This is a genomic window from Streptomyces lateritius, from assembly GCF_014649715.1.
Lineage (GTDB): Bacteria > Actinomycetota > Actinomycetes > Streptomycetales > Streptomycetaceae > Streptomyces > Streptomyces lateritius.
Genome location: NZ_BMTO01000002.1, coordinates 342,336 through 399,056, shown reverse-complemented (window position 1 = coordinate 399,056; position 56,721 = coordinate 342,336). Strand labels below are relative to the sequence as shown.

Annotated in this window: 51 protein-coding genes and 3 pseudogenes (1 of these 54 cut by a window edge); 30 read left to right on the top strand and 24 right to left on the bottom strand. The window is 71.5% G+C overall.

Annotated elements, in window-relative coordinates:
* Nucleotides 1-183: the beginning of a precorrin-4 C(11)-methyltransferase gene (cobM, locus tag IE136_RS05175; RefSeq protein WP_189599644.1), read on the bottom strand. Its footprint begins 567 nt before the window's first position; only the first 183 of its 750 coding nucleotides appear in the window; it begins with the start codon at nt 181-183; its stop codon lies off the left edge, out of view.
* On the bottom strand, nt 180-1,433 hold the full coding sequence (gene cbiE, locus IE136_RS05170) for a precorrin-6y C5,15-methyltransferase (decarboxylating) subunit CbiE (RefSeq protein ID WP_229818639.1): 1,254 nt from the start codon (nt 1,431-1,433) through the stop codon (nt 180-182). The genes cobM and cbiE overlap by 4 nt, the downstream gene beginning before the upstream one ends.
* Nucleotides 1,434-1,595: 162 nt before the next feature.
* Between cbiE and IE136_RS05165 the strand changes: the two genes are divergently transcribed.
* Both IE136_RS05165 and IE136_RS05160 read left to right on the top strand, forming a co-directional pair.
* On the top strand, nt 1,596-2,696 hold the full coding sequence (locus IE136_RS05165) for an LLM class flavin-dependent oxidoreductase (protein WP_158988432.1): 1,101 nt from the start codon (nt 1,596-1,598) through the stop codon (nt 2,694-2,696).
* Between the two features lie 3 nt (nt 2,697-2,699).
* A complete protein-coding gene (locus IE136_RS05160) occupies nt 2,700-3,344 on the top strand; it encodes an FMN reductase (RefSeq protein ID WP_158988433.1) in 645 nt (214 codons plus the stop codon).
* A gap of 23 nt (nt 3,345-3,367) precedes the next feature.
* On the opposite strand, the gene IE136_RS05155 is transcribed toward IE136_RS05160, so the two are convergent.
* On the bottom strand, nt 3,368-4,234 hold the full coding sequence (locus tag IE136_RS05155; protein ID WP_229818638.1) for an ABC transporter permease: 867 nt from the start codon (nt 4,232-4,234) through the stop codon (nt 3,368-3,370).
* Nucleotides 4,231-5,199 (bottom strand): ATP-binding cassette domain-containing protein, encoded by a 969-nt coding sequence (locus IE136_RS05150; RefSeq protein WP_158988435.1) that lies wholly within the window; start codon nt 5,197-5,199, stop codon nt 4,231-4,233. Before IE136_RS05150 ends, IE136_RS05155 begins: the two co-directional genes overlap by 4 nt.
* 187 nt (nt 5,200-5,386) lie before the next feature.
* On the opposite strand from IE136_RS05150, the gene IE136_RS05145 reads away from it, so the two are divergent.
* Nucleotides 5,387-6,103: a hypothetical protein gene (locus tag IE136_RS05145; protein WP_189599643.1), complete on the top strand. Its 717-nt coding sequence runs from the start codon at nt 5,387-5,389 to the stop codon at nt 6,101-6,103.
* 60 nt (nt 6,104-6,163) lie between these two features.
* Here the strand turns inward: IE136_RS05145 and IE136_RS05140 are convergent, their stop codons facing one another.
* From IE136_RS05140 to IE136_RS05125, 4 genes are all read right to left on the bottom strand, one after another.
* Nucleotides 6,164-6,583 carry a RidA family protein gene (locus tag IE136_RS05140; protein WP_189599641.1) on the bottom strand — a complete coding sequence of 140 codons (420 nt, stop codon included), beginning with the start codon at nt 6,581-6,583 and terminating at the stop codon, nt 6,164-6,166.
* Nucleotides 6,580-6,864 (bottom strand): MFS transporter, encoded by a 285-nt coding sequence (locus IE136_RS05135; RefSeq protein ID WP_158988437.1) that lies wholly within the window; start codon nt 6,862-6,864, stop codon nt 6,580-6,582. Before IE136_RS05135 ends, IE136_RS05140 begins: the two co-directional genes overlap by 4 nt.
* Nucleotides 6,865-7,106: 242 nt before the next feature.
* Complete coding sequence (locus IE136_RS05130; protein WP_158988438.1) at nt 7,107-7,580, bottom strand: RrF2 family transcriptional regulator; 474 nt, start codon at nt 7,578-7,580, stop codon at nt 7,107-7,109.
* Between the two features lie 17 nt (nt 7,581-7,597).
* On the bottom strand, nt 7,598-8,968 hold the full coding sequence (locus IE136_RS05125) for an aminotransferase-like domain-containing protein (protein ID WP_189599638.1): 1,371 nt from the start codon (nt 8,966-8,968) through the stop codon (nt 7,598-7,600).
* A gap of 91 nt (nt 8,969-9,059) precedes the next feature.
* On the opposite strand from IE136_RS05125, the gene IE136_RS05120 reads away from it, so the two are divergent.
* The 8 genes from IE136_RS05120 to IE136_RS05085 all read left to right on the top strand — a co-directional run bounded on the left by IE136_RS05120 (nt 9,060) and on the right by IE136_RS05085 (nt 16,865).
* Entirely contained in the window at nt 9,060-9,866 is an 807-nt protein-coding gene (locus tag IE136_RS05120; RefSeq protein WP_158988440.1) for an alpha/beta fold hydrolase, read from the top strand.
* Between the two features lie 37 nt (nt 9,867-9,903).
* Nucleotides 9,904-10,356: a DUF7144 family membrane protein gene (locus IE136_RS05115; RefSeq protein WP_189599636.1), complete on the top strand. Its 453-nt coding sequence runs from the start codon at nt 9,904-9,906 to the stop codon at nt 10,354-10,356.
* A gap of 6 nt (nt 10,357-10,362) precedes the next feature.
* On the top strand, nt 10,363-10,791 hold the full coding sequence (locus IE136_RS05110) for a hypothetical protein (protein ID WP_229818637.1): 429 nt from the start codon (nt 10,363-10,365) through the stop codon (nt 10,789-10,791).
* Nucleotides 10,792-10,795: 4 nt separating this feature from the next.
* Nucleotides 10,796-11,845, top strand: a complete 1,050-nt coding sequence (locus tag IE136_RS05105) for an endonuclease/exonuclease/phosphatase family protein (protein WP_229818636.1) — start codon at nt 10,796-10,798, stop codon at nt 11,843-11,845.
* Between the two features lie 17 nt (nt 11,846-11,862).
* Complete coding sequence (locus IE136_RS05100; protein WP_373309000.1) at nt 11,863-12,111, top strand: DUF2630 family protein; 249 nt, start codon at nt 11,863-11,865, stop codon at nt 12,109-12,111.
* Nucleotides 12,112-12,165: 54 nt separating this feature from the next.
* Nucleotides 12,166-14,127 carry an FUSC family protein gene (locus tag IE136_RS05095; protein WP_189599634.1) on the top strand — a complete coding sequence of 654 codons (1,962 nt, stop codon included), beginning with the start codon at nt 12,166-12,168 and terminating at the stop codon, nt 14,125-14,127.
* Nucleotides 14,128-14,334: 207 nt separating this feature from the next.
* A complete protein-coding gene (locus IE136_RS05090) occupies nt 14,335-15,807 on the top strand; it encodes an APC family permease (RefSeq protein ID WP_158988443.1) in 1,473 nt (490 codons plus the stop codon).
* 50 nt (nt 15,808-15,857) lie between these two features.
* Entirely contained in the window at nt 15,858-16,865 is a 1,008-nt protein-coding gene (locus IE136_RS05085; RefSeq protein WP_189599633.1) for a hypothetical protein, read from the top strand.
* 42 nt (nt 16,866-16,907) lie between these two features.
* Here the strand turns inward: IE136_RS05085 and IE136_RS05080 are convergent, their stop codons facing one another.
* On the bottom strand, nt 16,908-18,959 hold the full coding sequence (locus tag IE136_RS05080; protein WP_189599631.1) for a PhoX family protein: 2,052 nt from the start codon (nt 18,957-18,959) through the stop codon (nt 16,908-16,910).
* A 296-nt stretch (nt 18,960-19,255) separates the two neighbouring features.
* On the opposite strand from IE136_RS05080, the gene IE136_RS05075 reads away from it, so the two are divergent.
* Nucleotides 19,256-20,674 carry a VWA domain-containing protein gene (locus tag IE136_RS05075; RefSeq protein ID WP_189599629.1) on the top strand — a complete coding sequence of 473 codons (1,419 nt, stop codon included), beginning with the start codon at nt 19,256-19,258 and terminating at the stop codon, nt 20,672-20,674.
* Here IE136_RS05075 and IE136_RS05070 read toward each other — a convergent pair.
* Together IE136_RS05070 and IE136_RS05065 are read right to left on the bottom strand one after the other, a co-directional pair.
* Nucleotides 20,671-21,774: a sensor histidine kinase gene (locus IE136_RS05070; RefSeq protein ID WP_189599627.1), complete on the bottom strand. Its 1,104-nt coding sequence runs from the start codon at nt 21,772-21,774 to the stop codon at nt 20,671-20,673. The two genes, IE136_RS05075 and IE136_RS05070, sit on opposite strands and share 4 nt — an antisense overlap.
* The gene (locus IE136_RS05065) at nt 21,771-22,424 is read right to left on the bottom strand and encodes a response regulator transcription factor (protein ID WP_189599625.1); all 654 of its coding nucleotides are present in this window, start codon (nt 22,422-22,424) and stop codon (nt 21,771-21,773) included. The genes IE136_RS05070 and IE136_RS05065 overlap by 4 nt, the downstream gene beginning before the upstream one ends.
* 136 nt (nt 22,425-22,560) lie before the next feature.
* On the opposite strand from IE136_RS05065, the gene metG reads away from it, so the two are divergent.
* Nucleotides 22,561-24,168: a methionine--tRNA ligase gene (gene metG, locus IE136_RS05060; protein WP_189599623.1), complete on the top strand. Its 1,608-nt coding sequence runs from the start codon at nt 22,561-22,563 to the stop codon at nt 24,166-24,168.
* Nucleotides 24,169-24,230: 62 nt separating this feature from the next.
* Here metG and IE136_RS05055 read toward each other — a convergent pair.
* Nucleotides 24,231-24,404, bottom strand: a pseudogene (locus IE136_RS05055) (DoxX family protein); the annotation flags it as partial.
* On the opposite strand from IE136_RS05055, the pseudogene IE136_RS36670 reads away from it, so the two are divergent.
* The 3 genes and pseudogenes from IE136_RS36670 to IE136_RS05040 form a co-directional block, all read left to right on the top strand.
* Nucleotides 24,338-25,528 (top strand): annotated as a pseudogene (locus tag IE136_RS36670) (RHS repeat domain-containing protein); the annotation flags it as partial. The pseudogenes IE136_RS05055 and IE136_RS36670 overlap by 67 nt on opposite strands.
* Before the next feature lie 67 nt (nt 25,529-25,595).
* On the top strand, nt 25,596-26,084 hold the full coding sequence (locus tag IE136_RS05045; protein WP_189599620.1) for a hypothetical protein: 489 nt from the start codon (nt 25,596-25,598) through the stop codon (nt 26,082-26,084).
* 67 nt (nt 26,085-26,151) lie between these two features.
* Entirely contained in the window at nt 26,152-26,502 is a 351-nt protein-coding gene (locus IE136_RS05040; RefSeq protein WP_189599618.1) for a hypothetical protein, read from the top strand.
* Nucleotides 26,503-26,584: 82 nt separating this feature from the next.
* Here the strand turns inward: IE136_RS05040 and aspS are convergent, their stop codons facing one another.
* Nucleotides 26,585-28,405, bottom strand: coding sequence for an aspartate--tRNA ligase (gene aspS, locus IE136_RS05035; protein WP_158988452.1), 1,821 nt, complete (start codon nt 28,403-28,405; stop codon nt 26,585-26,587).
* Nucleotides 28,406-28,541: 136 nt separating this feature from the next.
* Between aspS and IE136_RS05030 the strand changes: the two genes are divergently transcribed.
* Together IE136_RS05030 and IE136_RS05025 are read left to right on the top strand one after the other, a co-directional pair.
* Nucleotides 28,542-30,713 carry a SpoIIE family protein phosphatase gene (locus IE136_RS05030; RefSeq protein ID WP_189599616.1) on the top strand — a complete coding sequence of 724 codons (2,172 nt, stop codon included), beginning with the start codon at nt 28,542-28,544 and terminating at the stop codon, nt 30,711-30,713.
* A 99-nt stretch (nt 30,714-30,812) separates the two neighbouring features.
* Nucleotides 30,813-31,631: an oxygen-binding di-iron domain-containing protein gene (locus IE136_RS05025; protein WP_158988454.1), complete on the top strand. Its 819-nt coding sequence runs from the start codon at nt 30,813-30,815 to the stop codon at nt 31,629-31,631.
* 33 nt (nt 31,632-31,664) lie between these two features.
* Here IE136_RS05025 and IE136_RS05020 read toward each other — a convergent pair whose 3' ends face one another.
* The 3 genes from IE136_RS05020 to IE136_RS05010 all read right to left on the bottom strand — a co-directional run bounded on the left by IE136_RS05020 (nt 31,665) and on the right by IE136_RS05010 (nt 34,680).
* On the bottom strand, nt 31,665-32,756 hold the full coding sequence (locus tag IE136_RS05020; RefSeq protein WP_189599614.1) for an AI-2E family transporter: 1,092 nt from the start codon (nt 32,754-32,756) through the stop codon (nt 31,665-31,667).
* 358 nt (nt 32,757-33,114) lie between these two features.
* Nucleotides 33,115-34,077: a pirin family protein gene (locus IE136_RS05015; RefSeq protein WP_158988456.1), complete on the bottom strand. Its 963-nt coding sequence runs from the start codon at nt 34,075-34,077 to the stop codon at nt 33,115-33,117.
* A 114-nt stretch (nt 34,078-34,191) separates the two neighbouring features.
* Nucleotides 34,192-34,680: an SseB family protein gene (locus IE136_RS05010; RefSeq protein WP_158988457.1), complete on the bottom strand. Its 489-nt coding sequence runs from the start codon at nt 34,678-34,680 to the stop codon at nt 34,192-34,194.
* A 190-nt stretch (nt 34,681-34,870) separates the two neighbouring features.
* Between IE136_RS05010 and IE136_RS05005 the strand changes: the two genes are divergently transcribed.
* The 7 genes from IE136_RS05005 to IE136_RS04975 all read left to right on the top strand — a co-directional run bounded on the left by IE136_RS05005 (nt 34,871) and on the right by IE136_RS04975 (nt 42,054).
* Complete coding sequence (locus IE136_RS05005) at nt 34,871-35,311, top strand: hypothetical protein (RefSeq protein WP_189599612.1); 441 nt, start codon at nt 34,871-34,873, stop codon at nt 35,309-35,311.
* 7 nt (nt 35,312-35,318) lie between these two features.
* Nucleotides 35,319-37,085, top strand: a complete 1,767-nt coding sequence (locus IE136_RS05000; protein WP_158988459.1) for an alpha/beta hydrolase — start codon at nt 35,319-35,321, stop codon at nt 37,083-37,085.
* Between the two features lie 58 nt (nt 37,086-37,143).
* Entirely contained in the window at nt 37,144-37,617 is a 474-nt protein-coding gene (locus IE136_RS04995; protein ID WP_229818635.1) for a hypothetical protein, read from the top strand.
* 314 nt (nt 37,618-37,931) lie between these two features.
* Complete coding sequence (locus IE136_RS04990) at nt 37,932-39,758, top strand: acyl-CoA dehydrogenase (protein ID WP_158988460.1); 1,827 nt, start codon at nt 37,932-37,934, stop codon at nt 39,756-39,758.
* Between the two features lie 278 nt (nt 39,759-40,036).
* On the top strand, nt 40,037-41,341 hold the full coding sequence (locus IE136_RS04985; RefSeq protein WP_158988461.1) for a M18 family aminopeptidase: 1,305 nt from the start codon (nt 40,037-40,039) through the stop codon (nt 41,339-41,341).
* Between the two features lie 73 nt (nt 41,342-41,414).
* Nucleotides 41,415-41,642 (top strand): DUF6458 family protein, encoded by a 228-nt coding sequence (locus IE136_RS04980; RefSeq protein ID WP_158988462.1) that lies wholly within the window; start codon nt 41,415-41,417, stop codon nt 41,640-41,642.
* A 67-nt stretch (nt 41,643-41,709) separates the two neighbouring features.
* Nucleotides 41,710-42,054, top strand: coding sequence for a hypothetical protein (locus IE136_RS04975; RefSeq protein ID WP_158988463.1), 345 nt, complete (start codon nt 41,710-41,712; stop codon nt 42,052-42,054).
* 197 nt (nt 42,055-42,251) lie between these two features.
* On the opposite strand, the gene IE136_RS04970 is transcribed toward IE136_RS04975, so the two are convergent.
* On the bottom strand, nt 42,252-44,060 hold the full coding sequence (locus tag IE136_RS04970; RefSeq protein WP_158988464.1) for an NHL domain-containing thioredoxin family protein: 1,809 nt from the start codon (nt 44,058-44,060) through the stop codon (nt 42,252-42,254).
* A 129-nt stretch (nt 44,061-44,189) separates the two neighbouring features.
* Between IE136_RS04970 and IE136_RS04965 the strand changes: the two genes are divergently transcribed.
* The gene (locus IE136_RS04965; protein ID WP_158988465.1) at nt 44,190-44,681 is read left to right on the top strand and encodes an LURP-one-related/scramblase family protein; all 492 of its coding nucleotides are present in this window, start codon (nt 44,190-44,192) and stop codon (nt 44,679-44,681) included.
* Between the two features lie 41 nt (nt 44,682-44,722).
* On the opposite strand, the gene IE136_RS04960 is transcribed toward IE136_RS04965, so the two are convergent.
* On the bottom strand, nt 44,723-45,955 hold the full coding sequence (locus IE136_RS04960) for a trans-sulfuration enzyme family protein (protein WP_158988466.1): 1,233 nt from the start codon (nt 45,953-45,955) through the stop codon (nt 44,723-44,725).
* Nucleotides 45,956-46,019: 64 nt separating this feature from the next.
* On the opposite strand from IE136_RS04960, the gene IE136_RS04955 reads away from it, so the two are divergent.
* Nucleotides 46,020-47,531 carry an aminotransferase-like domain-containing protein gene (locus tag IE136_RS04955; protein ID WP_158988467.1) on the top strand — a complete coding sequence of 504 codons (1,512 nt, stop codon included), beginning with the start codon at nt 46,020-46,022 and terminating at the stop codon, nt 47,529-47,531.
* A gap of 47 nt (nt 47,532-47,578) precedes the next feature.
* Here IE136_RS04955 and IE136_RS04950 read toward each other — a convergent pair whose 3' ends face one another.
* Nucleotides 47,579-48,379: a carbon-nitrogen family hydrolase gene (locus IE136_RS04950; RefSeq protein WP_189599611.1), complete on the bottom strand. Its 801-nt coding sequence runs from the start codon at nt 48,377-48,379 to the stop codon at nt 47,579-47,581.
* A 179-nt stretch (nt 48,380-48,558) separates the two neighbouring features.
* Here IE136_RS04950 and IE136_RS04945 point away from each other — a divergent pair, with 179 nt between their 5' ends.
* The gene (locus IE136_RS04945; RefSeq protein WP_158988469.1) at nt 48,559-49,386 is read left to right on the top strand and encodes a maleylpyruvate isomerase family mycothiol-dependent enzyme; all 828 of its coding nucleotides are present in this window, start codon (nt 48,559-48,561) and stop codon (nt 49,384-49,386) included.
* A gap of 38 nt (nt 49,387-49,424) precedes the next feature.
* On the opposite strand, the gene IE136_RS04940 is transcribed toward IE136_RS04945, so the two are convergent.
* The 5 genes from IE136_RS04940 to pdhA all read right to left on the bottom strand — a co-directional run bounded on the left by IE136_RS04940 (nt 49,425) and on the right by pdhA (nt 55,104).
* A complete protein-coding gene (locus IE136_RS04940; protein WP_158988470.1) occupies nt 49,425-50,738 on the bottom strand; it encodes an MFS transporter in 1,314 nt (437 codons plus the stop codon).
* The gene (locus IE136_RS04935) at nt 50,735-51,376 is read right to left on the bottom strand and encodes a GntR family transcriptional regulator (protein ID WP_158988471.1); all 642 of its coding nucleotides are present in this window, start codon (nt 51,374-51,376) and stop codon (nt 50,735-50,737) included. The genes IE136_RS04940 and IE136_RS04935 overlap by 4 nt, the downstream gene beginning before the upstream one ends.
* 134 nt (nt 51,377-51,510) lie before the next feature.
* Nucleotides 51,511-52,914: a dihydrolipoamide acetyltransferase family protein gene (locus IE136_RS04930; RefSeq protein WP_189599754.1), complete on the bottom strand. Its 1,404-nt coding sequence runs from the start codon at nt 52,912-52,914 to the stop codon at nt 51,511-51,513.
* Nucleotides 52,915-52,945: 31 nt separating this feature from the next.
* The gene (locus IE136_RS04925; RefSeq protein ID WP_158988472.1) at nt 52,946-53,926 is read right to left on the bottom strand and encodes an alpha-ketoacid dehydrogenase subunit beta; all 981 of its coding nucleotides are present in this window, start codon (nt 53,924-53,926) and stop codon (nt 52,946-52,948) included.
* A gap of 2 nt (nt 53,927-53,928) precedes the next feature.
* Nucleotides 53,929-55,104 (bottom strand): pyruvate dehydrogenase (acetyl-transferring) E1 component subunit alpha, encoded by a 1,176-nt coding sequence (pdhA, locus tag IE136_RS04920; protein ID WP_158988473.1) that lies wholly within the window; start codon nt 55,102-55,104, stop codon nt 53,929-53,931.
* A gap of 334 nt (nt 55,105-55,438) precedes the next feature.
* On the opposite strand from pdhA, the gene IE136_RS04915 reads away from it, so the two are divergent.
* Nucleotides 55,439-56,098 carry a response regulator gene (locus tag IE136_RS04915; RefSeq protein ID WP_189599609.1) on the top strand — a complete coding sequence of 220 codons (660 nt, stop codon included), beginning with the start codon at nt 55,439-55,441 and terminating at the stop codon, nt 56,096-56,098.
* Between the two features lie 403 nt (nt 56,099-56,501).
* Nucleotides 56,502-56,721 (top strand): annotated as a pseudogene (locus IE136_RS04910) (aminoglycoside phosphotransferase); the annotation flags it as partial.

Here is a 56,721-nt window from a genome sequence, read left to right as displayed (position 1 = left end):
CCGGTCGAGGTCCAGGTCCGCCGTGTCGACCAGGCGCGCGTCCGGCGGGCACTCGGCGAGCAGTTCGCGGGGGACGAGGGACCCGGCGTACAGGCAGACTCCGCACCGCGCGAGGGTCCGTGCCCCGCGCACCGTGATCAGGTCGGCCGCGCCCGGGCCCGCGCCGATGAAGTAGACGGTCATGCTCCAACTCCTGATTTCGTTACGGACCACTGCGTGACCGGCATCGCCTGGCGCCAGCCGGTGAAGCCGCCCACCGGGACGGCCTGGGCGACGGCGAGCCGGATCAGCTCTCCGCCGTGGCGGCGGTACCGGTCCGCGAGCAGCGCCTCGGACTCCAGCGTCACCGTGTTCGCGACCAGCCGGCCGCCCGCCGGCAGCGCGTCCCAGCAGGCGTCGAGGAGGCCGGGTGCGGTCAGGCCGCCGCCGATGAACACGGCGTCGGGGGTGGGCAGGCCGGCCAGTGCCCGGGGTGCCGGACCGGTGACGACCCGCAGGCCGGGTACGCCGAGGGCCGCCGCGTTTCGCTCGATACGGGCCGCCCGCTCGGGCGACTTCTCCACGGCGACCGCGCGGCACGAGCGGTCCGTACGCATCCACTCGATGCCGATCGAGCCGGAGCCGCCGCCGACGTCCCACAGCAGCTCGCCGGGCGCGGGCGCCAGGGCCGCGAGCGTCGCCGCGCGGACGTACCGCTTGGTGAGCTGGCCGTCGTGGTCGTACGCCTCGTCGGGCAGACCGGGCACGGCGCCCAGGCGGGGCGCGTCGGCGGACCGTACGCAGTCGAGCGCGACGATGTTGAGAGGGTCGCTCGGCCGCTCGGGCGGCCAGGTGTCGGCCGTGGCCTCCACGGTCCGCTCCCGCTCCGAGCCGAGCTGTTCCAGGACGCGCATCCGGGTCCCTCCGAAGCCCCGCTCCCGCAGGAGCCCGGCGACCTCCGCCGGGGTGGCGCCGTCCGCACTGAGGACGAGCAGGCGCCGCCCGTCGTAGAGGGAGGCGGTGAGCGAGGCGAGCGGCCTGCCCACCAGCGACACCGTCTCCACGGCTTCCAGGGGCCAGCCCAGGCGCGCGCAGGCGTACGAGACCGAGGACGGGTGCGGGAGGACGTGGAGACGGTCGGCGCCGACCGTCTCGCCGAGGGTGCGGCCGATCCCGTAGAACATCGGGTCCCCGCTCGCGAGGACGGCGGTCCTCCGGCCCTCGTGGGCGGCGAGCAGACCGGGGACGGCGGGGCGCAGCGGGGAGGGCCAGGCGATCCGCTCGCCGGGGCACTCGTCCGAAGGCAGCAGCTCCAGCTGGCGGGGGCCGCCGATGAGGACCTCGGCGGCGCGCAGGGTCCGGCGGGAGTTCTCGGGGAGCCCGTCCCAGCCGTCCGCGCCGATTCCGACGACCGATATCGCGGGCAGGGGACCGGGCAGGGGCACGGTGCTCACGTCGGCGAACTCTACGTGAGGGCCTTTCGAAGCCGTGGAACGGGCGGAGGAAGCGGCGCGAGGGGCGGGAATAGGGCGGGGGAGGGTGCCGTTGGACGGGATGTTGATTTAAGATTCAACCAATACCGGTCGCAGAGGCCGGCCCCGCGAGAGGTGAGCACCATGCAGTTCGGGATCTTCACCGTCGGCGACGTCACGGCCGACCCCACCACCGGCCGCACCCCGTCCGAGCACGAGCGGATCAAGAACACGGTCGCCATCGCACTCAAGGCCGAGGAGGTCGGGCTCGACGTCTTCGCCACCGGCGAGCACCACAACCCGCCGTTCGTCCCGTCCTCGCCCACCACCCTCCTCGGGCACATCGCGGCCCGGACCGAGCGACTCATCCTGTCCACGTCCACGACGCTGATCACCACCAACGACCCGGTGAAGATCGCCGAGGACTACGCGACCCTGCAGCACCTCGCCGACGGGCGCGTCGACCTGATGATGGGCCGGGGCAACACCGGCCCGGTCTACCCGTGGTTCGGGCAGGACATCCGCCAGGGCATCCCGCTCGCCGTCGAGAACTACGCGCTTCTCCACAGGCTGTGGAGGGAGGACGTCGTCGACTGGGAGGGCAAGTTCCGCAGTGCCCTCCAGGGCTTCACCTCCACGCCGCGTCCGCTGGACGGCGTACCGCCGTTCGTCTGGCACGGCTCGATCCGCTCCCCCGAGATCGCCGAGCAGGCCGCGTACTACGGAGACGGCTTCTTCGCCAACCACATCTTCTGGCCCAAGCAGCACACCGAGAAGATGGTCGGCCTCTACCGCCGGCGGTACGCGCACTACGGTCACGGCACCCCCGAACAGGCGATCGTCGGCCTCGGCGGCCAGGTCTTCATGCGCAAGAACTCCCAGGACGCCGTACGGGAGTTCCGCCCCTACTTCGACAACGCTCCCGTCTACGGCCACGGCCCGTCCCTGGAGGAGTTCAGCGAGGAGACCCCGCTGACCGTCGGCTCCCCGCAGGAGGTCATCGAACGGACGCTGTCCTTCCGGGAATACGTCGGCGACTACCAGCGTCAGCTCTTCCTGATGGACCACGCGGGCCTGCCGCTGAAGACGGTCCTGGAACAGCTCGACATGCTCGGCGAGGAGGTCGTCCCGGTGCTGCGCAAGGAGTTCGCCAACATGCGGCCGGCCGGAGTCCCGGAGACCGCCCCGCTCCACCCCGCCGTGGAACGCACGGCCGCAGAACGCACGCGCACGCAGGAGGCGTAAGTCATGCAGACCCTGAAGCTGGTCGCCGTGTCCGCCGGACTCAGCGCACCCTCCTCGACCCGGCTGCTCGCCGACCGGCTCGCCGAGGCCGCCGAGTCACGCCTCACCGAGCAGGAGTACGCGGTCGAGGTACAGGTCGTCGAGCTGCGCGACCTCGCCGTGGACATCGCGAAGAACTTCGTCACCGGCTTTCCGTCGGGCGAGCTGGAGACCGCGATCGACGCGGTGACCGGCGCGGACGGGGTCATCGCGGTGACCCCGGTCTTCACCGCCTCGTACAGCGGTCTGTTCAAGTCCTTCTTCGACCTGATCGCCCCGGACGCGCTGACCGGCAAGCCGGTGCTCGTCGCGGCCACCGGCGGGACCGCCCGGCACTCGCTCGTGCTCGACCACGCGCTGCGGCCGCTCTTCGCCTATCTGCGGGCCCTCGTCGTGCCGACGGCCGTGTACGCGGCATCGGAGGACTGGGGCTCGGGCGGTGACGAGACGCTTCCCATCGGCTTCGGGGGCGACGGCCTGCCGTCCCGGATCCAGCGCGCCGGGCGGGAGCTGGCGGAGTTCGTCGCGGCCCGGCCCGCGGCGCGGGATGCGGAGGACGACGAGGTCGTCCCCTTCGAGCAGCAGCTCGCGGACCTGCGTCTGGACTGACCGGCCGCCCGCCCGCCGCAGAGCTACCTGCGGTTGTAGAGCCGCATCGTGACCGCCCCGAAGACGAGCACGAACACCGCCGACCACCCCAGGGACCAGGCGATGTCCGCCGCCGGCCAGTTCCCCGCCATCAGCTCCCGTACCGCGGTCGCCAGATGCGTCACCGGGCTGTTGTTGACGAAGGCCTGGAGCCACCCCGGCATCGTCTTCGGGTCGACGAAGACGTTGGACAGGAACGTCAGCGGGAAGATCACCATCATCGAGACGCCCATGACGGACTTCTCGCTGCGCAGCATCAGCCCGAACATGGTCCAGATCCACGAGAAGGCGAACGAGAACACCATCAGCAGCGCGACCCCGAGCAGGACGCCCGTCACCCCGCCGTCCGGCCGGTAGCCGATGATCATGCCGACGGTGAGCATGACGGCGGAGGCGATCAGATAGCGGACGACGTCGCCGAGGAGGTAGCCGACCATCGGGGCCGGCCGCCAGATCGGCAGCGTACGGAAGCGGTCGAAGACGCCCTTCTCGATGTCGGTGTTGACCGAGACACCCGTGTACATCGTGATCATCACGACGCTCATCACGAGGATGCCCGGCAGCAGGAACTGGATGTACGCCGAGACCGAGCCGGCCAGCGCGCCCCCGAAGAGGTACGTGTACATCAGCACCATCATGATCGGGAACGCCGTCACGTCGAAGAGCTGCTCCGGCACATGCTTGATCTTGAGCATGGCCCGCCAGCCGAAGGTGAGCGAGGCCGAGAGCGCGCCGGGCCGGGGCGGCCGCTCCTGTCCGACGAGGAGCGCGGCCAGTTCCTCGGCGCGCGGGGCCTCGAAGGCGAGGGCGTCGGTCTGCCGGCTGTCCTTGCCGGGGGCGACGGTGCTCATGCCGTCGTTCCCTTCCGGTCGGTGAGGGCGAGGAAGACCTCGTCCAGGCTCGGCTGGCCGAGCGCGAAGTTGTCGACGGTGATCCCGGCCCCGGCGAGTTCGGCCAGGGCCCGCGCGGCCTGTTCGGCGGCGCCCAGGTCCGTACCCTGGCCGTCGACGGTGGCGGTGAGCGCCACCGGGTCCGGGTCGAGCTGGACGGTGGCCTTCAGCGCGGTCGCGAGGACCCGCTCGGCGGCCGGGCGCTGCTCGGGGTGGCGCAGCCGAACCTGCACCGATCCCGAACCCACCGAGGACTTCAGCTCGCCCTTCGTCCCCTCCGCGATCACCTTGCCGTGGTCGATCACGGCGATACGGGAGGCCAGCTGGTCCGCCTCGTCCAGGTACTGCGTGGTCAGCAGCACGGTCGTGCCCTGCGCCACCACCGCCCGGACGATGTCCCAGACCTGGTTGCGGCTGCGCGGGTCGAGGCCGGTCGTCGGCTCGTCGAGGAAGAGCAGGTCGGGGGTGTTGAGGATGGACGCGGCGATGTCGATACGGCGCCGCATGCCGCCCGAGTAGTTCTTGACCTGCTTGTCGGCGGCCTCGGAGAGCCCGAACGCGGCGAGGAGCTGCGCGGAGCGTTCCCGGGCGCCGGGCCGGGAGTGGCCGAGAAGCCGGCCGAGCAGGACGAGGTTCTCGGTGCCGGTCAGGTCCTCGTCGACGGAGGCGTACTGGCCGGTGAGGCTGACCCGGCCCCGTACGGCGTCGGCGTCCCTGACCACGTCCCTGCCGAAGACGGTGGCCCGGCCGCCGTCCGGCCGCAGGAGGGTGGCGAGCATCTTCACGGCGGTGGTCTTGCCGGCGCCGTTGGGGCCGAGGACGCCGTAGACGGTGCCGGCCGGGACGCGCAGATCGATGCCGTCGACGGCCCGGTTCGTGCCGAAGACCTTGACCAGGCCCTCGGTCTCGATGGCGAGGTCGGCCATGCGCTGTCCTCCCGGCTGCCGGGTTCGGGTCCGCTTCAACCATTCACTGCCACCCACCAGTCTCCGACGGAGGCGGCCGGTATGCCAGGGGAAGGACGAGGGCGGACTACGTCTCCCCCGCACGGGGGAGAAGCCCCGGCCCCCGTGCCGACGCGACGGCCACCGCCCCGACGGCACGCTGATCCTCATGATGAAGACGAACGCCCTGCCGGGTACGCCCCGCTGGGCCGCCCTCGCCGCGCACGCCGTTCCGCTGATCGTCATCCCCTCGGGCATCTGGCGGATCGCGCTCACCCTGGGCGCGCCCGTCGCCGAGGTCGACGATCCGGGCCTCGGCCAGGACGTGTACCAGATCGTCCTCACCGTCGTCGCCGAGCTGCTCGCCTTCCTGACCCTCGGCCTGGTCCGGTCCTGGGGCGAAGTGTTCCCCCGCCGGCTGCCGTTCGTCGGCGGACGCCCGGTCTCCACGCGCGGCGCGACCACCGCCGCGCTCTGCGGGGCGTTCGGACTCTTCGCGCTGGTGGGCTGGTTCACGTACGCGGCGTACGCGGGGCTCGGCCAGAATTCCGTCGGCACGCACACCGACGGGCCGGTCCAGCAGGTCCTGCTCTACGTCTGCTACCTGCCGCTCCTCGCGTGGGGCCCGCTGCTCGCCGCCGTCGCGGTCGCGTACCACCGCCGCCGCACCGGCCGTTACGACAGCAACGGCCGGCACGACGGCAACAGCCCGCACGACGGCAACAGCCGTTACGACGAGGGACGCACCGGAGGCCCGGCCGCGTCCTCGTGCGTGGAGAAGCAGAAGAACGTGGCGAGGTACGTGGCTGCCGCCACCACCAGGCCGAGGACCGCCCCGGACAGCACGCCGGCTCCGGAGAGGCCGAAGAGGAAGCACACCCGCTGACCCCGCCGCCGCGATCGGACGGGGGCGGGGTCGCCGGAGGTCGGCGAGGGTCAGCCGCGCTCAGCCGGCGGGTCGTACGGCCACCGCGTCGATCTCGAAGAGCATCCCGGGCAGTGCGAGCGAGGCGACCCCGCTGAGCGTCTGCGCGGGCAGCCGGTCGCCGAAGGCGGCGCGCAGCGCCTTGCCGAGGACCTCCAGCTTCCCGAGGTCGTGGCCGACGATGTACGTCCCGAGCCGCACGACGTGCTGAAAGCCGAGCCCGACGCCCTCGAGGGCGAGCCGGAGGTTGGTGAAGGAGAGCTCGACCTGGGCGGCGAAGTCCCCGGGGACGGGGGCGCCGGTCGCGTCGGAGGCGTACTGGCCGCCGATGAAGACCAGTTCACCGGAGGCCGGGGCGGAGACGGCGTGGCTGTAGCCGAAGGGGGACGGGTCGTGCAGCGTGGCCGGGTTGGTGAGGGTGCGCGGGTCGTTCGCGGTCATGTCGGAGATGTCCTTCCGGAGAGTACGGCCGCCAGGGAGGCGGCCAGGGTGAACGCGGCGCCCGTGGCGAGCACCGCGGTGAGCGGATGGGCGTCGACAAGCAGCCCTCCGGGGAGGGCGCCGAGCGCGATCGAGAGGCAGAAGGCGCTGACGTGGAGGCCGGTCGCCGTCTCCACGTCGTCGGGGGCGGCGGCCATGAACCCGGCTTGGAGGCCGACCGAGACGCCGCCGTAGGCGCGTCCCCCCAGGAGCAGCGGCACGGCGCCCGCCGGGGGCGTCACCCCGGCGAGGGTGAGGCCGGGAGCGCGGCGGTCAGGCCGGCGCCGAGGGGGGCGAGGGTCCGGCGAGGGGCGCGCCCGGCCACCGACGCCGTGAGGGGGTTCCCCACGAGCCCCGCGAGTCCGTACCCGAGGAGGAGCGGTCCGACGAGGCCGTCGGACACGTGGGTGTGCTCGGTGAGGACGGGCCGGACGAAGGAGTACGGGAGGAAGTGCCCGTGGCGGTGGCCCGCCCACCGTGGCGTTCAGACGTTGGCGAACCAGCGGCGGATGCGGTCCGGCGCCGTCGGCGCCTGCCGTTCCGCCTGGAGGCGGATGTCGTCGAGCGTCCGGGCCGCCAGCTCGCGACGCCAGGCCAGCTCCGCCTTCGCCATCGCCTCCGCGATGGCGCACGCGGCGGTGGAGGTCCCGGCAGGCCCGGCACCCGGCCCCTGTTGCCGGATCTCGGAGCAGCGGAACGCCTCCTCCGGGCCCTCGATCGCCGCGACCACATCCATCAGCGTGATCCGGTCCAGCGGCCTCGCCAGCCGGAAACCGCCCTTGGGGCCGGAGACCGATCCGAGGATCCCGGCCCGGGAGAGGGCCTGGAGCTGCTTGTTGAGGTAGGCGGCCGGCAGCTCGTGGTAGGCGGCGAGGCGCGCCGCGGTGACCGCCCGCTCAGGCCCGATCCACGCCAGATTGAGGCAGCTGTGCAGCGCCCACTCCACACCCTCGCTCATTCTCATGATTCTGGATACTAAACATCCAGAATCTCTGAGGCAAGGACGGACAGCCGCCCCAACGCGTCGTCCAGGACCGGCAGGGCGGGCGAGGCGAGCCCCACCCGCACCGCGTCGACGGCCGCCCCGGAGCCCGGGACCGCTGAGGAGCCCGGGACCGCCCCTCCTCCCACGGCGAACGCGGTGCCCGGCGTCAGCGCGATGCCCCGCCGCGCCGCGGCGGCCACGAACGTCTCCGCCCGCCACGGCGCCGGAAGCTCCCACCAGCAGTAGTAGGCGCGCGGCGCGGTACGGATCCGGTACGCCCCGAGATGGCGCCGCACCAGCGCGTGCCGGGCCGCGGCGTCCGCCCGCTTCGCCGCCACGACCTCCGCCACCGTCCCGTCCTCCGCCCACCGGGTCGCCGCCGCGAGCGCCAGGCCGCCCGCGGTCCAGGCCCCGGAGCGCAGGGCGCGCGCCAGGTCCTCCACCCGCCCCTCCGGCGCGACGAGGTGGCCGACGGTCAGGCCGGGTGCCAGCCGCTTGGACAGGCTGTCCACGAGGACCACCCGCTCCGGGGCGTGTGCGGCGAGCGGCGCCGGGGCGTCCGGTTCCAGGAACGCCCAGGTGGTGTCCTCGATCGCCGTCAACCCCGACTCCCGCAGTACGTCGGTCAGTTCGGCCCTGCGCCCCGGACTCGCCGTGACCGACAGCGGGTTGTGGAGCGTCGGCTGGACGTACACGGCGGAGAGCGGGGCCGCGCGATGGGCCGCCGCGAGCGCGTCGGGACGCATCCCGTCCTCGTCGAGCGCGATCGGCACCAGCCGTACGCCGATCCGCTCCGCCACCGCCTTGACCAGCGGATACGTCAGCGCTTCGACGCCCAGTCGCCCTCCGGGGCCCACCAGCGCCGAGACGGCCGCCGCGATGGCCTGACGGCCGTTGCCGGCGAACAGCACCCGCTCCGGATCCGGCTCCCAGCCGGCCCGCTTCAGCACCCGTACCGCCGCCGCCCTGGCCTCCGCCGTACCCACCGCCGCCGCCGGACGCCCCGTGGCCTCCCCCAGCACATCGGCCCGGGCGAGCGAGCCGAGCGCCCGCGCCATGAGCGCCGACTGGCCCTCCGCCACCGGATAGTTGAGCTGGAGGTCGACCGGCGCGTCCCCGGTCGCCTCGGCGAGCGCGGGCCCGGGCAGCGGCGGTGCGGCCCGTACGAAGGTGCCACGGCCGACCTCGCCGACGACGAGACCCCGGCGGGCCAGCTCTCCGTACACCCGGATCGCCGTCGAGTTGGCGATCCGGTGGCGGCGGGCGAAGGCCCGCTGGGTGGGCAGCCGGTCACCGGGCCGCAGCCGCCCGTCCGCGATCCGCTCCGCCACCCGATCGGCGATCCTGCGGTACTCCTCCACGGAACCGAACCCCTCTCCCCGGATCGGCACATTGCACCGAGAGCAAAGGATGTTATTGCACCGAGCCATGGCCCCTGCCTAGCCTCTGAGCATGCCTTCCGCAGAGATCAACGGACTCACGATCGGCTACGAGGACAAGGGCGCGGGCCCGGGCCCCGCGCTCGTCCTGGTCCACGGCCACCCCTTCGACCGCACCATGTGGCAGCCCCAGATCGACCGCTTCTCCGCCACGCACCGGGTCGTCGCCCCCGATCTGCGGGGCTACGGCGCCACCACCGTCGTCCCGGGCACCACCCCGCTCTCCGCTTTCGCCGAGGACCTCGCGGCGCTCCTCGACCACCTCGGCGTCCGGGAGTTCGTCCTCGCCGGGCTCTCCATGGGCGGCCAGATCGCCATGGAGTGCTACCGCCTCTTCCCCGAGCGGATCCTCGGCCTGGTCCTCGCCGACACCTTCCCCGCCGCCGAGACCGAGGAGGGCAGGGCCGCCCGGAACGCGACGGCCGACCGGCTGCTCACCGAGGGCGTCGCCGGGATGCGGGCGTACGCCGACGAGGTACTGGACCGGATGGTCGCCCCGTACAACACCCATGCCGCGCCCCACGTCCACCGGATGATGTGTGCCACCGACCCGGCCGGCGCGGCGGCGGCCCTGCGCGGGCGGGCGGAGCGCCCCGACTACCGCGAGCTGCTCACCACCGTGCGCGTCCCGACCCTGGTGGTCGTCGGCCGGGACGACGCCTTCACCCCGGTGGCGGACGCGGAGGCGATGCACGCGGCCCTGCCCGACTCGACCCTCGCTATCGTCGAGTCCGCCGCGCACATGCCGAACCTGGAACGGCCGCAGGAGTTCGACACGGCCCTGGCGGAGTTCCTCCGCTCACTCGTCCGGACCCGCTGAAGGTTCGCTTTGCGGCCGGCGGCCTGACGATGACTCCATGAGCCAGAACACGACGCCGAGCGCGCCCACCCCGCCCCGTACCTCGACTGCCGCCAGCGCCTGGGCCGCCGGCGGCACCCTCTTCGCCGGTGTCATGATGCTGGTCATCGGCATCTTGGACATCATCTGGGGCATCGCCGGAATCGCCAAGGACGACGTCTACACCCGCGTCGGCGACTACACCTTCAAGTTCGACCTGACCGCCTGGGGCTGGATCCACCTGATCCTGGGCATCATCGTGGTCCTCACCGCCTACGGGATCCTCAAGGGGACCGAGTGGGGACGGGCCGCCGGCATCACGCTCGCCGCCCTGAACACGATCGCCCACTTCCTCTCCCTGCCTTACCAGCCCTGGTGGTCGCTGTTCACCATGGCCGTCTCGATCTTCGTGATCTGGGCCTTGGCGACGGACCACACGCACATCGGGGGCACGGGTCGGGCGAAGGGCTGAGCGCCCGTGCACCGCACCCGCACCGGCGTGGTCGCCGCAGTCTGCGCCGTCGTCCTCGCGCTGACCACCGCCGCCTGCACCGAGGAGGACCGGGCGAAGGTCGGGGACATCGCCTCGTCCGCCACCGAGGCGGCGGCGTCGAAGATGGGCGAGGTCAAGGACGGGGTGAACGCCACCGGCGACGTGAAGGCCGGCCCCACCAAGACCGACGGCGACCGGACCGTCGCCGAAATCACCGCGACCAACCCCGGGGACAGGACGGCCGACTACACGGTCATGGTCAACTTCCGTGACGGCGAGGGCGGTCTACTCGATTCGGTCGTCCTGAACATCGGCGGCGTCGAGCCGGGGAAGTCCGGGACAGGGACCGCGCGCAGCAACCGGACCCTGCCGGGAGAGACGACGGCGGACATCGCCCAGGCGCTGCGACACTGACGGTGTGGACCGTGCACGTGCCCGTGCCGCAGATCCGGCGCGAGCCCCCGTCGCCCCGGTCGCCGCGGCCATCACCCCGGACCCCGCGCTCGACCGGCCGCCCGGGCGGCGTCTCGCCGCCTGGGCCGCCGGGCCGCTGGTGGCCGTACCGACCCTGGTCACCGGCTGCCGGCTCCTCGGCACCGACGCGCTGACCCCCGTACCGCAGGCGCTGTCCTTCCTGCCCTGGCTGATCGTCCCGGCAGCGCTCGCGCTGCCGCTCGCCCTGGTCGCCCGCCGCCGGCTACTCGCGGGGTGGGCGGCGCTGGTCGTCGGGGCGACGGCCTGGTGCGTCCAGCCCTACGGACCCGGGGCGACGACCGCTCGCGGACCGGTCGTCGAACGGCTGCGGCTGCTCACCGCCAACGTCGAGTTCGGGCAGGCGACGGACGAACTGGTGACCGCCGTACGCCGGGAGCGGCCGCACCTCGTCCACATCTCCGAGTGCGACCGCGCCTGTGTGCGCACCCTCACCGCCGCACTCGGCACGTCCCACCCGTACCGGGCCGTCGTGGACGGCGAGGGCTCGACCGGCTCGGCGATCCTGAGCACCCGGCCGCTGACCGCCCGTCCGCCGATCCCCGGCGCCATGGGGATGCCGGGCGCCACGGCCCGTTTCGGGGGCCGGGAGGTGGAGCTCCGGCTCGCCCACCCGCTGCCGCCGCTGCCCGGGCTCGTGGACCGGTGGAAGATCGAGCTGGGCCGGTTGGAGCGCTTCGCGGCGGCGCACCGCGACTCCGGCCCGGTGCTCCTGGCCGGCGACTTCAACGCCTCCCAGGACCACGCCGCCTTCCGCTCCGTCCTCGCCGCCGGCCGGCTCCACGACGCGGCCCGCCTCGCGGGCTCCGCCCGGACCCCCACCTGGCCTCGGGAGGGGCCGCTGCCGCCGTACGTCCAGATCGACCACGTGCTGGTCAGCGACGACTTCCGGGTCCGGGAGGTGCGGTTCCTCGATCTGGCGGGGAGCGACCACCGGGCGGTCCTCGCGGAGCTCGACCTGCACGCGGGCCGTTGATCGGCCACGCTGAATACATGGACCACATGCACGACGACGAGCAGATCCTGGAGAACATCGGCGCACTCGTCGAGGAGGAACGGGCTCTGCGGCAGCGGACCGGCGGCCTGCTGCCGGAGGAGCGGTCCCGCCTCGCGGAACTGGAGGTGCAACTGGACCAGTGCTGGGATCTGTTGCGCCAGCGCCGCGCGAAGGCGGAATTCGGCGAAGACCCCGACACGGCGACGGTCCGCCCGGCGGCCGAGGTGGAGAACTACCGCAGCTGAGCCTGCCACCCACAGCGGTGGGGGCCGAGGCGGGCGGGGACGTAAGTTGGGCCCATGGCGCGAACCTCGCGGCTCAGCCCGCCCCCCTGGCTCACCGCCGGGCTCCGGCCGCAGGCCGCGCCCGTCCCCTGGGCCGCCGTCGCCCGCGCCTCCCTCGCGCTCGCCGCGCCCCTCGCCGTCGGGTTCGCCCTCGACCAGCCCGTCTACGGCGCCCTCGTCTCCATGGGCGCCCTCTCCGGCGTGATCGGCGACACCGCCGACGCGTACCGGATGCGCTTCTACAACATCGCCGTCCCGCAGCTCTTCGGCGCGCTCGGCGTCACCCTCGGCGCCCTCGTGTTCGACCGGGGATGGCTCGCCGTCGCCGTCCTCACCCTCGTCGCGCTCGTCTCCGGGATGATCTCGTCGATCGGCTCCGTGGCCTCCGTCTCCGGCCTTCTCCTGCTCCTCAACGCCGTCGTCGGCGCCGACCTGCCCATGCCCGAGCCCTGGTGGAAGCCGCCTCTCCTGCTCGCCCTCGGCGGGGTCGTCGTCCTCGTCCTGACGCTCCTGGGATGGCCCCTGCGCGGCGGCGTCCCCGAGCGGACCGCCGTGGCCGGCACCTACCGGGCCGTCGCCGACCTCCTCGAAGCCGCCGGATCCGACGACACGTACGACGAGAAGCGCCGGGCCGTCACCACCGCCCTCGACCAGGCCTACGACCTCGTCCTCGCCCGCCGCGCCCGCCACCACGGCCGCACCCCCGCCCTCGTCCGGCTGCTCGCCCAGCTGAACGTGGTGATCCCGCTCGTGGAGGCGGCGCCCGCCGCGCATCTCGCGGCGCGCCGCTTCCACCGGCCGCTGCCCCCCGAGATCCCGGCCGCCGTGCGAGACCTCGCCGCCGCCGTCGAGGAGGGCCGCACGGGCACACCGGTCCTGGAGCTCCCTGAGGCGGCCCGCCCCTCCGAGAAGGCCGTCGACCAGGCTCTGCGGCACGCGGCGACCGTGGTCCACAAGGCGGAGCCGAAACCCTTCAACGTCGACGACCGGCTCGGCCGGCCCGCCGCCCTCGGGGTGCGGGCCCGCCGGGCGGCCCGCGCCGTGCTGTTCTCCGAGGCGTCCTGGCGGTACGGCCTGCGGCTCGCCCTCTGCATCGGCCTCGCCCAGGCGCTGGTCTCGCTGATCTCCGTACCCCGCTCGTACTGGGTGGCCCTCACCGTCACGTTCGTCATGAAGCCGGACTTCGGCTCGGTCTTCTCCCGCGCGGTGCTGCGCGCGTTCGGCACCGCGGCCGGGCTCGTCGTCGCCGCCCTGGTCCTGGCCGAGGTCCCCCGGGGCTGGTGGGACGTCCCGGTGATGCTCGTGCTCGCCGGGCTGATCCCCGCCTTCTCGGCGAAGGGATACGCCTTCCAGACCGCGGCGATCACGCCGGTCATCCTGCTGCTCTCCGACCTCCTGAACCGGCAGGGCTTCGACCTGGTGCTCCCCCGGCTCTACGACTCCCTCCTCGGCTGCGCCATCGCCCTGGTCGCCGGTTATCTGCTGTGGCCGGAGTCCTGGCACACCCGCATCGGCGACCGGCTCGCGGACGCGGTCGCCGACACGGCGACCTACGTGCGACGGGCGTTCTGCCCGCCCGAGGAGGAGGAGCCGGCCGCCCGGGTCCGGGCCCGGCGCGCGCTCTACCGCGACCTGTCCGCCGTACGTTCCGAGTTCCAGCGGGCCCTGACCGAGCCGCCGCCCACCGGCACCCTGGCGGCCGCCTGGTGGCCGCTGGTCGTCGCCGTGGAGCGGATCGTGGACGCCACGACCGCCGCCCGGGTGCGTGTGGACCACGGCGCGCCCGCCCCGGAAGCGGAGGAAGCGGCGGCCGTCGAACGGCAGTTGCGGGAACTCGCGGACGGACTGCGCGGCAGCGACGTCCTGGTGGAGGTCCGGGCGGAGCTGACCGGTGACGAGGACGGGGTCCTCGCTCCCCTCCGGCAGGAGGTCAGAGCGGCCCGGGCCATCGCGACTCCCCAGCGGGAGCGGGACTGAAGCCCGGCCGAACCCCCGCCGTGGGGCACACGGTGCCCTTACCGGCGGTCACCCGGGAGAAGCCTCCATACCGCCGTTACCGGAACCCACCGGTGCGACTACGATGCGCTCGATTCACCTGACCCGTGCTTCCACCGGAACAACTGACCCGACGGGCACGGTCACTTCGTCCTGCGCCATCTCCCCGTGCCACCCAAGGACACCGCCATGCGCACCACCACCGGCAGAGGGCTCCAGCCCAATGTCCTCGGGACCTTCGACACCATCGTCATGGCCGTCGCGGGCAGCGCACCCGCGTACTCCCTGGCCGCCACCACCGCCGTCCTCTTCGGCGCGGTCGGCCTGGCGGGCCCGGCGGCCCTGCTCTACTGCGCCATACCGATGCTCGGCATCGTCCTCGCCTACGCCCGCCTCGGACGGATCGACGTCAACGCGGGCGCCGGATACTCCTGGGTGGGCCGCACCCTCCACCCCTTCCTCGGCTTCCTCTCCGGCTGGGCCCTCGTCATCTCCGCGACCATCTTCATGGTCGCCGGATCGCTGCCCGCCGGATCGATGACGCTCTCCCTCATCGACCCCGAACTGGCGGACCACACCCCGCTCGCCGCCGCCGTCGGCGCCGGCTGGTTCCTGATGATGCTGCTCGTCGTCCTGGGCGGCGCCCGCCTCACCGTACGGGCCCAACTGCTGATGTCCGGCGTGGAGATCGTGATCCTCCTCGTCTTCGTCCTCGCCGCCCTCGCCCACCGGGGCCACGCCACCGCCTTCGACTGGTCCTGGCTCGGCTTCGGGCACTTCGACGGCCCGGCCGGCTTCGCCTCGGGCGCCCTGATCGCCGCCTTCTACTACTGGGGCTGGGACGTCACCAGCAATCTCAGCGAGGAGACCCGGGACAGCCGCCGCACGGCCGGCTTCGCCGCGCTCGTCGGCGTCGGGGTCGTCTTCCTCCTCTTCGAGGCGTTCACGATCTCCGTCAACGTGCTGCTGACCTCCGGGCAGATCGAGACGGCCGGCGCGAACGTCCTGGCCGTCCTCGGCCAGGAGATCTGGCCCGGCATCGGCGGCAAGCTGCTGATCGCCGCGGTGCTGCTCTCCACCGTCGCCACCCTGGAGACCACCCTCATCCAGGTGACGCGCTCGCTGTTCGCGATGGGCCGCGACCGCACGATGCCCGCCGCGCTCGGCACCGTGCACCGCCGCTGGAACACCCCGTGGGTCGCGATCGCCGCCGTCGGCGTCGCCGCGATGCTGATGTTCGGCGCGGCGGCGGCCGCCGGTTCGGTGGGACGGATCCTCAGCGACGCCGTCTCCGCGATCGGCCTGCAGATCGCCTTCTACTACGGTCTGGCCGGCATCGCCGCCGTCGTCGCGTACAAATCGGTGCTGCTGACCTCCGTACGGAACTTCCTCCTCGGCGGGGCGTGGCCGCTGCTCGGCTCCGCGTTCATGCTGTGGGCGTTCGTCGAGTCGCTCGGTGAGCTGACCACGACCGCCCTGGTCATCGGCCTCGGCGGGCTCCTCGTCGGCGTGGTGCCGCTGGTCGTGTACTGGCGGAAGGGCAGCGCCTACTACCGTCCCGCCCGGCTCGACGCGGTCCGGGCCCTGGCCGCGGCCGAACCGTTCGCTTCGACGACCCCGCGCGCCCGCCGCGCGGACGAGTCCCTCGCCACCGACTTCTGAGGCCACCGGCCACCTTCGTACCCGGCGCCGACCCCGAGGGAGGAACCACGATGGCCGTTGGCCGCCGCCCGTCCCGCTCATCGCGTCCGTCCCGCTCGTCCCGCTCGTCCCGCTTCACGCCGGACCTCGACCCGGACTACGGCGACCGCGCGCTCACCGAGGCCCGGCACGACATCGTCATCGGCCGCTGGCAGGGCGTGAGGGACCTTCTGCGCGCCACCGGCGACAACTGGTCCCGGCGTACGCACCGGCTGCGGCTCCTCGCGCACGCCGCCGCGGGCAGCTCCACCGTCGAAGCATGGCGGGCGGCAGAACCCGACAACCCGGACGCGGCTGTGCTGCGGGCGGCGACCGAGGTCGTCCGCGTCTTCGACACGGCCATCGCGGCCGGCCGGGGAAGCACCGTGGACCGGGGTCGGCTCGACGCCACCGTCGAGGCCTGCCTCGGCGCGACCCAGGCGGCCCCCGCCGACCCGATGCCCTGGGTCTCGCTGCTCTCGGTGGCCCGCCTCTACGAGGGCGGGGTCCCGCGCCGCCAACTGCGCCAGTGGTTCGACGAGCTGCGCCACCGTGACCCCTACCACACCGAGGGCCACGCCCAGGTGATGCGCTACTGGTCGGCCCGGTGGCACGGCACCCACGGGGCGATGTACGACTTCGCCCGCGACGCGGCGGGCGTGGCACCGCCCGGGTCGCCGCTGCCGGTCCTGGTGCAGGTCGCCCGGGTGGAGGAGTACCGCTACATCGCCGACGGGGCGCTCGGCCGCGGACCGGTGCGCGGCTTCGACCAGCACTGGAAACACGAGCTCGCGGTGACCGAGCTGCGCCGGACGTACGCGCGCTGGATCGGCGGCCGGGACCCCGACCGCCCGGTCGCCCCCGAGGAGGTCGCCGACCTCAACTATCTCGCCCACGCCGCCTGTTACGCGGGCCAGACGGAGGTGGCCCGGGAGCTGCTCGGGATGCTGGGCACCCGCGCGTCGTGGGTGCCGTGGTCGTACACCGGGGAGCCGGAGGAGCAGTTCGTCCGCTTCAGGGAGACCCTGGGGGTGGAGTGAGGAGCCCCCCGCTCCTCACTCCCCCGGCTCTTTGCCGCCTCGTCAGACGCCGATGTCGCGGCCGTCCCTGCGCCAGACGGCGACCACGGAGGGGCGGACGAGCCTGCCGGGCCCGTCGGGCCAGACCGAGGCGGGCTTCTCGACCGACGCGCCGTCGATCTCGCCCGGGTGCTGGACGGCGACGACGACTCGGCGGTCCTGGATGATCGGACCGCAGGTCTCCGCGCCCTTCGGCACGGTCAGGAACTGCTTGAGCTCACCGCGCCGCTCACCCTGCGTGGCGACGCCGAACAGGCCGTCGTGCGAACCGAGCTGGTTGCCGTCGGTGGAGATCCACAGGTTGCCGTACGGGTCGAAGGCGACGTTGTCCGGGCAGGAGATGGGGGAGACCTTCTCCTTGGGGAAGCCGGAGTAGTACGTGGCCGGGTCGTTCGGGTCGCCGGCGACCAGGAAGAGGCGCCAGGCGAAGCCGTCGGAGGCGGGGTCGTCCCAGTGCTCGGCGAGCTCCAGGATCTGGCCGTGCTTGTTGAGGTTGCGCGGGTTGGCCTCGTCGGCCCCCGGGTTGGTGCCCTTGCCGCGGTTGGTGTTGTTGGTGAGCGCGACGTAGACGCGGCCGGTGCGCGGCGACGGCTCGACGTCCTCGGGGCGGTCCATCTTGGTGGCGCCGACCTTGTCACCGGCGAGGCGGGTGAAGACGTACACCTCCTCGGCGGTCATGCCGGGGACGTGCGAGACGTCGCCGGTGGCGAGCGGGATCCACTGGCCGGAGCCGTCGAACTCGCCGTCCGCGGGGAGCTTGCCGGTGCCGTCGATGTCCTGCGGGGTGTCGCCGGTCAGCTTGGCGACGTACAGCGTGCCCTCGTCGAGCAGGGTGAGGTTGTGCTCGCGGGCGGCCCGCGAGTTGCCCTTCTTCATCCGCTTCGAGGAGACGAACTTGTAGAAGTAGTCGAACCGCTCGTCGTCACCCATGTAGACGACCGGACGGCCGTCCTCGGTCAGGCGGGGCTGCGCGGCCTCGTGCTTGAAGCGGCCGAGCGCGGTGCGCTTCTTGGGCGTCGAGTCCGGGTCGTACGGGTCGAGCTCGACGACCCAGCCCTGGCGGTGGGCCTCGTTCGGCTCCTGCTTGAGGTCGAAGCGCCTGTCGAACCGCTCCCACTTGCGCTCGGTGGCGCCCGAGCCGATGCCGTACCGCTTGTCGGTGGGGCTCGACCCGTTGGCGAAGTACTGGTTGAAGTTCTCCTCGCCGTGGAGGGTGGTGCCCCACGGGGTGGTGCCGCCGGCGCAGTTGTTGAGCGTGCCGAGGACCTTGCGTCCGGACGGGTCGGCGGAGGTCCGCAGGAGCGGGGAGCCGGCGGCGGGGCCGGTCAGCTCGAACTCGCTGGTGGTGTGGAGACGGCGGTTGAGGGGGTGGCGGGTGACCGGGGTCAGCTTGCCGGAGCGGTGCTCCTCCTGGACCACGACGACGGAGAGGCCGTGGGCGGCCCAGGCGATCTCGACCTGTTCGCGGGTCGGGTTCTCGGAGTCGTACCCCTTGAACATCAGGATCTCGTCGGTGTACTCGTGGTTGGCGACGAGGACCTGGCGGCCGTGCTCGCCCCGGAGGGGGAGAAGGCTCAGGAAGTCGTTGTTGTAGCCGAACTGTCCGGCCTGCGCCGCGGCGGTCTGCTTGTCGGCGTCGAAGGCGGGGGCGCCGCGGAGGATCGGCTCACCCCAGCGGATGACGACGCTCTGCGCGTAGCCGGCGGGCACGGTCACCTGGTCGGCCGTGTTGGGCGCGACGGGGGAGAACCGCAGACCACGGGCGCCCTCGGTACGGCCGGGGGTGTGCGGACGGGCCTGGGAAGCGGCCTGCGCCGCCGGGGCGTTGCCGACGGCCAGGCTGGTTCCGGCGGCGGTGGCCACCGTCACCACGGCGGCGGCACGCATCATCGAACGGCGCGAGAGCGCGCCGGCTATGACGTCGCCGACGTACTCGTTGTCGCTGGTATTGGGCACCTCGTGGAAGCAGGCGTCACCACAGCGGAACCGGCAGGTGAGGGCGGAACGGCCGCCTCCGTGCGGGTTGGTGCTCAGCAGCGGCAGCAGTTTGCGCACTTCGTCCTCCTACGGCGCACACCGCGCCGACAGTGTGTCGGGAATCCGTTCGGCGGCGACGCTATGTGCGCACATCTGCACGGGGGCGGCGCCGGAGTGAACGGCGGATGAATGCGCGGCGACCGGGGGCGACGGGCCGGTACGGGCGGTCGCCAGAGCAGCCGATACACAAAGGGAATCAAGGCGACCGGGGGCGACACACCCCGGGCCGCTAACCTTACGTGTCCGCCCTGGCCAGGGATGATCCTCCCAGTACGGACATTCACCGCACCCAACTCATGCGAAAGGCCTCGCCCATGGGTATTCGGAGCTTGCTGCGCAAGGTGTTCGGACGCGACCGTGCGGAACAGCACGAGGAGACTCCGGCGACCTCCGTCCCTCCCCAGACGGAACGGGTCACGCCTGAGGAGCCCGTGTCGGTGACGGTCCCGTCCCCGGCCTCGGCCTCGGCCGAGCGGACCTCGTCCGAGGAGACGACGGAGCGGACGGCCGAGCGGTCGCCCGAGAAGACGCCGGACAGGTCGCCGGAGACGGCGGCCAAGCTCGCCGCCGACGACCTGGTGGCGGCGGCCTTCGACAACCCGAAGGTCCCGCAGGCCCGCTCGGCGGAGACGCCGAAGGCGGAACCGGTCGGAACGGCGCCGGTCGTCGAGCCCGAGCCGGCCGAGGCCGAGCCGGTCGAGGCGGAGCCCGTGGTGGCCGAGGTCGAGACCGAGCCGGTCAAGGCCGAGGCCGACGAACCGGTCGCCGAGAGCGCGCCGGTCGAACCGGAGCCCGAGCCGGTCGAGGCCGAGGTAGAAGCGGAGCCCGCCGCCACCGAGCCCGAGCCGGTCGCCGAACCCGAGCCGGTCGAGGCCGAGGCCGTGGAGGCCGAACCCGAGCCCGCCCCCACCGAGCCCGAGCCTGTGGAGGCCGAGGTCGAGCCCGAGCCCGCCCCCACCGAGCCCGAGGCCGAGGTCGAGGTCGAGCCCGAGCCCGAGCCCGTGGCGGCCGAACCCGAGCCCGCCCCCACCGAGGTCACCGAGTCGACCGAGGTCACCGAGTCCTTCCCCACCACCCCCGCGACCACCCTCGCTCGGGTCAAGGCGGACGCGCCCCACCTCGTGGACGCCTACAAGGCCGCCGGTGCCGTGCTCAAGAAGCAGGGGCTCACCGGGGCGCGGGCCGCCGTGTACCTCGTCGTCGACCGCTCCGGTTCGATGCGCGGGTACTTCAAGGACGGGTCCGTACAACGCCTCGCCGAGCAGACCGTCGCCCTCGCCGCGCACCTCGACGAGGACGCCACCGTCACCGCCGTCTTCTTCTCCACCGACATCGACGGCACCGCCGAGCTCACACCGGCCACCCTCACCCCCACCCGCATCGACGAGATCAACGGCACCCTCGGCCGCCTGGGCCGCACCAACTACCACCGTGCCGTCGAAGAGGTCCTCGCCCACCACGAGAAGACCGACCCGACCCGGCCCGCGTTCGTCGTCTTCCAGACCGACGGCGCCCCGGAGTCGAAGACCGCCGCCACCGAGGCGCTGGCCCAGGCCGCCGACCGCCCGATCCACTGGCAGTTCGTGGCCTGGGGCGATGAGGACAACAAGGCCTTCGACTACCTCCGTAAGCTCACCGCTCCCCGGACCGGCCACTTCCTGGCCGGCCCGACTCCCGCCGAGACCGCGCACCCCGCGTTCTTCCGGGGCCTGCTCGCCGGGTGGGAGCTCTAGGCGACGGCAACGGCCTGGTCGGGCAGCGTCACCGTCACGACCAGGCCGCCCCCGTCCGCCGCCCCCCGGGCCACCGCGCGCACCGTCCCCCCGTGCGCGTCGACGATCGACCGCACGATCGACAGGCCGAGCCCCGCGCCGGGCCCCATCCTGTCGCGGCCCTCCCCCCGGCGGAACGGTTCGAAGAGCCCCGGCACGTCCTCGGCTGGGACGACGGGCCCGGTGTTGGCGACGGTCACCTCGCCGCCCGCCACCGTCACCTCCACGCGGCCCTCCGGCAGGTTGTAGGCGACGGCGTTCGCGACGAGGTTCCGTACGAGCTGCCCGAGCAGCACCCGGCTCCCGCTGACGACGCCGCCGGGGCCCTCGCACTCGACCCCGTACCTCTCGCATTCCTCCGCCACCACCTCCCCCAGCCGTACGTCCTCCCGCTCCTCCAGTCCCCGCTCGCTGCGGGCGAGGACCAGCAGCCCCTCGATGAGCCGCTCGCTGCGGCGGTTACTGTCGAGGAGGACCTGCTTGACGTCCGAGGAGTCGTCGATCCCGATCTGGATCGCGGCCCGCTGGGTGGCGAGCGGGGTCCGCAGCTCGTGAGAGGCGTTCGCAATGAAACGCCGCTGGCTGTCGAAGGCCTTCTCCAGGCGTCCGAGCAGCGCGTCGATCGTGTCGCCCAGCTCCTTGAGCTCGTCGTCGGGCCCGCTCGCAGCGATCCTCTCGTGCAGGTTCCGCTCGGACAGCTTCCGCGCCCGCGCCGTCATCTCGTGGACGGGCCGCAGCACCCGCCCCGCCGTCCACCACCCCACGGCGACCGCGACGAAGGCCATGACGACGAGGGCGAGGCACGACCACATGAGCATCTGCTCGCCGGCGGCCCGGCTGACGTCGTCGCTCAGCCGGTAGGCGGTGACGGTCTCGAACGGGGCCACGACCCGTACCCGGGCGGCGATGGCCTCCGCCTCCCCGGCCGTACCGGCGCGGGAGAGCAGGTTCACGACTCCCAGCAGGGTGCCCCCGAGGACGAGGAAGACCCCTCCGTACACGAGCGCGATACGCGTGCGGATCGTGGACCCCGCGCCCAGCCTGCGGTCGGCGGCGCTCACAGCGCGTACCCCACGCCCTGGACCGTGCGGATGAGCGCCGGCTCCCCGAGTTTTCCGCGGAGTTTGCTCATGCAGACCCGTACGGCGCCGGTGAAGGGATCGGTGTGCGCGTCCCAGGCGCGCTCCAGGAACTCCTCGGCCGAGACGGTCGCGCCGTCCGCCTCCAGGAGGATCTGCAGCACGGAGAACTCCTTCGGGGAGAGGTCGAGGTCGCGCCCGTCGCGGGTCGCGGTGCGGCGGACAGTGTCCATCCGCAGCCCGGCGCGTTCGAGGAGCGGCGGTACGAGGCGGGCGCTGCGCCGCCTGAGCGCCCGGACCCGGGAGACGAGCTCGGGGAACTCGAAGGGCTTGCCGAGGTAGTCGTCCGCCCCGAGGTCGAGCCCCTCGACGCGGTCCTCGGTGGCCGCCGACGCGGTGAGCATCAGGATCCGGGTCCTGGCGGCGGAGGCGACGAGCCGGCGCGCCACCTCGTCGCCGTGGACGCGGGGCAGGTCGCGGTCGAGGACGACGACGTCGTAGTCGTGCAGGCCCAGGTAGGCGAGGGCGGCGTCGCCGCTGTAGACGGTGTCGACGGCGAAGCCGGCCCGGCGCAGTCCCGTGGCGACGAGCTCGGCCAAGGCCTGCTCGTCCTCGGCGACCAGTACGCGCATGCTCTCTTCCTCGCTGGTGTGCACAGTGCTTTCTACGCCGGGAAACGTTTCGCGGACCTCTCCGTCTCCCACCGTCCGCTCCGGGGCGCCCTTATCGATGTGAGTGGATCTTGAACTGACCGTTAGGATTTCGACCATGGCGGCCACTGGATCCGAGAAGCAGGGGGCGAAGGCGTACTACGTCTCGACCCCCATCTACTACGTCAACGACGCTCCTCACCTGGGCCACGCCTACACGACCGTCGCAGGCGACGTGCTCACGCGCTGGCACCGTCAGCGCGGCGAGAAGGTGTGGTACCTCACCGGCACGGACGAGCACGGTCAGAAGATCATGCGCACCGCGGAGGCGAACGGCGTCAGCCCGCAGGAGTGGTGCGACAAGCTCGTCGAGGAGGCGTGGAAGCCCCTCTGGGAGCACCTGAACATCGCGAACGACGACTTCATCCGGACGACGGAGAAGCGTCACACGGACCGCGTCCAGGAGTTCGTGCAGGACCTTTACGACAAGGGCGAGATCTACAAGGGCGGGTACGAAGGCCCGTACTGCGTGGGCTGTGAGGAGTACAAGCTCCCGGGCGATCTCATCGAGGCCGAGGACGGCACGAAGCTGTGCGCCGTCCACAAGAAGCCGGTGGAGATCCTCAAGGAGGAGAACTACTTCTTCAAGCTGAGCGAGTACGGCCCGAAGCTCATCGAGTTCTACGAGTCGAACCCGGACTTCGTCCAGCCGGAGTCGGCCCGCAACGAGGTCGTGAACTTCGTCAAGCAGGGCCTCGAGGACCTCTCGATCTCGCGCTCGACCTTCGACTGGGGCGTCCCGGTGCCGTGGGACGACAAGCACGTCATCTACGTGTGGATCGACGCGCTCCTGAACTACGCGACGGCCGTGGGCTACGGCTCGGACCAGGCGAAGTTCGACGAGACGTTCCCGGCGAACGTGCACCTCATCGGCAAGGACATCCTGCGCTTCCACGCGATCATCTGGCCGGCGATGCTGATGGCGCAGGGCCTGCCGGTGCCCGGCAAGGTCGCGGCCAACGGCTGGCTGATGGTCGGCGGCGAGAAGATGTCGAAGTCGAACCTGACCGGCATCAAGCCGCAGGACCTGACCTCGCACTTCGGCGTGGACGCGTACCGCTGGTACTTCCTGCGGGCGATCGCGTTCGGCCAGGACGGCTCGTTCTCCTGGGAGGACTTCACCGCCCGCTACACCTCCGAGCTCGCCAACGACTACGGCAACCTCGCCTCGCGCGTGGCGGCCATGGTCGGCAAGTACTTCGACGGCGCCCTGCCGGCCGCGACGGCCGACGGCGACGCGGAGAGGGCGGTCCACGAGGGCCTGGCGAAGGCGGTCGTGGAGGCGGACCGGAAGATCGGCGAGCAGCTGGACTTCCAGGGCGGCATCCTGGCGATCTTCGACTTCGTGAAGCAGGTCAACGGCTACATCACGGAGCAGGAGCCGTGGAAGGTCGCGAAGGACGAGTCCGAGGCGGGCCGCGCCCGCCTGGCCACGATCCTCTACACGGCGGCCGAGTCGCTCCGCGCGGTCGCGGTCCTGCTCAACCCGATCATGCCGGAGACCTCCCAGAAGCTCTGGGACTCCCTCGGCGCGGAGCCCGGCCTGGGCGCCCTCGCCACCCAGCCGGTCCAGTCGGCCGGCGAGTGGGGCAAGCTGCCGGCGGGCTCGACGGTGACGAAGGGCGCGGTCCTCTTCCCGCGCCTGGAGGAGCCGAAGAAGGACTGACGGCTTCCCGTACGGCGAAGGCCGCCGCCCCGTGATCGACGGGGACGGCGGCCTTCGCCGTGTCAGGCGAGCACGAGGACGGCGGCGGCGGGGGCCATGTAGACGAGCGGGACGGCCGCGTGTCCGTAGGAACGGGCCCGGAGGACGGTGACGACGGCCCCGGCGAAGTACAGGACGAGTCCGACGGCGGCGAGGGTCCCGATCAGGGGCACGAAGAACCCGACGAGGAGCCCGACGGTCCCGGCGACCTTGGCGGCCCCGAGCCAGTCCCACCACGTCCGGGGCAACCCGTACACGCGCCTACCGGGGCACGCGCGTCACCAGGGCGGGAGCCGTTCGCTACGAACACGACGCCCAGGGCCGGATCGTCCTGCGCCAGAAGACCCGTCTCTCTCGGAAGCCCGACACCTGGCGCTACGAGTGGGACGCGGAGGACCGGCTGACCTCGGTGACGACACCGGACGGCACGGTCTGGCGATACACGTACGACCCCCTGGGTCGCCGCATATCGAAGCAATCCCTGCTGGAAACGGTCCACTTCACCTGGGACGGGCCCACCCTCTGCGAGCAGACGACCGAGGGCATCACCCTCACCTGGGACCACGCGGGTCTACGCCCCCTGGCCCAGACGGAACGCCGCACGGACCCGGACTCCACGGACGAACGTTTCTTCGCCATCGTCACCGACCTGATCGGCACACCGACGGAACTCGTCGACGAGTCGGGCGAACTGGCCTGGCGCACCCGCACGACCCTCTGGGGCACGACGACGTGGAACAGATCGGCCACCGCCTACACCCCCCTGCGCTTCCCCGGCCAGTACTTCGACCCCGAATCGGGCCTCCACTACAACCACTTCCGCTACTACGACCCGGAATCAGCCCGCTACCTCTCGACGGACCCTCTGGGTCTCGCCCCGGCCCCGAACCCGGCGACGTACGTCCACAATCCGCACACGTGGAGCGATCCGAGAGGACTCTCACCGTGTCTCTTCCACAATCGGATGCCGGACGAACTGGAAGGCGAGTTGGCCGACGCCGAACGTCTCGGAGTGAAGCCCATACGTGTCGGCGATGAGGGCTTCGATGACGTCATCAACTCCGGCACAGTGAAGTGGGCGGTAACGCAGGAAGGAGAGCTCGTGTTCATCCCGAAGCACATTCAAGGAACCGAGCTGAAGCACCCCGTGCTCACGAACGGAGCACCCGTGCGCGCGGCGGGCGAAGCGGAGATCGCTGGTGGCGGGGGCAGTTACTTCGGAATGGAGATCAACAACCAGAGTGGACATTACTGGCCGTCGCAGGAGAGTCTGGAGATCGGAAAGGAGGCGTTCGAGCGTGCCGGAATCCCCATTCTCTGAAGTTTCGCCAGGCGCACACGGCTGCGAGCCGGACCAGGTTGGTTTCCCTGGTGCATCTTTGGAGGCTTTGGAGCAATTCCTGCAGAAAGCCGGCGCGGGCTCCTGTTCGCTGGAGCGCCGGGAGCAGGTGCGTGAGCTGGCTGTCGGCCGTATGCAACGCTCTGAGCTCCCCGACGAGGACAGGCTCCGATGGGGCAGACTCGCCCTGGCCGCCATCTCGGGTAAGTACGCGGACGGACTGACCCAGCAGGCCATGGCCGAGGCCGCCCACGTGCGCGTCTACATGATCAGGGAGTTTGGGACCGGTGACGCGGACGCGGTCCGGGATCTCTCCGCTCTCTGTTCGGACATCCTGCGGCACCTGGGAGTGTCGTACGAGGTGGCCGTGCGGCTGTCCGAAGAATGGCGGGCAGCACCACGAGAGCAGATGTTGCACCTGCGCCGAATCAAGAACATGCTGGCCGCGCTCTTGCCTGTCCGGGCACTCCTGGACAGCGATGACCCCGTCATACGGGAGACGCTCGTCTGGCTCGATCTCGTCCCGAGGCTTCCTTGAGCACAGCGCGCTGATCCAGCTGTCAGGTGGCCGCTCACCCGCCGCCGGCAAGCTCGGTGCTGGTCTCGTGGCCCTGCTGATCCGAGAGGGGATCCTCATGTCGGTTTCCGCGTCCCGACTCCTCGCATTCATGCGGAACGTCGCTGCCCCTGACCCGAAGGTCCGAGAATCGGCGGCGGATGAGGTGACGGATCTGGTGTCCGTCTATTCCTTGGCCGACGGGCGGGTCCTTGCCGGTGTGCTCGCCGCAGCCGCGGAGTGCGAGACGGACCCGGCCGCTCTGGAAGCCCAGTTGAACGCGATCATCCAGCTCGGCTCCCTGGCCGAACCGGAAATGGTCGCGAGGCTGCGGGCCCTCGACATCGAGAGGCTCCCCGGAGAGCTCGGCGACTATGTCGAGGACATTCTCGAAGGCTGAGGGTTCTCTGCGCGGATCGCGGGAGACGCGAAGGGCCCGGAACCGTGCGTACGGTTCCGGGCCCTTCACCCATCCGTGAGGCTTACCGCGCCGCGTCCGGGTGGACCGCTTCCGTGATCGGGCGGGTGTCGGCGGGCTTGTCCTTTGCCACCGGCTTGCGGAGCTGGAGGTTCAGCTCGCGCAGGCGGGCCTCGTCCAGTTCCGTCGGGGCGCCCATCAGGAGGTCCTGGGCGTTGCCGTTGAGCGGGAAGGCGATCGTCTCGCGGATGTTCGGCTCGTCGGCCAGGAGCATCACGATGCGGTCCACGCCCGGGGCGATGCCGCCGTGCGGCGGGGCGCCGTACTCGAAGGCGCGGAGCATGCCCGCGAACTCGTGCTCGACCGTCTCGCGGGAGTAGCCCGCGATCTCGAAGGCCTTGAACATGATCTCGGGCTCGTGGTTCCGGATCGCGCCCGAGGACAGCTCGATGCCGTTGCAGACGATGTCGTACTGCCAGCCGAGGATGTCCAGCGGGTCCTGGGTCTCCAGGGCCTCCAGGCCGCCCTGCGGCATCGAGAAGGGGTTGTGCGAGAAGTCGATCTTGCCGGTCTCCTCGTCCTTCTCGTACATCGGGAAGTCGACGATCCACGCGAAGCGGAAGACGTTCTCCTCGAACCGGCCGGCGCGCTTGGCGGCCTCGACCCGGACCGGGCCCATGATCTTGGAGACCTCGTCGAACTCGCCCGCGCCGAAGAAGACGGCGTGGCCGGGCTGCAGGCCAAGGCGCTCGGTGAGGACCTTGACGTTCTCCTCGGTGAGGAACTTGGCGATCGGGCCGGTGAGGGCGTTGCCCTCGCCGACGCGGACCCAGGCCAGGCCCTTGGCGCCGAGGGAGACCGCGAAGTCTCCGAGCGAGTCGAAGAACTTGCGCGGCTGGTCGCCCGTGTCCGGCACCGCCAGCGCGCGCACGTGCTTGCCCGCGAAGGCCTTGAACTCGGAGTTCTCGAAGACGTCGGAGATGTCGACGAGCTCCAGGTCGGTGCGCAGGTCCGGCTTGTCGTTGCCGTACTTGAGCATCGACTCGCGGAACGGGATCCGCGGGAACGGGGACGTGACGTGACGCCCGCCGCCGAACTCCTCGAAGATCTCCGTCATGAGCTTCTCGATCGGCTGGAAGACGTCCTCCTGCTCGACGAAGCTCATCTCGACGTCGAGCTGGTAGAACTCACCAGGCGAACGGTCGGCGCGGGCGTCCTCGTCGCGGAAGCAGGGCGCGATCTGGAAGTAGCGGTCGAAGCCGGAGATCATCAGCAGCTGCTTGAACTGCTGCGGCGCCTGCGGCAGGGCGTAGAACTTGCCCGGGTTCAGCCGGGACGGGACGACGAAGTCACGGGCGCCCTCGGGGGAGGTCGCGGCGAGGATCGGGGTCGCCATCTCGTTGAAGCCGAGGGCCACCATCTTGGAGCGGATGGCGGCGATGACGGCGGAGCGCAGCATGATGTTGCGGTGCATGCGCTCGCGGCGCAGGTCGAGGAAGCGGTACTCCAGGCGCCGCTCCTCGTTCACGCCGTCGTCGGCGTTGACGGTGAACGGGATCTGCTTGGCCGCGCCCAGGACCTCGACCTCGCCGACCTCGATCTCGATCTCGCCGGTCGCGAGGTCCGGGTTGACGTTCTCGGCGCCGCGCGAGACGACCTTGCCGTCCACGCGGACGACGGTCTCCTTCGTCAGCTTGTCGAGCACCTCGGCGGCGGCGGTGCCGGGCCGGGCGACGAGCTGCGTGATGCCGTAGTGGTCGCGCAGATCGATGAAGAGGATGCCGCCCAGGTCGCGCCGATTGTGCAGCCAGCCGCTCAGCCGGACGTCGGTACCGACGTCAGAGGCGCGGAGCTCGCCGCAGGTGTGGGACCTGTACCGATGCATCGTCGTTCATCCAGTCTTCGGAAATCGGTGGGGAGCCTGAACACATCCAGGCCCGTCAAGGGTACCGGGCCACCCGAGATCGCTTTTCGAATACGCTCGGTGGCGACCTGGAGTCCGCTATTCATAAAGTAGGGCAATGCGCACCGAGGACGTCCTGGCCGCGATCGCGACCGGCCTGTGGCGCTGGGACAACTCGTCCGGCATCGTCACGCTCGACGCGGAGGCGGCCCGGCTCCTCGGGCTGCCCGCCGAGCCCGCCCAGCTCACCGAGGCGGCCGTACGCTCCCGTTTTCATCCCGTCGACTGGAACGAGATCGACGGGGTGGTGAACCTCGCCGTGGCGGAGGGCACCCTCGCCGAGGCCCGGCTGCGGATCATGGACAGCCAGGGCCGGGTGATCCGTACCGTACGGAGCCGGTCCAAGCCGCTGGTCGAAGGCGACGACTACCAGCTCGTCGGCACGCTCCAGGAAGTCGCCGAGCCCCAGCCCGGCACCGCCGCCCGTACCCCGATCACCGGCGACTGGCGCCGGTCGCGCGAGGCGTTCCTGCTCGACGCGGGGCGGGCGCTCGCCGAGGCCCGGTCGACCGCCGAGGTGCTCCGGGTCGCCGCCTCCCTCTCCATGCCGGGCTTCTCGCCCGACGGGCTCGCCGTCTTCGGGGCGGCCGGCGACCGCCTGACGATCATCGGCCACCACGGTCACAACACGGGCGACGAGGGCCCCTTCAGCTCGATGTCGCTCGACACCGACTATCCGGCGGCCGAGGTCGTACGGACCGGGCGGGCGATCTACCTGCCGACGCCGGAGGAGTACCTGCGGCGCTTCCCGGTGAGCTGGCCGCTGGCGCGGCGGTTCGGCCGGCAGTCCTGGGCCTACCTCCCGCTCATCGTGGCCGGGCGCACCATGGGTGCCTGGATGGCCGCCTTCAAGCACCCCGTCGCCTTCACCCCCGACGAGCGCTCGGTCCTCACCACCGTCGCCCGCATGCTCGCCCAGGCCCTCGCCCGCGCGGGCGTCGCCGAGTCCGAGCGCGAGCTCTCCCTCGGGCTGCAGCGCACGATGATGCCGGTCCTCGGCCCCGGCATCCCGGGCCTCCAGGTCGCCGCGCGGTACGTCCCCACCGGCGGCGGACTGCAGGTCGGCGGTGACTGGTACGACATGATCCAGCTCCCCGGCGGGCGTATCTCCCTCGTCATCGGCGACGTCCAGGGCCATGACGTGCGGGCCGCCGGACTCATGGGCCAACTCCGGATCGCCCTGCGCGCGTACGCCTCCGAGGGCCACCGGCCCGACGCGGTGCTCTCCCGCGCCTCCCGCTTCCTGTACGGGATCACCGACGGGGACGGGGGCACAGGCGCAGGGGGCGTGGGCGGCGCAGGCGGCACGATCGGCGTGGAGGGGAACGGACAGGCGGGCGGGGACGGGGACAGGTACGGCGGGCACCGCTTCGCCACCTGTCTCTATCTGGAGATCGACCCGGCCACCGGGGTCGTCGACCTGGCCCGGGCCGGGCACCCCGACCCGGCGGTCCGGATGACCGACGGAACGGTTCTCCTCAGGCCCACCGCCGGCGGGCTGCCCCTCGGCATCGTCCCGGACACCGACTATCCGACGACCCGGTTCACCCTGGAGCCCGGCGAGACCCTGATGATGTGCACCGACGGGCTCCTGGAGACCGGCGGCCACGACCTCGACAGTGGCTGGGAACGCGTCCGTACGCTGCTGGAAGGGCACGACGGGGAGTCCCTGGAGGAGCTCGCCGACCGGCTCGTCGAGGCGGTCCACGGCCCCGGTTCGCACCACACCACCGGGCCGCTCGCCGACCGCCGCGAGGACGACATCGCCGTCCTGCTCCTCTCCCGGCAGGGCCCGGCCACCCGCCAGGGCCGCCAGGGCCCGCGTCGCACGATGATGACCGTCGCCCAGGCCGAGCCGGAGCGGGTCGCGGCGGCCCGCCGGCACCTGCGCCAGCTGCTGCACGACTGGGCGGACGAGGACCAGGTCGACTCGGCGGTGCTGATGGTCTCCGAGATGCTCACCAACGTCCTCATCCACACGGACGGCGACGCGCTCCTGGTCGCCTCGGTGACCTGCGACGACGACGCGCGGCGGCTGCGGGTGGAGGTCTCCGACGGCAGCGACGAGCTGCCGCACAAGCGGCACCCGGGCGAGATGGCGTCCTCGGGTCGCGGCCTCGTGCTGATGGAGATGCTGGCCCACAAGTGGGGCGTCGATCCGCGCGGCGAGGGCAAGTCCATCTGGTTCGAGCTGAACGAGCCCGCGTCGGGTGAGGGCTGCTGCGCGTAGGCGGCGGCCGGTGCGGGTGGCCCCTGCCCGCCGCGCGCGGCGTGCGGGAGCGGGGGAGACTGGTCTCGTACGGCCGCAGGGGGGACCACGGAGCTTGCCATGGACACCCACAAGGTCGGCAGCGACACCACCGTCCTGGCCGACAGTCTCGAAATACCCGGGATCGGCCACATCCCCGTCAACGCCTACGTGCTCACCGCCAAGGAGCCGGTCGTCGTCGACACCGGACTCTCCCTCTCCGACCGTGACTTCGTCGCGGCGGTCGGCGACGTCATGGACCTCGCCGACGTCCGTTGGATCTGGCTCACGCACCCCGACCGCGACCACACGGGCGGCATCTTCGACCTGCTCGTCGCCGCTCCCCGAGCACGGGTCGTGACCACCTTCATCGGCGCCGGAATCATGACGACCGAGCGGCCCCTGCCGATGGACCGGGTCTACTTCCTCAACCCCGGCCAAGCCCTCGACGTCGGCGACCGCGAGCTGCACGCCTTCCGGCCGCCGCTCTTCGACAATCCGGCCACCGTCGGCTTCTACGACGAGAAGACCCGCATCTGCTTCAGCTCGGACTGCTTCGGCGGGCCCATGCCGACCATGGAGATGGCGGAGAGCGGGCACGCGAGCGACCTGAAGCCGGAGGAGCTGCGGCAGGCGCAGCTGCTGTGGGCGACGGTCGACAGCCCGTGGGTGCACGTCGTGGACGCGGAGAAGTACCGGGCGACCGTGCAGCCGCTGCGGGAGATCAACCCGGACATCGTGCTGTCCACGCATCTGCCGCCGGCGGTACGGATGACCGACCGGATGCTGGAGACGATCACGATGGCCCCGGACTCGGACCCGTTCGTGGGCCCGGACCAGGCGGCACTCGAGCAGATGCTGGCCTCGTTCGAACCGGGCGGCATTCCGGCGGCCACCTGACGACCTGGCGGCGGAGCCCGGAGGGGACTCGACTCACACCTCGCCGGCGTGGTCTCCGTAACGAGCGCGCATCTCCCCGATCACGCCGAACGCCGCCGCCGTCAGCGGTACGGCCAGCAGCATGCCGAGGATCCCCGCGACGGACGCCCCGGCCGTGATCGCCAGCATCACCACGGCCGGGTGCATCTGTACGGTCCGGCTCTGGATCACCGGCTGAAGCAGGTGCCCCTCGATGACCTGGACGGCGAGCACGACGCCGAGCGCCCACAGCGCGATGACGAACCCCCGGTCGGCGAGGGCGACGAGGATGGCGACCGCGCCGGAGATGAAGGCGCCGAGGTACGGGATGTAGGCACCGACGAAGACGAGCGCGCCGAGCCCCACGGCGCCGGGTACGCGCAGGATCAGCAGCCCGACGGTGATGAGGAGGGCGTCGATCAGGGCGATGAACGTGGTGCCGCGCATGAAGCCCTCGACGGCCCCGAAGGCGCGGCGGCCCATCGCCTCGACGGTGTCGCCGGTGGAGCGCGGGGCGAGGGAGCGCAGGGCGCCGACGGCCTTGTTGGAGTCCCGGAGGAAGAAGAAGATCAGGAACATCGCGAGGACGGCGGTGGCGAGCATCTGACCGACGACGCTGAGGCCGCTGATCACCCCGGAGGCGGCCGTGCCGCCGAACTTCTGCAGGAGTTCCCTGGCGTTGCTCGCCAGGTCGTCGAGGGAGGTCCCGGCGGCGCCGAGGTGCCGGGCGAGGTCGTCGGCGGCCTGCCGCAGCGAGGCGATGATCTGGTCGCCGGTCTCGATCAGGGCGCTGACGACGATGTAGGTGGCGCCGCCGACGACGGCGACGACCGCGACGACGGTGATCGCGGCGGCGAGCGACCTCTGCACCTTCATGCGCAGCAGCCGCCGGTGGAGGGGCCCGAGGAGCGCGGTGCCCAGGAGGGCGAGGAGCACGGGGGTGACGGCCGTCTTCAGTACGCCGCACAGCCACACGCCGACGGCGGTGACCCCCGTCAGCAGCAGGACGACGACGCACCAGGCGGCGACCCGCCGGACCGCCTCCGGGAGGAGCGGCCTCGACGCGGGCGGCGGCGGGGGCGCGGGTGGTTGCCTCGGCGTCTGCACGCTGCCAGGCGACCACGCCCGTCGGCGTGTCGTCCTCCGCTACGGGTCCGCCCGGGTGACGGCGCGTCAGGCGTACGTCCCGGTTCCGCCCGGCCGGACAGGCCGTACCCCTCCGGCCCCATGGGCGCGTCAGGCCGGACGCCTCCAGTGCCACGGCGGTTCAGGCCGGTCCGTACCCCTCCGGTGATGCCCACACGTCAGTCCGTACCCCTCCGGTGATGCCCACACGTCAGTCCGTACGCCTCCTGCGCCACCGGCCGCCGCCGGACACGGACGCCGGCGAACCCCCAGCCGACGACGCGGGCGCGCTCCGAGGCCGTGACCCCGCCGCGCGCCCGCGCCGAACACCCACCCGGGGCTATTCACCCATGCCGTGGACCGCGGGGATCGTGCCGAGGCGGCCCGCCTGGAAGTCCTCGAAGGCCTGCCGCAGCTCGGCCTGGCTGTTCATCACGAACGGACCGTAGTGCGCCATCGGCTCGCGGATCGGCCGGCCACCGAGCACGACGACCTCCAGGTCGGGCGTGTGCCCGTCCTGCTTCTCGTCCGCGCGGACCGTCAGCGATCCGCCCTTGCCGAAGACCGCGGTCTGGCCCATGTGGACGGGCCGCCGCTCCGCGCCGACCGCGCCGCGGCCGGCCAGGACGTAGACGAGTCCGTTGAAGTCCTCGCGCCACGGCAGGGTCACCTCGGCGCCCGGCCGGACGGTCGCGTGGATCATCGTGATCGGGGTGTGCGTGACGCCCGGTCCCGCGTGGCCGTCGAGCTCGCCCGCGATGACGCGCAGCAGCGCGCCGCCGTCGGGCGAGGCCAGCAGCTGGACCTGGCCGCCGCGGATGTCCTGGTAGCGCGGGGCCATCATCTTGTCGGCGGCGGGCAGGTTCACCCATAGCTGGAGCCCGTGGAAGAGTCCGCCGCTGACGACGAGGGACTCCGGCGGGGCCTCGATGTGAAGCAGTCCGGCCCCGGCGGTCATCCACTGGGTGTCGCCGTTGGTGATGGTGCCGCCGCCACCGTTGGAGTCCTGGTGGTCGAAGATCCCGTCGATGATGTACGTGACGGTCTCGAAGCCGCGGTGGGGGTGCCAGGGGGTGCCCTTCGGCTCACCGGGGGCGTACTCCACCTCCCCCATCTGGTCCATCATGATGAACGGGTCGAGGTACTGGTAGTTGATCCCGGCGAACGCGCGGCGCACCGGGAAGCCCTCGCCCTCGAAGCCGGAAGGCGCCGTGGTCACGGCGAGCACGGGGCGGGAGACGGCGTCGGCCGGGGCGGCGACGCGCGGCAGGGTGAGCGGGTTCTCGACAGTCACAGCGGGCATGGCGGGACCTCCTTGTGCGACCAGTTTAGTTGAACAATGAACTTCCTGCCACCCGGAACGCGGAACGCCCGGGAGGAATTCCTCCCGGGCGCTCTCCCGTCTCTCCAGCCTGCGTCAGCCGTACATCCGCCGCATCGCGAAGTCGACCATCTGTTCCACGGCCTTCGCGTCGAAGACCATCCGGTGGTCGCCCTCCATGTCGAGGACGAAGCCGTAGCCGGTCGGGAGCAGGTCGATCACCTCGGCGCCGGTGATCACGAAGTACTTCGACTCCTTGCCCGCGTACCGCCGCAGCTCCTTCAGCGAGGTGAACATCGGAATCACCGGCTGCTGCGTGTTGTGCAGGGCCAGGAAGCCGGGGTTGTCCCCGCGCGGGCAGTAGACCTTCGAGGTCGCGAAGATCTGCTGGAAGTCCTCGGCGGCCATGGAACCGGTCGTGAAGGCCCGTACGGCGTCGGCGAGCGAGGGCGGCGACGGCTCGGGGTACAGCGGCGGCTGCTGCCCGTACCCACCCTGCATTCCGCCCTGCATCGGCTGCTGCTGCGGCGGGGCGTACTGCTGCTGGGCGGCGCTGCCGTCCCCGTGCTGGCCGTATCCGTACATGGCCCCCAGCCTATCGAGCGGTCGCCGCCCGCAGGGCACGTACGTCTCCGCCCCCAGGGCGGGTACGACTCCGTCCGCAGGGCGGGTACGACTCCGCCCCCGAGGAAGGTGCCCTTCGCACTGTTCTTCGCATCGCCCTCGATCTCTTGCTAGGTTCGCGTGAGCAATCCAGTCGCCACGGGGGTGGAACATGGCTCTGAACGCCAAATGGGACGAGTTGTTCGGCGAGACCTCGCATCCGGGGCAGCCGCCTGCCTCGATGAACCTGGCGGGCCTCCCCTCCCCCGACGGCGGGGGCAGCGGCGACCCGAACCTGAAGGCCGACGAAGGGCCCTGGCACAAGGCGGGCAACACCGCCGGCGAGCTGCGCACCAGTACCACCACTTCGCTCACCGACCTCGACAGTGCGAACGAGGGCGTCACAGGCGCAACCGCCGGATTCGACTCCTCCGCCGCCCTCACCGAGATCTTCGGCACCTGGAAGACCCGGCTGACCGCCGTACGCGACGAATGCGGGCGCCTCGAGTCCGCGCTGAAGAGCGCGGGCCGCGACTTCGGTGAGCGCGAGGCCGACACGCAGCGGAAGATCGCCGCCGAATCGCCGGCCCCGGCACAGAAGAAGGGGAACTGAGCCCCTCATGCCCACCTGGCAGCAACTGCGTGACGTGAAGCTGAACGAATACACCGACGCGGCGGACGGCTGGGGCAAGGTCTCCTCCCGGTCCAACACCGACAAGGACCGTGTCGACAACGGCATGTTCGCCAAGATCCACGACACCCAGAAGGGCGAGACGGCCACCCGCGCGGCCGCCGACGTCCAGCAGCTCAGCCGCAACTACCAGTACCTGCACACCGAGTGCGGGCTGATCCGCACCGCGCTCAACGGCCTCGCCTCCGAACTCGCCGCGCCGCAGAAGAAGCTGAAGCAGGCGCTGGAAGACGCCGAGAACCTCAAGTTCACGGTCAAGCCCGACGGTTCGGTGGAATACCCCACGCAGTCGTCCGTCCTCGTGCCGGGCACCAACACAGCCCAGCCCGGCGCCCCCATCCCGTACAAGCCCGGCGCGGCCGAGGGCATCGGAAGCCCGGATGCCAACAAGGGCAAGGCCGAGGACATCGCCGAACGCATCGGCGAGGCCGTCCGCGAGGCCAACGAGATAGACGGCCGCTACGCCGCCGTCCTGCGCAAACTCAAGGCGCCGCCGGGCCTCACCGTCGACGACGCGACCCTGGTCGACGCCGCTGCCGACACCAAGGCCATGCAGCAGGCCGCCGGCAAGTACGCCGACGACGACAAGATCCCCCAGGGCAAGTCCCCCAAGGAGAACGCCGACTGGTGGAACAGCCTCACCCAGGAGCAGCGTGACGAGTACGCCACGCTCTACCCGGCCTCCGTCGGCGCCCTCGACGGCATCCCCTCCGCCGTCCGCGACGACGCCAACCGGATGGTCCTCGCGGAGTCCAAGGCCCAGATCCAGACGGACCTCAAGGCCATCCCGCCGGAGCCCTTCCCGCAGAAGGTCTTCGGCGGCCCGCGCGTCGGCATGATCTACAGCGACGAGTGGATCAAGTGGAACAAGGAGTACGGGGACCGCAAGGCGCACCTCGACAGCTCCCTGAACGGCATCAAGAGCATCGAGAAGCGTTTCGACCAGACCGGGAAGGAAGGGCTGCCGGAGGCGTACCTGCTGGGCTTCTCGGCCGAGGGGAACGGCCGGGCCATCGTCGCCAACGGCAACCCGGACACGGCCGACCACACCGCCGTCTACGTCCCCGGCACCACGTCGAACCTCGGCAAGGTCGGCGGGGACATCGACCGGATGGTCGGCCTGTGGCGTGCGTCGGACGCGATGGGGGGCGGGACGACTTCGACCATCACCTGGCTCGGGTACGACGCCCCGCAGGACATCGTGAAGGACGCCCCCTTCAGCCATTACGCGAACGACGGCGCACCCGCCTACAACAAGTTCATGCAGGGTCTGGAGACCGCTCAGGGCGGCCCCGACGGGAGTCACACCACCGCCATCGGGCACTCGTACGGCACGACGCTGATCGGTTCGGCGGCCCGCCAGGGCGATCTGCACGCAGACGACGTGATCTTCGCGGGCAGCCCGGGCGTCCAGGTCGGTTCGGCGGGCGAGATGGACGTGCCGAAGGGCCACGTCTGGAACCAGGAGGCCGAGGACGACCCGGTCCCGGACATCGGCCGCTGGGGCCACGGCGGCAGCCAGTGGCGGCTGGGCGGCGGTGTGTTCCTGATCCCGAGCGACGAGCCCTTCGGCGCCAACCAGATGGCCACGGACACCACCGGTCACAGTGATTACTGGAAGCCGGACACCGAGAGCCTGAGGAACCAGGCGGCGGTGGTGACAGGTGAGTACGGACAGGTGAAGCACGTTGAATAGGTTCCAGACCGGCGCCGTCGCGGTCGCCGCCACACTCCTCACACTCACGGGATGCAGCATGTCCGAATCCGATGGAACGAAGGTCGTCGGCGTCCGCGAGCAGGACGAGGTCAACGCCGCGACCAAGAAGGTGTCGAGCGAGATCTACGACCTCATCGGTGTGGAGGGGACGACGTCCAAGGGTGGGCCCGGCGTCCTGTCCTGCGAGGGCAAGGACCGCGAGAAGTTCTACATCATGAAGCACCCGTGGAGCCTCGCCGCGGAGACCGACGCCGAGCTCGCCGAGGCCATGGAGCGCCTGAAGGAGAAGCTTCCCCAGCACGGCTGGAAGATCGTGAAGTACGGGCCGGACTCCAGCCCCTCCAAGAGCCTGGAACTCACGGCCGACAACGACGAGAAGAAGTTCGGCGTCCACATCAGCTTCTGGAAGCAGCGCACGGTCCTCGGGCAGACCAAGCCGCCTTCGTTGATCATCGACGTGATCTCCGGCTGCTACGAGGTCCCCGAGGGCCAGACGGTCGAGCACTACTGAGGGCGACGAGTCGCCGACACGACGGCGCCCGCCTCCGAAGAGACGGGCGCCGTCGTCGTCGGGCACTCCATCGGTCACGTGCGGCGGACCGGTCACGCGGTGTGCGCGACGCGGCGCCACTCCTTCCGCTCGAACGTGAGCGAGCCGCCCGCCCGCCTTGACCGCAAGGGTTGACGGCAGCGATTGACGTCACAGATGTCCCGCTAGGGGTTGCTTCTTATTACCGGTGGGTAGCATCATCGGAGAGAGCGTTAGCTACTTGCTGGTACGTGTACGAGGAACCCTGCCTCCCCGATCCTTACGGAGCCGTCGCCATGGGGCACTACAAGTCGAATCTCCGCGACATCGAGTTCAACCTCTTCGAGGTCCTCGGGCGCGACAAGGTGTACGGCACCGGTCCGTTCGAGGAGATGGACGTCGAGACCGCCAAGAGCGTCCTGGAGGAGATCCAGCGCCTGGCCGAGAACGAGCTCGCCGAGTCCTTCGCCGACGCCGACCGCAACCCCCCGGTCTTCGACCCCGAGACCAACACCGCCCCGGTCCCCGCGAGCTTCAAGAAGTCCTACCAGGCCTTCATGGACTCCGAGTACTGGCGCCTCGGCCTGCCCGAGGAGATCGGCGGCACCACCTCCCCGCGCTCCCTGATCTGGGCGTACGCCGAACTGCTGCTCGGCTCGAACCCGGCCGTGTGGATGTACTCCTCCGGCCCGGCGTTCGCCGGCGTCCTCTTCGAGGAGGGCAACGAGGCGCAGAAGAAGATCGCGCAGATCGCCGTCGAGAAGCAGTGGGGCTCCACCATGGTCCTCACCGAGCCCGACGCGGGCTCGGACGTCGGCGCCGGCCGCACGAAGGCCATCCAGCAGGAGGACGGCTCCTGGCACATCGAGGGCGTGAAGCGCTTCATCACGTCCGGTGAGCACGACATGTCGGAGAACATCCTCCACTACGTCCTCGCCCGCCCCGAGGGCGCCGGCCCCGGCACCAAGGGCCTCTCCCTCTTCCTCGTGCCGAAGTACCACTTCGACTGGGAGACCGGCGAGCTGGGCGAGCGCAACGGCGTCTACGCCACCAACGTCGAGCACAAGATGGGCCTCAAGGCCTCCAACACCTGCGAGATGACCTTCGGCGACCAGCACCCCGCCAAGGGCTGGCTGATCGGCGACAAGCACGACGGCATCCGCCAGATGTTCCTCATCATCGAGTTCGCCCGCATGATGGTCGGCACGAAGGCGATCTCCACCCTCTCGACGGGCTACCTCAACGCCCTCGAGTACGCCAAGGAGCGCGTCCAGGGCACCGACCTGGCGAACTTCATGGACAAGGCCGCCCCCAAGGTCACCATCACGCACCACCCGGACGTCCGCCGCTCGCTGATGACGCAGAAGGCGTACGCCGAGGGCATGCGCTCCCTCGTCCTCTACACGGCCTCCGTGCAGGACGCGATCCAGCTCAAGGAAGCGGCCGGCGAGGACGCGAAGGCCCTGCACGGCCTGAACGACCTGCTGCTCCCGATCGTGAAGGGCTACGGCTCCGAGAAGGGCTACGAGCAGCTCGCGCAGTCGCTCCAGACCTTCGGCGGCTCCGGCTTCCTGCAGGAGTACCCGATCGAGCAGTACATCCGGGACGCCAAGATCGACACCCTCTACGAGGGCACCACGGCCATCCAGGGCCAGGACTTCTTCTTCCGCAAGATCGTCCGCGACCAGGGCGCGTCCCTGAACGCGCTCGCCGAGGAGATCAAGAAGTTCCTCGCGGTCGGCACCGGCGGCGAGGAGCTGGCCGGCGCCCGCGACGCGCTCGCCAAGGCCGCCGTGGACCTGGAGGGCATCGTCGGCGCGATGCTCACCGACCTCACCGCCACCGGCGAGGACGTCAAGAACATCTACAAGGTCGGCCTCAACACCACCCGTCTGCTGATGGCCTCCGGCGACGTCGTCGTCGGCTACCTGCTGCTGAAGGGTGCGGCCGTCGCCGCCGAGAAGCTGCCGACCGCCTCCGCCAAGGACAAGGCGTTCTACGCCGGCAAGATCGCGGCCGCGAAGTTCTTCGCCGCCAACGTCCTGCCCGGCGTCTCCACCGAGCGCGCGCTGGCCGAGGCCGTCGACAACTCGCTGATGGACCTGGACGAGGCCGCGTTCTAGGACGCGCCTCCTCCACGAAGGAACGGCTCGTCCCCGGGGAGGGGGGCGGGCCGTTCCGGCTTTCCGCGGACCGGCCTTTCCGAGGCCCAGGACCGGCTTCCCCGAGGTGGCGGACCGGCTTCCCCGACGCTCAGGACCGGCTTCACCGAGGCCCAGGACCGGCTTCCCCCGGTCCCCCGGCCGGGCCTTTCCGGCGGGCGCCGTTCCCTCTCCCTGTCCCCCCGTTCCGTTTTCCGGGGTCGCCTCGACGGCTTTCGGACCCTGCGTAAGGTGAACGCATGACCAGCGCACCCTCCCGCCCGTCGCAGACGTTCGACCGCGGCCACACCGATGACCTCATGACCTTCCTGGCGGCCTCACCGTCGCCGTACCACGCCGTGGCGAACGCCGCCGAGCGCCTGGAGAAGGCCGGCTTCCAGCAGGTCGAGGAGACCGCGGCTTGGGACGGAACGTCCGGCGGGAAGTACGTGATCCGCGGCGGCGCGATCATCGCCTGGTACGTCCCGGAGGGCGCCGCCCCCCACACCCCGTACCGCATCGTCGGCGCCCACACCGACTCCCCCAACCTGCGCGTCAAGCCCCAGCCCGACATGGGCGCGCAGGGCTGGCGCCAGGTGGCCGTCGAGCTCTACGGCGGCACGCTGCTCAACACCTGGCTCGACCGCGACCTCGGGCTCGCCGGACGGATCACCCTGCGGGACGGCGTCAACCACCTGGTGAACATCGACCGGCCCGTCCTGCGCGTCCCGCAGCTCGCCATCCACCTCGACCGCCAGGTCAACGACGGCCTCAAGCTCGACCGGCAGCGCCACATGCAGCCGATCTGGGGCCTCGGGGACGTCCACGAGGGCGACCTGATCGCCTTCGTGGCCGAGGAAGCCGGCGTGGACGCCGAGGACGTGGCCGGCTGGGACCTGATGGTCCACGCCGTCGAAGCCCCCGCCTACCTCGGGCGCGACCGCGAACTCCTCGCCGGCCCCCGCATGGACAACCTGATCTCCGTGCACGCGGGCGTCGCCGCGCTCGCCGCCGTGTCGACCCGGCCGGACCTCGCGTACATCCCGGTCCTCGCCGCCTTCGACCACGAGGAGAACGGCTCCGAGTCCGACACCGGCGCCCAGGGCCCGCTGCTGGGCTCGGTCCTGGAGCGCTCGGTCTTCGCCCGCGGCGGCGCCTACGAGGACAAGGCCCGCGCCTTCGCCGGCACGGTCTGCCTCTCCTCCGACACCGGCCACGCCGTCCACCCCAACTACGCCGAACGCCACGACCCGACGCACCACCCGCGCGCCAACGGCGGCCCCATCCTCAAGGTGAACGTCAACCAGCGGTACGCCACCGACGGCAGCGGCCGGGCCCTGTTCGCCGCCGCCTGCGAGAAGGCCGGCGTGCCGTGGCAGACGTTCGTCTCCAGCAACGACATGCCCTGCGGCACGACGATCGGCCCGATCACCGCCGCCCGGCACGGCATCACGACCGTCGACATCGGCGTCGCGATCCTCTCCATGCACAGCGCCCGCGAACTCTGCGGCGCGGACGACCCGTTCCTCCTCGCGAACGCACTGGTCGCCTTCCTGGAGGGATAGCGGACAGGTGGCGGAGGGGTAGAAGCGCCCGGCCCGGGTACCCGATCCCGACTACCACTAGGAGGCGGGATCCATGGGCCTGGGAGGCTGCATCATCCTCATCGCCGTGGGCGCGATCCTCACGTTCGCCACGGACTGGGAGCTCGACGGCGTCAACCTCGACCTGGTGGGACTGATCATGATGGCGGTCGGTCTCATCGGTACGGCGACCTTCACCAGCATCGCGCGGCGCCGGCGGGCGGTCGTCCCACCGGTCGCCACCACGGTGGTCGAGGACGACCGCCGTGACCACGGCTACTGACACACACGACTGACGCCCGCGGCGGGCGAAACATCCGCGAAAGGCCCCTCCTGGCACCGTGCACCGCATGGTTCGTCAGGAGGGCCCATCGCGGGGGAAGTTCACCGTCTGCCTCACCGCCGCCGTGCTGTTCGGCACGGCGGCGGCGTGGGGCGTCGTCGCCACGTACCACGAACGCCCGCCCTGGGGCACGGACATCGCGTACGAGGGCGGTTATCTCCAGGCGGTCCGCATCCGGAAGTACGACCTGAGCGGCGAACGGACCCGAGCGCTGCTGGCCGGGGAGTGCGCCGCAATGGAGCGCCGGGGAATGGGCGGCGACCGCTCCGTGCACGACCCCGAGGCATGGGTGTCCGGCTGCCTGGACGGGGCGGCGGGCCACCCCTCCAGGAATCAGGGGGTCGTGCGTTGACGCTCTGCGCCTGACAGTCCCTCGGTCGTGTCCGGAACGTAGCGCCGTCTGCCCGCAGGGCAGGGCCCGCGGCGTCCGGTGCGTGCGATCGAGAAGGCGGAGGGCCGCCCTCGTACCGGGCGTACTCGGGTGATCCCGACAACGCGGCGGACGTGCGTGCCAGGCGTCGCGGGCCAGACGGGACGTCACGGACCCGCCTACGGGGTGTCCATGCCGGCGAGGATCAGCGGAAGCCGGTTCGCGCCGCCTTCCGTCACCTTCACCGGAACACCCCAGTCCTGCTGGTGGACATGGCAGGCCGGGTACTCGTTGGCCGGGTCGTCGTCGCAGGACGCCGCCATCGCCGACACGTGCAGTACGCCCTCGGGCACCGCCGGGTCCAGCTCCAGCTCCCGGAAGAGGTCCGTGCCCGTGCCCTCGCCCGCGCGCAACAGCTCGGGCGGGGTCGAGGAGACGAGCAGCCGGGTCGAGGGACCGTACCGCTCGTCCAGCTTCTGCCCCGTCGGGGCCTGGAAGACGACGTCGAGACGGAGGCGGCCGGGCGCCACCTCGGTGGCCTCGCGCCGCGTGCGGTGCGCCACCGACTCGACCTGGACGGCCTCCTCGGGCAGCCGCAGCCGGGTCAACCGGTGCCGGGCGGACTCGACGACGACGATGTCGTCCCCGGCCAGCACGGCGTCGCTGGGCTCGCGCAGATCGGTCGCGAGCGTGGTGACCTCGCCGGTGGCCGGGTCGAAGCGGCGCAGCGCGTGGTTGTACGTGTCCGAGATCGCGACCGAACCGTCGGGCAGCGCGGTCACGCCGAGCGGGTGCTGGAGGAGCGCCTGACCGGCGGCGCCGTCGCGGTGGCCGAAGTCGAAGAGACCGGTGCCGACGGCCGTGTGGACGACTCCCTCGGGGTCGATCCAGCGCAGGGCGCTCGTCTCGGAGTCGGCGATCCACAGCCGGTCCTCGGTGGCGGCGAGCCCGGACGGCTGCGCGAACCAGGCCTCGGCCGCGGCGCCGTCGAGCAGGCCCTCGTTGGTCGTGCCGGCCGCGACCTCCACGGTCCTCGTCTCCGGGTCGTACGTCCACAGCTGGTGGACGCCGGCCATCGCGATCCAGACCTTGCCCCGCCACCAGGCGACGTCCCACGGCGAGGAGAGGTCGACGTCGAGCGCGGGGCCGGAGGTCGGCGAGCCCTGCCACCACTGCTTCCCGGTGCCGGCGATCAGCTCGATCACGCCGGTGGCCGGGTCGAAGGTGCGCAGCGCGTGGTGGACGGTGTCGGCGACGACGACCTTCCCGTCGGGAAGCAGCGCGAGGCCCTGCGGCTCGCGGAAGTCCTTCTCACCGATACGGCGGACCACGGTCTCACCGTCCGGGGCCAGCTCGACGAGCTGGTGCCGGGTGGTGTCGGAGACGAGGTAGTTCCCCGAAGGCAGGAGGACCGCCTTGCCGGGGAAACGCAGATCGGTCGCGACCGGCTCCGGCGCCACATAGGGCCCGTCCCCGCGCCGCAGCGTCCCCTTGGCCTCGTGCTCGGCCTCCAGCTCCTCCACGAGGGTGCGGATCGCGTTGGCGTGCCCCTCACCCGCGTGCTGGGCGACGACATATCCCTCGGGATCGACGACGACGAGCGTGGGCCACGCCCGCACGGCGTACTGCTTCCAGGTCGCGAGCTCCGGGTCGTCGAGCACCGGGTGATGCACCTCGTACCGCTCGACGGCGTCGACGACCGCCTGGTGCTCGGCCTCGTGCACGAACTTGGGCGAGTGCACCCCGACGATCACGAGGGTGTCCCGGTGCTTCTCCTCGAGCTCGCGCAGCTCGTCGAGGACGTGCAGACAGTTGATGCAACAGAAGGTCCAAAAATCCAAGATCAATGTGCGACCTCGGAAGTCGGCGAGCTTCAGGTCCTTCCCGCCGGTGTTGATCCAGCCGCCCTTGCCGATCAGCTCGGGGGCACGGACACGGGCACGGCGGGGCGCGGGCGCGGGGGTGGGCGCCGGGGCAGCATCGTTCATCCTTCAAGCTTGCCATCCGCCCGTGAACGCGGGATCACTCCCGTGCGAAGCGCCTGACCCTTCACCCGCTGCTTCGCGGTGTCCGAGCGCCCGGCGTGAAGAACCGCATCCCGGGGAACGCGTATCCCCATGAAATATCTCGTACGGGACAAAATCTTCGCCGTCGGTGACGACTACTGGATCGAGGACGAGCACGGCCGCCACGCCTTCCTCGTCGACGGCAAGGCGCTGCGGCTGCGCGACACCCTGGAGCTGAAGGACCCCGCCGGGCAGGTCCTGGTCACCCTGCGCCAGAAGATGTTCAGCCTGCGGGACGCGATGACGATCGAGCGGGACGACCGCCCGCTCGCCACCATCCGCAGGAAGCGGCTCTCGCTGCTCCGCAACCACTTCCGCGTCACCCTGGCCGAGGGCACGGAGCTGGACGTCAGCGGCCGGATCCTGGACCGGGAGTTCACCGTCGAGTACGACGGCGAACTCCTCGCCCACATCTCGCGGCAGTGGTTCCACGTCCGTGACACCTACGCCGTGAACGTGGTCCGCGAGGACGCCGACGCGGCGCTGCTGATCGCCGTCGCGGTGTGCGTGATCCGGATGGCGGAGCGGGAACGGGAGGACTGACCCGCACCCGCCCCGCACCCGTGCCCCCGGCTCACGGGTGCTCAGGACACCTTCGCCGCCTGCTCCAGGGCCTGCTCCAGGTCGGCCCAGAGGTCCTCGACGTGCTCGATGCCGGTGGACATCCGTACCGTCCCCGGGCCGATGCCCGCCGCGTCGAGGGTCGCGGCGTCCAGCTGGCGGTGCGAGGTGGAGGCCGGGTGCATCACCAGGGTCTTCACATCGCCGAGCGAGGCCGTCAGGGAGGCCACGCGCACCGCCTCGATGAAGGTGCGGCCCGCCTCGCGCCCGCCCGCGAGGTCGAAGGAGACGACCCCGCCGCCGCCCCGCGGCAGCAGCCGCTCCGCGACGGCGTGGTCCGGGTGCCCGGCCAGAGCGGGGTGGCGGACGGCCGCCACCGCGGGGTGCGCGGCGAGCCGGCCGGCCAGGTCGAGGGCGCTCGCGCTCTGCCGCTCGATGCGCAGCGGCAGGGTTTGCAGGCCCCGCAGGGTCAGCCAGGCGGCGAACGGGTCGGTGATGGCGCCCTGCTCGACGGCGTAGTGGCGGATACGGCCGTACAGCTCGGCGTCCTTGAAGACGGCGATCCCGCCGAGCACGTCGGCGTGCCCGGCGAGGTACTTGGTCGCGGAGTGGACGACGACGTCCGCGCCGAACTCGATCGGCCGGCACAGCAGCGGCGAGGCGAAGGTGTTGTCCACGACGCTCGGGACGCCCGCCTCGGCGGCGACGGCGATCATGGCGGGCAGGTCGGCGACGCGGGTCGTCGGGTTGGCGATCGTCTCCAGGTAGAGCAGCCGCGTCTCGGGCCGCAGGGCGCGGCGCAGCTCCTCCGGATCCGTGCCCGAGACGTGGGTGACCTCGACGCCCCAGCGCTCGGCGAGGTCGGTCAGGACGGCGTACGTCCCGCCGTAGAGGCACCTCTGGGCGACGACGTGACTCCCCGAGGAGAGCAGGCCGAGCAGGACGCCGTTGATGGCGCCCATGCCGGAGGCGAAGGAGAGGGCCGCCGTTCCGCCCTCCAGGCGGGTGACGGCGTCCTCCAGGGCGCGGACGGTCGGGTTGCCGAGGCGGCTGTAGAGGAAGGTGTCGGGCGAGTGGAAGGCGTCCGCCATCGCGTCGGCGCTGTCGAAGGCGAAGACGTGCCCCTGGTGGAGGGGGACGCCGAGGGGCGTGCTGCCGGTGATCCGCACCTGGGGAGGGTGGACGGCGAGGGTCTCGGGCCGGAGCGCCGTGGTCGGAGGTGTCGCGGGCCGGAGTGCTGAGGTGTCGTCGCTCATGGAACCCAGTGAAGTGGGAACCCTCTTGCGGTCACAGGACCAATCGCGGGAGATTGGTCCGGCGATGGAGCCAATCTCTTTTCCCCTGGACGATCTGGACGACCTTGTGGCCCGTCTCGGCCGCTGGGCGGCCGGGCGCGGTCCGCTGTACCTCCTGCTCGCCGCCCGTTTCCGGCAGTTGATCGACGAGGGGCTGCTGCCTCCGGGCGCCGCGCTGCCGCCCGACCGGCGGCTCGCCGCCGCGCTCGCGGTGGGGCGGACGACGGTCGTGGCGGCGTACGACACCCTGCGCCAGGAGGGCCGGCTGGTGCGCCGGCAGGGCAGCGGGACGCGGGTGGCGTCGGCCGCGCTCCCGCCGGGCCCCCGGGTGCGGGAGACCTCCAACCCGCTCTTCCTGCACCTGCTGGAGGCGCCGGACGGCGTGATCCTGCTGAGCTGCGCCGCTCCGGTGGGTCCGCCGCCCCAACTGGCCCAGGCGTACCGGACGATGACCCTCCCCGATGGCGATCTCGGCTATCACCCGGCCGGGCTCCCGGAGCTGCGAACGGCGATCGCGGAGCGGTACGGGGTACGGGGCGTCCCGACCGGTCCGGAGCAGATCCTGGTGACCACGGGCGCCCAGCAGGCCCTCGCGTTGCTGACCCGGCTCCTGGTCGCGCCCGGCGACGGGGTCCTGGTCGAGTCGCCGACGTACCCGGGGGCGCTCGATCTCTTCCGGGAGGCGGCGGCGGTGCCGTGCCCGGTGACGGTGGGTCCGGACGGGATCGACGTGGCGGAGGCGGTCCGCGTGATGGACCGTCAGCGGCCCGCGCTCGCCTATGTGGTTCCCCGCTTCCAGAACCCGACCGGTGCCGTGCTTCCGCCGTTGCCCGGGCGGCGGCTCGTCGAGGCGGCGAACGCCCTCGGGGTGCCGCTCGTCGACGACGAGGTGCTCGCCGATCTCGCCTTCGTCACCGGTCCGGGCGAGGGGTTGCCCGAGCCGCCGCCGCTCTCGGCCTTCGGCGAGGTGATCGGGGTCGGCTCGCTCAGCAAGGTGGTGTGGGGCGGGCTGCGCATCGGCTGGGTGCGGGGGCCCGCGGCGCTGGTCGCCCGGCTGGCCCGGCTCAAGGCCATCCACGACCTGGGGTGCGACGTGCCCGCGCAGCTTGCGGCCACCCGGTTGCTGGGCGAGTACGGGACGATCGTGGCGGGGCGGGTGCGGACGCTGCGCTCCGGCCATGACCATCTCCGGGCGGAACTGGCGCGGCTGCTGCCGTCCTGGAGCTGCCCCGCGGCCTCGGGCGGCCAGACGCTGTGGGTCCGCCTTCCGTACGGCGACGGTGTCGCCTTCGCCCAGGTCGCGCTCCGTCATGGGGTGGCGGTGCTGCCGGGCGCCACGATGGACGCGCTCGGCGGCAGCACGCGGTGCCTGCGGCTGCACTTCCTGCTGCCGCCCGACGTGCTCTCGGAGGCGGTACGGCGGCTGGCGGCGGCCTGGCGGGAGTACGCCCCGACCCCGCACGCACCGGGGCCCGGCTCGGGGCCGGCACCGGAACCGACCCCGGCCCCGGCGGCGCTGAACGCGATCACCGTCTGAACGGGCGCCTCCCGAACGCCTGCGGAACGCCTTTGGAACGCCTGCGGTCAGCCGCGCTCCGGCCTCGCCACGCCCAGGACCCGGTCCTTCAGCGCCGGGAACTGGTCCCTCGTCGTGGTCACCTTCGCCGGGTCGAGGGTGACGCGCAGGACCTCCTCGTCCGGTCCCGCCTCCGCGAGGACCTCGCCCCACGGGTCCACCACGATCGAGTGGCCGGCCTGCTCCACGCCGGCGTGCGTCCCGGCGGTGCCGCAGGCCAGCACGTACGCCTGGTTCTCGACGGCCCTCGCCCGCGCCAGGAGCGTCCAGTGCGTCCGGCGGCGCTCGGGCCAGCCCGCCGGGACGACGAAGGCCTCCGCGCCCGCGTCCACCAGGCCCCGGAACAGTTCGGGGAAGCGGAGGTCGTAACAGGTGGCGACGCCGAGCGTCAGCTGCCCCGGCACCTCGACCGTCACCAGCTCCTCGCCCGCCGCCATCATCACGGCCTCGCCCTTGTCGAAGCCGAAGCGGTGGATCTTGCGGTAGCTCGCGGCGAGTTCGCCGCGCGGCGAGAAGACGAGGGAGGTGTTGTAGAGGGCGCCGCCCACCGCCTCGACGACCGACCCGGCGTGCAGCCAGACCTCCGCGTCCCGGGCGGCCGCGGCCATCGCCTCGTACGTGGGCCCCCGCAGCGGCTCGGACTCCGCGGCGAAGGACTCGTACGCGAACGCTCCCATCGGCCACAGCTCCGGCAGGACGACGAGGTCCGCGGCGCCGCGTTCCTCCCGTACCAGCTGCGCCACGCGCGTCCGGCGGGAATCGACCGGTTCGTCCGGGTCTACTGCGATCTGGATGAGCGAGGCGCGCACACTACCACCGTCCTGGCATTCGAGCCGTCAACACGGGCCTACGATCGTCACACGAAAGCACTGCCGGGGTGCCTTCGGGCAGCGTAACTTAGCGTCCGAGCCTCCCACGCCGTCGTGTCTTCAGCCCGCCTGTCCGCTCGATCGTCAGCCCGTGCACCGCAGAAACGCCGAGGGGTCCCGTGACCGTCCATCCCAGCCTTCAGACCTACGCCGACGCCTGGACCCACTCCATCGAGGCGATAGCCGAGCTGGTGCAGCCGCTCGTGGAAGGCGAATGGAACCGCGCCACACCGTGCCCGGGCTGGTCGGTGCGCGACATCGTGTCCCATGTGATCGGCATGGAGTGCGAGATGCTCGGCGACCCGCGCCCCATCCACTCCCTGCCCCGCGATCTCTACCACGTACGCAGTGACTTCGCCCGCTACATGGAGATGCAGGTCGATGTGCGGCGGCACCACACCGGCCCCGAGATGACCTCGGAGCTGGAGTACGTCCTGATCCGCCGGGCCCGGCAGCTGCGCAACGAGAACCGCAAGCCCGACCACCTGATCCGCGCCCCCCTCGGCGCCGAGCAGACCCTGGAACTGGCCTACCGGATGCGCGCCTTCGACGTCTGGGTCCACGAGCAGGACCTGCGCACCACGCTCCGGCAGCCGGGCAACCTGGACTCCCCCGGGGCGCTGGTCACGCGGGACGTGCTGCTCGAAGCGCTGCCGAAGGTGGTCGCCAAGGACGCGGGCGCGCCGAACGGTTCGGCGGTCGTCTTCGACGTGCACGGTCCGGTCGAGTTCCTGCGGACGGTGCGGGTGGACGCGGAGGGCCGTGGTTCGGTCGACGGGGCGCCCTCGCTGGGACCCGCGGCGACGCTGGCGATGGACTGGGAGACGTACGTCCGGCTGGCCTGCGGCCGGGTCCGGCCTGCCGATGTGGCCGACCGGGTCAAGACCGAGGGCGATCTGGACCTGGCGCAGGCGATCCTGGACAACTTCGCGGTCACGCCCCGGTAGAGACCCGGAAGAGCCCGGGTAGAGCACCGGCCCCCGGCTCACACCGGGACGTGCACGGCCTCCACCCGGCTCGCGACCAGCCGGTCCCGCTCGCGCTTCGCGGTGCGTGCCTTCAGGCGCAGGATCTGCACGATGCCCAGCGCCTCCAGGACGAAGACGGAGGAGAAGGCGATCCGGTAGTCGTCGCCGGTCGCGTCGAGGAGGACGCCGACCGCGAGCAGAGTCGTCATCGAGGCCACGAAACCGCCCATGTTGACGATTCCCGAGGCGGTTCCCTGACGCTCCGGCGGATTGGCCGGGCGGGCGAAGTCGAAGCCGATCATGGAGGCGGGGCCGCAGGCGCCGAGGACCGCGCAGAGTGTGATCAGCAGCCACACCGGCGCCCGGTCGCCGGGGTAGGCGAGGGTGGTTCCCCACAGGAGCGCGGTCGCCGCCACCGTGCCGAGGGCCAGCGGGGCACGCGCACCGTGGTGCCGGGCGATGATCTGCCCGTACGCGAGCCCCACCACCATGTTGGAGAGCACCACGAGCGTCAGCAGCTCACCGGCGACACCCCGGGAGAGGCCCTGGGCCTCTACCAGGAACGGCATTCCCCACAGGAGCAGGAAGACCATCGCGGGGAACTGGGTGGTGAAGTGGACCCACATGCCGAGCCGGGTGCCGGGCTCCCGCCAGGACTCGGCGATCTGCCGCCGCACGTACGCGGCGCCGGCGTGCGCCGCGGGGGCGGGCTCGTGCCCCTCGGGGTGGTCCTTCAGGAAGAGCAGCAGCAGGGCGAGCACCACGACACCGGCGACCGAGCTGCCGACGAAGGTCGCCGTCCAGCCCAGGCCGTGCAGCGCCCGCGCGACGAAAATGGTCGAGACGAGGTTGCCGGCCATGCCGAAGAGCGCGGCGACCTGGCCGATGAGGGGCCCGCGCCGGGCGGGGAACCAGCGGCTGCCGAGCCGCAGCACGCTGATGAAGGTCATCGCGTCGCCGCAGCCCAGCAGCGCGCGGGAGGCGAGCGCCGTGCCGTAGGAGGGGGAGAGCGCGAAGCCCAGCTGCCCGACGGTGAAGAGCACGACGCCGAGGGTCAGCACCTTCTTGGTGCCGAGCCGGTCGACCATGAGGCCGACGGGTATCTGCATGCCGGCGTAGACCAGCAGCTGGAGGATGGAGAAGGTGGAGAGTGCCGCGGCGTTGACGTCGAAGCGGTCGGCGGCGTCGAGGCCTGCGACGCCCAGCGACGTACGGAAGATGACGGCGACGAAGTAGACCGCGACGCCGACGCCCCAGACGAGGGCGGCGCGCCGGCCGCCGGGCGGGTCACCGGGCAGGACGGCGGCGGATCCGAACCCCCTTCCGCTCACCGTTCGTCACCCCTGACCAGGTCCTTGACCCAGCTGAGGTGGAGCCGGACGCAGGCGGCCGCGCCCTCGACGTCGCCCTCCCGGATCCGCTCCAGGATCTCGGCGTGTTCGGTGATGTTCTTGGCGATGCGGTCGGGCTGGGACTGCATCACGGCGACGCCCATCCGCAGCTGACGGTCGCGCAACTGGTCGTAGAGGCGGGCGAGGATCTGGTTTCCGGCGTGCTTGACGATCTCGGCGTGGAAGCAGCGGTCGGTGACGGCGACCTCGGCGAGGTCGCCGGCCTCGGCCCGGCGTTTCTGCTCCTCCAGGAGCTCTTCGAGCCGGGCGATCAGCGCGGGCGGCGCGGGTACGGCCCGGCGGACGGCGAACTCCTCGACGAGCAGCCGGGTCTCGACCACATCGGCGATCTCCTGCGCGGAGACGGCGAGGACGAGGGCGCCCTTCTTCGGGTAGAGCTTGAGCAGCCCTTCCATCTCCAGCTTGAGCAGTGCCTCCCGCACGGGCGTCCGGGACACCCCGACCGCCAGGGCGAGTTCACCCTCGGTGAGCAGCGTCCCGCCCTCGTACCGGCGGTCCAGGACCGCCTGCTTGACGTGCATGTAGACGCGGTCGGCGGCGGGGGGCGCGGGTGTCATGCGCACAGCTTAGATACAAGTGGGGTGCAACAGACACCCGTGTCCGCCATACGGACGCACTGCCGACGCGGCACCTACGGCGAGGGGCCCGGACACCCACGGGTGTCCGGGCCCCTCGCTTCGTTCTCGGGTCGTCACGCCCAGGTGATGAGGCGCTTCGGCTGCTCCAGGATCGCGGCGACGTCCGCCAGGAACTTGGAGCCCAGCTCGCCGTCGACCAGCCGGTGGTCGAAGGAGAGCGCAAGGGTCGTCACCTGACGCGGCTTCACCTTGCCCTTGTGGACCCACGGCTGGAGCTTGATCGCCCCGACGGCGAGGATCGCGGACTCGCCCGGGTTGAGGATGGGCGTACCGGTGTCGACGCCGAAGACGCCGACGTTGGTGATGGTGAGGGTTCCGCCCTGCATCGCCGCCGGGGTCGTCTTCCCGTCGCGCGCGGTGGCGACCAGCTCGCTCAGGGAGCGCGACAGCTCCGGCAGCGTCTGGGCGTGCGCGTCCTTGATGTTCGGCACGATCAGACCGCGCGGGGTGGCCGCGGCGATGCCCAGGTTGACGTAGTGCTTGACCACGATCTCCTGGTTCGCCTCGTCCCAGGCCGCGTTGATCTCCGGGTTGCGCCGGACGGCGACCAGGACGGCCTTGGCGATGAGGAGGAGCGGGTTCACCCGCAGGCCCGCCATGTCCTTGTCGGCCTTGAGCTCCTCGACCAGCTTCATCGTGCGCGTGATGTCGAAGGTGACGAACTCGGTGACGTGCGGCGCGGTGAAGGCCGAGCCGACCATCGCCGCGGCCGTGGCCTTGCGTACGCCCTTGATGGGCACACGCGTCTCGCGCGCCCCCTCCGTCGCCCCGCCCGACGCGGCGGCGGCAGGCGCGGGAGCCGGTACGGCCACGGGCTGGGGAGCCTCGACCGAGGGCGCCTGGGCCGGCGCGGGGGCCGGGGCGGCCGCCGCGTGGACGTCCTCGCGGGTGATGATCCCGTCCGGTCCGGTCGGGGTGACCGTCGCCAGGTCCACCCCGAGGTCCTTGGCGAGCTTGCGCACCGGCGGCTTGGCCAGCGGGCGTGCGCCCGCGGAACCGTGCCCGTTCAGCTGCTCCGGTACGGGGGCGGGCGCGACGGAGACGGGTGCGACGGCGGCCGGGACCTCGACCGTGGTCTTGCGGGCCCGCCGCTTGGTCGAGGTCGCGGCCACGCCGTAGCCGACCAGGACCGGCTGACGGCCCTGGGGCTCGGCCTCGGCCGGCTCCTCGGCGACAGGGGTGGCGGCCGGGGTCTCGACCGGGGCCTGCACCGGCGCGGCGGCCTCGGGCTCTCCACCGCCGACGTTCACGGAGATGATGACCTCGCCGACGTCGACCGTCGTGCCCTCGGGGAAGCGCAGTTCGTGGACCACGCCGTCGAAGGGGCACGGCAGCTCGACGGCGGCCTTGGCCGTCTCGACCTCGCAGACGACCTGCCCGTCGGTGACCGTGTCACCGGGCTGGACGTACCACTTGAGGATCTCGGCCTCGGTGAGGCCCTCGCCCACATCGGGCATCTTGAATTCGCGGATCGTCACGATGCTCTCCTCAGTACGCCAGCGAGCGGTCGACGGCGTCGAGCACGCGGTCCAGGCCCGGCAGGTACTCCTCCTCCAGGCGCGCCGGCGGATACGGCGCGTGGTAGCCGCCGACCCGCAGGACGGGGGCCTCCAGGTGGTAGAAGCAGCGCTCGGTGATCCGGGCGGCGATCTCCGCGCCCGAGCCGTAGAAGACCGGGGCCTCGTGGACCACGACCAGGCGGCGGGTCTTCTCGACCGAGGTCTGGATGGCGTCGAAGTCGATCGGGGACATCGAGCGCAGGTCCAGGACCTCCACCGACTTGCCCTCCTCCTGGGCGGCCGCGGCGGCCTCCAGGCAGACCTTCACCATCGGGCCGTAGGCGGCGAGCGTGAGGTCCGTGCCCTGACGGGTGACCCGCGCCTTGTGCAGCTCGCCGGGGATGGCCTCGGTGTCCACCTCGCCCTTGTCCCAGTAGCGGCGCTTGGGCTCGAAGAAGATGACCGGGTCGTCGCTCTGGATGGCCTGCTGGAGCATCCAGTACGCGTCGGAGGAGTTGGAGGGCGAGACGACCTTGAGGCCCGCGACGTGCGCGAAGAGCGCCTCGGGGGACTCGGAGTGGTGCTCGACCGCACCGATGCCGCCGCCGTACGGGATACGGACGACGACCGGCAGCTTGATCTTGCCGAGCGCGCGGGCGTGCATCTTGGCGAGCTGGGTGACGATCTGGTCGTACGCGGGGAAGACGAAGCCGTCGAACTGGATCTCCACGACGGGCCGGTAGCCGCGCAGGGCCAGGCCGATCGCGGTGCCGACGATGCCGGACTCGGCGAGCGGGGTGTCGATGACCCGGTCCTCGCCGAAGTCCTTCTGCAGCCCGTCGGTGACCCGGAAGACACCGCCGAGCTTTCCGACGTCCTCACCCATGATGAGGACCTTGGGGTCGGTCTCCAGGGCCTTGCGGAGCGACTCGTTGAGCGCCTTGGCGAGGGGAAGCTTCTGTACGGCCATGGTTACTTGCCCTCCTCGGCGCCGGAGTCGGCGAAGGACGCCTGGTAGGCGGCGAACTGCGCGCGCTCCTCGTCGACGAGCGCGTGCCCGTCGGCGTAGACATTCTCGAAGATCGCCATGTGGTCCGGGTCGGGCATGGCACGGACGGCCTCGCGGACGCGCTTGCCGAGCGTCTCGCTCTCCGTCTCCAGCTCCTCGAAGAAGGCGGCGTCGGCGTGGCCGGCCTTCTCCAGGTACGCCTTGAGCCGCAGGATCGGGTCCTTCGCCTCCCAGGCCTCGCGCTCCTCGTCGGCGCGGTACTTCGTCGGGTCGTCCGAGGTGGTGTGGGCGCCCATGCGGTACGTGAAGGCCTCGACCAGGGTCGGGCCCTCGCCGCGGCGGGCCCGCTCCAGCGCCGACCGGGTGACGGCCAGGCAGGCGAGGACGTCGTTGCCGTCGACGCGGACGCCGGGGAAGCCGTAACCCTGCGCGCGCTGGTAGAGCGGGACGCGGGTCTGCCGCTCGGTGGGCTCGGAGATCGCCCACTGGTTGTTCTGGCAGAAGAACACGACCGGGGCGTTGTAGACCGCGGAGAAGGTGAACGACTCGGCGACATCGCCCTGGCTGGACGCGCCGTCACCGAAGTACGCGATCACGGCCGAGTCCGCGCCGTCCTTGGCGACGCCCATGGCGTAGCCGGTGGCGTGCAGGGTCTGCGAGCCGATGACGATCGTGTACAGGTGGAAATTGTTGGTGTTGGGGTCCCAGCCACCGTGGTTCACACCACGGAACATGCCCAGCAGGTTGGTCGGGTCGACCCCGCGGCACCAGGCGACACCGTGCTCCCGATAGGTCGGGAAGACGTAGTCGTCGTCGCGCAGCGCGCGGCCGGAGCCGATCTGCGCGGCCTCCTGGCCGAGCAGAGACGCCCACAGACCCAGCTCGCCCTGGCGCTGCAGGGCGGTGGCCTCGGAGTCGAAGCGGCGGGTGAGGACCATGTCCCGGTAGAGGCCGCGCAGCTCGTCGGCGCTCAGGTCGATGTCGTAATCGGGGTGCTGGACGCGCTCCCCTTCGGGCGTCAGCAACTGAACGAGCTCGGGCTCGGCGCCCTGCCCCTTCTTGACGCTCGCGCTGGCGGTGCGCTTGGCGCCGCTGCTGCGTCGCGTCGTCTTGCGCGCGGCAGTGCTCTCCACGGTCACGTGCGTGCTCCTCCGTCGGTCCGGCCCCCGGGTTCGCCGGGTAGGCCAGTGCGGCTCGCCTTGTCCGTGCCCGCGCACGGGGTGGGTGCGACTCGGCCGGGGTCGGGCGTGACAGGTGCCCCGGCGAGCGCCCTGTCATAGGCACGTTACCCAGTACGCCGCATTCCTGCGAAACCCCATTTGACCTGCGATTTTGCTTGGATTTCCAAGTAAATCGAGAAATGCGGGAACACAGCTGGTCAGCGCGGTGCAACGGCCGTGGGGCCGCCGGAACACGGGCACGTTATCCCGGCACCCCCGGGCACGGGAAGAGCCAATATGTGAGACTGACCCCGTGCGCGTAGAGGGAAAAATCCGGGTATTTCTGCTGGACGACCACGAGGTCGTCCGGCGAGGCGTCCACGAGCTGCTCTCCGTGGAGGGCGACATCGAGGTCGTCGGCGAGGCCGGAACAGCGGCGGATGCCCTGGTCAGGATCCCTGCGACCCGTCCGGACGTGGCCGTGCTCGACGTCCGGCTGCCGGACGGAAGCGGGGTCGAGGTCTGCCGCGAGGTGCGGTCGCGGAACGACGACATCAAATGCCTGATGCTCACCTCGTACGCCGACGACGAGGCCCTTTTCGACGCGATCATGGCCGGGGCCTCCGGATATGTCCTCAAGGCCATCCGGGGCAACGAACTGCTGTCGGCGGTGCGGGGCGTCGCGGCCGGCAAGTCCCTGCTCGACCCGGTCGCCACCGCGCGCGTCCTCGAGCGGCTGCGCGACGGAAACAGCCCGAAGGGTGACGACCGGCTCGCCGGCCTGACGGAACAGGAGCGCAAGATCCTGGATCTGATCGGCGAGGGCCTGACCAACCGGGTCATCGGCGAGCGGCTCCACCTCGCGGAGAAGACCATCAAGAACTACGTCTCCAGTCTGCTGTCGAAGCTGGGCATGGAGCGGCGTTCGCAGGCGGCGGCGTACGTGGCCCGGATGCAGGCCGGGCGCCACTGACACCGGCCCCGTCCTGGCCGGCGGCATTCGGGGCCCACTTCCCCGCCGGGCGGGGGCCACAGGCCCTTCTGCGGCACGGCGGCGGCGGCCGAGAGTGGACGGCCATGTCCACCCGAGCCGAGGAGTGCAGCGCCGGCCGCGTGATCCGAGGCGGCCCACGCGACCGACGCCACCTGCGTTGCCCGCGCGATCGAGCCGCTGAACCGGGTGCCGCACGGGCGGGTGGCGGCGATCATGCGGACGATGCACTTCGTCGCGCCGGACGGCGATCCCTTCGCCCCGGTGTAGCCGCGCGTCGCACCGTGATGGGTGACCGTGCACGCGCTCGACCACGCCACCGAGCCCCCACCGCCCCTCCGGGGAGCGACATCTCCACCACGTAGCGTGATCTAACATATGGGGAGTGCCGCGCTCATCTGAAACGCTTGCTCCTCCCGTCGGCGCTCTCCTGCGCCGCTACCGGGACGCCGGGGAGCCGCTCTCCTGCGAACCCGTCACCCAGGGCCTCCTCAACCGCGGTTACCGCCTCGCCACCACCCGCGGCGCCTACTTCCTCAAGCAGCACCTGGACGCCCCGACCGCCGACCGGGACACCATCAGCCGCCAGCACCGCGCCACCCACC

Excerpts from the sequence above, each read along its gene's own strand:
- IE136_RS05165 (WP_158988432.1), top strand. The coding sequence starts at position 1,596 with ATGCAGTTCGGGATCTTCACCGTCGGCGACGTCACGGCCGACCCCACC.
- IE136_RS05160 (WP_158988433.1), top strand. The coding sequence starts at position 2,700 with ATGCAGACCCTGAAGCTGGTCGCCGTGTCCGCCGGACTCAGCGCACCC.
- IE136_RS05155 (WP_229818638.1), bottom strand. The coding sequence starts at position 4,234 with ATGAGCACCGTCGCCCCCGGCAAGGACAGCCGGCAGACCGACGCCCTC.
- IE136_RS05150 (WP_158988435.1), bottom strand. The coding sequence starts at position 5,199 with ATGGCCGACCTCGCCATCGAGACCGAGGGCCTGGTCAAGGTCTTCGGC.
- IE136_RS05145 (WP_189599643.1), top strand. The coding sequence starts at position 5,387 with ATGATGAAGACGAACGCCCTGCCGGGTACGCCCCGCTGGGCCGCCCTC.
- IE136_RS05140 (WP_189599641.1), bottom strand. The coding sequence starts at position 6,583 with ATGACCGCGAACGACCCGCGCACCCTCACCAACCCGGCCACGCTGCAC.
- IE136_RS05130 (WP_158988438.1), bottom strand. The coding sequence starts at position 7,580 with ATGAGCGAGGGTGTGGAGTGGGCGCTGCACAGCTGCCTCAATCTGGCG.
- IE136_RS05120 (WP_158988440.1), top strand. The coding sequence starts at position 9,060 with ATGCCTTCCGCAGAGATCAACGGACTCACGATCGGCTACGAGGACAAG.
- IE136_RS05115 (WP_189599636.1), top strand. The coding sequence starts at position 9,904 with ATGAGCCAGAACACGACGCCGAGCGCGCCCACCCCGCCCCGTACCTCG.
- IE136_RS05100 (WP_373309000.1), top strand. The coding sequence starts at position 11,863 with ATGGACCACATGCACGACGACGAGCAGATCCTGGAGAACATCGGCGCA.
- IE136_RS05095 (WP_189599634.1), top strand. The coding sequence starts at position 12,166 with ATGGCGCGAACCTCGCGGCTCAGCCCGCCCCCCTGGCTCACCGCCGGG.
- IE136_RS05090 (WP_158988443.1), top strand. The coding sequence starts at position 14,335 with ATGCGCACCACCACCGGCAGAGGGCTCCAGCCCAATGTCCTCGGGACC.
- IE136_RS05085 (WP_189599633.1), top strand. The coding sequence starts at position 15,858 with ATGGCCGTTGGCCGCCGCCCGTCCCGCTCATCGCGTCCGTCCCGCTCG.
- IE136_RS05075 (WP_189599629.1), top strand. The coding sequence starts at position 19,256 with ATGGGTATTCGGAGCTTGCTGCGCAAGGTGTTCGGACGCGACCGTGCG.
- IE136_RS05065 (WP_189599625.1), bottom strand. The coding sequence starts at position 22,424 with ATGCGCGTACTGGTCGCCGAGGACGAGCAGGCCTTGGCCGAGCTCGTC.
- metG (WP_189599623.1), top strand. The coding sequence starts at position 22,561 with ATGGCGGCCACTGGATCCGAGAAGCAGGGGGCGAAGGCGTACTACGTC.
- aspS (WP_158988452.1), bottom strand. The coding sequence starts at position 28,405 with ATGCATCGGTACAGGTCCCACACCTGCGGCGAGCTCCGCGCCTCTGAC.
- IE136_RS05030 (WP_189599616.1), top strand. The coding sequence starts at position 28,542 with ATGCGCACCGAGGACGTCCTGGCCGCGATCGCGACCGGCCTGTGGCGC.
- IE136_RS05025 (WP_158988454.1), top strand. The coding sequence starts at position 30,813 with ATGGACACCCACAAGGTCGGCAGCGACACCACCGTCCTGGCCGACAGT.
- IE136_RS05015 (WP_158988456.1), bottom strand. The coding sequence starts at position 34,077 with ATGCCCGCTGTGACTGTCGAGAACCCGCTCACCCTGCCGCGCGTCGCC.
- IE136_RS05010 (WP_158988457.1), bottom strand. The coding sequence starts at position 34,680 with ATGTACGGATACGGCCAGCACGGGGACGGCAGCGCCGCCCAGCAGCAG.
- IE136_RS05005 (WP_189599612.1), top strand. The coding sequence starts at position 34,871 with ATGGCTCTGAACGCCAAATGGGACGAGTTGTTCGGCGAGACCTCGCAT.
- IE136_RS05000 (WP_158988459.1), top strand. The coding sequence starts at position 35,319 with ATGCCCACCTGGCAGCAACTGCGTGACGTGAAGCTGAACGAATACACC.
- IE136_RS04995 (WP_229818635.1), top strand. The coding sequence starts at position 37,144 with ATGTCCGAATCCGATGGAACGAAGGTCGTCGGCGTCCGCGAGCAGGAC.
- IE136_RS04990 (WP_158988460.1), top strand. The coding sequence starts at position 37,932 with ATGGGGCACTACAAGTCGAATCTCCGCGACATCGAGTTCAACCTCTTC.
- IE136_RS04985 (WP_158988461.1), top strand. The coding sequence starts at position 40,037 with ATGACCAGCGCACCCTCCCGCCCGTCGCAGACGTTCGACCGCGGCCAC.
- IE136_RS04980 (WP_158988462.1), top strand. The coding sequence starts at position 41,415 with ATGGGCCTGGGAGGCTGCATCATCCTCATCGCCGTGGGCGCGATCCTC.
- IE136_RS04975 (WP_158988463.1), top strand. The coding sequence starts at position 41,710 with ATGGTTCGTCAGGAGGGCCCATCGCGGGGGAAGTTCACCGTCTGCCTC.
- IE136_RS04970 (WP_158988464.1), bottom strand. The coding sequence starts at position 44,060 with ATGAACGATGCTGCCCCGGCGCCCACCCCCGCGCCCGCGCCCCGCCGT.
- IE136_RS04965 (WP_158988465.1), top strand. The coding sequence starts at position 44,190 with ATGAAATATCTCGTACGGGACAAAATCTTCGCCGTCGGTGACGACTAC.
- IE136_RS04960 (WP_158988466.1), bottom strand. The coding sequence starts at position 45,955 with ATGAGCGACGACACCTCAGCACTCCGGCCCGCGACACCTCCGACCACG.
- IE136_RS04955 (WP_158988467.1), top strand. The coding sequence starts at position 46,020 with ATGGAGCCAATCTCTTTTCCCCTGGACGATCTGGACGACCTTGTGGCC.
- IE136_RS04935 (WP_158988471.1), bottom strand. The coding sequence starts at position 51,376 with ATGACACCCGCGCCCCCCGCCGCCGACCGCGTCTACATGCACGTCAAG.
- IE136_RS04930 (WP_189599754.1), bottom strand. The coding sequence starts at position 52,914 with ATGCCCGATGTGGGCGAGGGCCTCACCGAGGCCGAGATCCTCAAGTGG.
- IE136_RS04925 (WP_158988472.1), bottom strand. The coding sequence starts at position 53,926 with ATGGCCGTACAGAAGCTTCCCCTCGCCAAGGCGCTCAACGAGTCGCTC.